This window comes from Allosphingosinicella sp. (genome assembly GCF_035626655.1).
Lineage (GTDB): Bacteria > Pseudomonadota > Alphaproteobacteria > Sphingomonadales > Sphingomonadaceae > Allosphingosinicella.
Genome location: NZ_DASPNF010000010.1, coordinates 495,002 through 543,121, shown reverse-complemented (window position 1 = coordinate 543,121; position 48,120 = coordinate 495,002). Strand labels below are relative to the sequence as shown.

At 68.4% G+C, this 48,120-nt stretch carries 61 protein-coding genes, 2 tRNA genes and 1 other RNA gene; 39 read left to right on the top strand and 25 right to left on the bottom strand.

Annotated features, from left to right (window positions below; translation table 11 throughout):
• The 5 genes from rpsF to VEC11_RS11225 all read left to right on the top strand — a co-directional run.
• Positions 1 to 416: 30S ribosomal protein S6 (gene rpsF / locus VEC11_RS11245; RefSeq protein ID WP_464131193.1), on the top strand; the 416-nt coding region annotated here is incomplete at its 5' end.
• A gap of 18 nt (positions 417 to 434) precedes the next feature.
• Positions 435 to 659, top strand: coding sequence for a 30S ribosomal protein S18 (rpsR, locus tag VEC11_RS11240; RefSeq protein ID WP_464131191.1), 225 nt, complete (start codon positions 435 to 437; stop codon positions 657 to 659).
• A 12-nt stretch (positions 660 to 671) separates the two neighbouring features.
• Complete coding sequence (gene rplI / locus VEC11_RS11235; RefSeq protein WP_464131189.1) at positions 672 to 1,337, top strand: 50S ribosomal protein L9; 666 nt, start codon at positions 672 to 674, stop codon at positions 1,335 to 1,337.
• Positions 1,338 to 1,409: 72 nt separating this feature from the next.
• Positions 1,410 to 2,399, top strand: a complete 990-nt coding sequence (locus tag VEC11_RS11230) for a hypothetical protein (RefSeq protein WP_464131187.1) — start codon at positions 1,410 to 1,412, stop codon at positions 2,397 to 2,399.
• Entirely contained in the window at positions 2,399 to 3,061 is a 663-nt protein-coding gene (locus tag VEC11_RS11225) for a Fe2+-dependent dioxygenase (RefSeq protein WP_464131185.1), read from the top strand. Before VEC11_RS11230 ends, VEC11_RS11225 begins: the two co-directional genes overlap by 1 nt.
• 73 nt (positions 3,062 to 3,134) lie before the next feature.
• Here VEC11_RS11225 and VEC11_RS11220 read toward each other — a convergent pair whose 3' ends face one another.
• From VEC11_RS11220 to VEC11_RS11200, 5 genes are all read right to left on the bottom strand, one after another.
• Positions 3,135 to 4,427, bottom strand: coding sequence for an MFS transporter (locus tag VEC11_RS11220; RefSeq protein WP_464131183.1), 1,293 nt, complete (start codon positions 4,425 to 4,427; stop codon positions 3,135 to 3,137).
• Positions 4,428 to 4,441: 14 nt separating this feature from the next.
• A complete protein-coding gene (locus tag VEC11_RS11215) occupies positions 4,442 to 4,930 on the bottom strand; it encodes a hypothetical protein (protein ID WP_464131181.1) in 489 nt (162 codons plus the stop codon).
• Complete coding sequence (gene folE / locus VEC11_RS11210; RefSeq protein ID WP_464131179.1) at positions 4,930 to 5,544, bottom strand: GTP cyclohydrolase I FolE; 615 nt, start codon at positions 5,542 to 5,544, stop codon at positions 4,930 to 4,932. The genes VEC11_RS11215 and folE overlap by 1 nt, the downstream gene beginning before the upstream one ends.
• A 69-nt stretch (positions 5,545 to 5,613) precedes the next feature.
• Positions 5,614 to 5,868 (bottom strand): hypothetical protein, encoded by a 255-nt coding sequence (locus VEC11_RS11205; protein ID WP_464131177.1) that lies wholly within the window; start codon positions 5,866 to 5,868, stop codon positions 5,614 to 5,616.
• Positions 5,869 to 5,981: 113 nt separating this feature from the next.
• Positions 5,982 to 6,058: transfer RNA gene (locus tag VEC11_RS11200), tRNA-Arg, on the bottom strand.
• Between the two features lie 117 nt (positions 6,059 to 6,175).
• On the opposite strand from VEC11_RS11200, the gene VEC11_RS11195 reads away from it, so the two are divergent.
• Positions 6,176 to 6,820, top strand: a complete 645-nt coding sequence (locus tag VEC11_RS11195; RefSeq protein ID WP_464131175.1) for a methyltransferase family protein — start codon at positions 6,176 to 6,178, stop codon at positions 6,818 to 6,820.
• 3 nt (positions 6,821 to 6,823) lie between these two features.
• On the opposite strand, the gene VEC11_RS11190 is transcribed toward VEC11_RS11195, so the two are convergent.
• Genes VEC11_RS11190 through VEC11_RS11175 form a run of 4 tightly spaced genes read right to left on the bottom strand, consistent with a single transcriptional unit; the run spans position 6,824 to position 9,184 of the window.
• Positions 6,824 to 7,255, bottom strand: coding sequence for a DUF1178 family protein (locus VEC11_RS11190; RefSeq protein WP_464131173.1), 432 nt, complete (start codon positions 7,253 to 7,255; stop codon positions 6,824 to 6,826).
• Positions 7,252 to 8,142, bottom strand: a complete 891-nt coding sequence (locus VEC11_RS11185) for a carbon-nitrogen hydrolase family protein (RefSeq protein WP_464131171.1) — start codon at positions 8,140 to 8,142, stop codon at positions 7,252 to 7,254. Before VEC11_RS11185 ends, VEC11_RS11190 begins: the two co-directional genes overlap by 4 nt.
• Entirely contained in the window at positions 8,139 to 8,396 is a 258-nt protein-coding gene (gene grxC, locus VEC11_RS11180; RefSeq protein WP_464131169.1) for a glutaredoxin 3, read from the bottom strand. The genes VEC11_RS11185 and grxC overlap by 4 nt, the downstream gene beginning before the upstream one ends.
• A 44-nt stretch (positions 8,397 to 8,440) precedes the next feature.
• On the bottom strand, positions 8,441 to 9,184 hold the full coding sequence (locus VEC11_RS11175) for a double zinc ribbon domain-containing protein (RefSeq protein WP_464131167.1): 744 nt from the start codon (positions 9,182 to 9,184) through the stop codon (positions 8,441 to 8,443).
• 62 nt (positions 9,185 to 9,246) lie between these two features.
• On the opposite strand from VEC11_RS11175, the gene VEC11_RS11170 reads away from it, so the two are divergent.
• From VEC11_RS11170 to VEC11_RS11150, 5 genes are all read left to right on the top strand, one after another.
• Positions 9,247 to 9,320 (top strand) — tRNA-Cys (locus VEC11_RS11170).
• 141 nt (positions 9,321 to 9,461) lie between these two features.
• Complete coding sequence (locus VEC11_RS11165; protein ID WP_464131164.1) at positions 9,462 to 10,043, top strand: SRPBCC family protein; 582 nt, start codon at positions 9,462 to 9,464, stop codon at positions 10,041 to 10,043.
• Between the two features lie 15 nt (positions 10,044 to 10,058).
• Entirely contained in the window at positions 10,059 to 11,255 is a 1,197-nt protein-coding gene (locus tag VEC11_RS11160; RefSeq protein WP_464131160.1) for a zinc-dependent alcohol dehydrogenase, read from the top strand.
• Entirely contained in the window at positions 11,242 to 12,021 is a 780-nt protein-coding gene (locus VEC11_RS11155) for an SDR family NAD(P)-dependent oxidoreductase (RefSeq protein ID WP_464131155.1), read from the top strand. Before VEC11_RS11160 ends, VEC11_RS11155 begins: the two co-directional genes overlap by 14 nt.
• Before the next feature lie 393 nt (positions 12,022 to 12,414).
• Positions 12,415 to 12,588, top strand: coding sequence for a hypothetical protein (locus VEC11_RS11150; RefSeq protein WP_464131151.1), 174 nt, complete (start codon positions 12,415 to 12,417; stop codon positions 12,586 to 12,588).
• Between the two features lie 17 nt (positions 12,589 to 12,605).
• Here VEC11_RS11150 and VEC11_RS11145 read toward each other — a convergent pair whose 3' ends face one another.
• Positions 12,606 to 14,726, bottom strand: a complete 2,121-nt coding sequence (locus VEC11_RS11145; protein ID WP_464131148.1) for an ATP-binding protein — start codon at positions 14,724 to 14,726, stop codon at positions 12,606 to 12,608.
• An 85-nt stretch (positions 14,727 to 14,811) separates the two neighbouring features.
• Here VEC11_RS11145 and hmgA point away from each other — a divergent pair, with 85 nt between their 5' ends.
• A complete protein-coding gene (gene hmgA, locus VEC11_RS11140) occupies positions 14,812 to 16,080 on the top strand; it encodes a homogentisate 1,2-dioxygenase (RefSeq protein WP_464131144.1) in 1,269 nt (422 codons plus the stop codon).
• A gap of 88 nt (positions 16,081 to 16,168) precedes the next feature.
• On the opposite strand, the gene VEC11_RS11135 is transcribed toward hmgA, so the two are convergent.
• Positions 16,169 to 17,353, bottom strand: coding sequence for an LL-diaminopimelate aminotransferase (locus tag VEC11_RS11135; protein WP_464131141.1), 1,185 nt, complete (start codon positions 17,351 to 17,353; stop codon positions 16,169 to 16,171).
• Positions 17,354 to 17,510: 157 nt separating this feature from the next.
• On the opposite strand from VEC11_RS11135, the gene VEC11_RS11130 reads away from it, so the two are divergent.
• From VEC11_RS11130 to VEC11_RS11120, 3 genes are all read left to right on the top strand, one after another.
• Complete coding sequence (locus tag VEC11_RS11130; RefSeq protein WP_464131139.1) at positions 17,511 to 17,942, top strand: hypothetical protein; 432 nt, start codon at positions 17,511 to 17,513, stop codon at positions 17,940 to 17,942.
• A gap of 42 nt (positions 17,943 to 17,984) precedes the next feature.
• Positions 17,985 to 18,344, top strand: coding sequence for a hypothetical protein (locus VEC11_RS11125; RefSeq protein WP_464131137.1), 360 nt, complete (start codon positions 17,985 to 17,987; stop codon positions 18,342 to 18,344).
• A 101-nt stretch (positions 18,345 to 18,445) separates the two neighbouring features.
• Positions 18,446 to 18,658, top strand: coding sequence for a hypothetical protein (locus VEC11_RS11120; protein ID WP_464131135.1), 213 nt, complete (start codon positions 18,446 to 18,448; stop codon positions 18,656 to 18,658).
• Here the strand turns inward: VEC11_RS11120 and pspF are convergent.
• Entirely contained in the window at positions 18,655 to 19,698 is a 1,044-nt protein-coding gene (pspF, locus tag VEC11_RS11115) for a phage shock protein operon transcriptional activator (protein ID WP_464131133.1), read from the bottom strand. The genes VEC11_RS11120 and pspF overlap by 4 nt on opposite strands.
• 176 nt (positions 19,699 to 19,874) lie before the next feature.
• On the opposite strand from pspF, the gene VEC11_RS11110 reads away from it, so the two are divergent.
• From VEC11_RS11110 to VEC11_RS11040, 15 genes are all read left to right on the top strand, one after another.
• Positions 19,875 to 20,051: a hypothetical protein gene (locus tag VEC11_RS11110; protein ID WP_464131131.1), complete on the top strand. Its 177-nt coding sequence runs from the start codon at positions 19,875 to 19,877 to the stop codon at positions 20,049 to 20,051.
• A gap of 118 nt (positions 20,052 to 20,169) precedes the next feature.
• Positions 20,170 to 20,868, top strand: coding sequence for a phage shock protein PspA (gene pspA, locus VEC11_RS11105; protein ID WP_464131222.1), 699 nt, complete (start codon positions 20,170 to 20,172; stop codon positions 20,866 to 20,868).
• A gap of 3 nt (positions 20,869 to 20,871) precedes the next feature.
• Entirely contained in the window at positions 20,872 to 21,198 is a 327-nt protein-coding gene (pspB, locus tag VEC11_RS11100; RefSeq protein ID WP_464131129.1) for an envelope stress response membrane protein PspB, read from the top strand.
• Entirely contained in the window at positions 21,195 to 21,575 is a 381-nt protein-coding gene (pspC, locus tag VEC11_RS11095; protein ID WP_464131127.1) for an envelope stress response membrane protein PspC, read from the top strand. The genes pspB and pspC overlap by 4 nt, the downstream gene beginning before the upstream one ends.
• 29 nt (positions 21,576 to 21,604) lie before the next feature.
• Positions 21,605 to 21,862 (top strand): hypothetical protein, encoded by a 258-nt coding sequence (locus VEC11_RS11090; protein ID WP_464131125.1) that lies wholly within the window; start codon positions 21,605 to 21,607, stop codon positions 21,860 to 21,862.
• Between the two features lie 13 nt (positions 21,863 to 21,875).
• The gene (locus VEC11_RS11085) at positions 21,876 to 22,169 is read left to right on the top strand and encodes a hypothetical protein (RefSeq protein WP_464131123.1); all 294 of its coding nucleotides are present in this window, start codon (positions 21,876 to 21,878) and stop codon (positions 22,167 to 22,169) included.
• A 20-nt stretch (positions 22,170 to 22,189) separates the two neighbouring features.
• Positions 22,190 to 22,513 (top strand): hypothetical protein, encoded by a 324-nt coding sequence (locus VEC11_RS11080; protein WP_464131121.1) that lies wholly within the window; start codon positions 22,190 to 22,192, stop codon positions 22,511 to 22,513.
• Between the two features lie 9 nt (positions 22,514 to 22,522).
• Positions 22,523 to 22,789, top strand: coding sequence for a hypothetical protein (locus VEC11_RS11075; RefSeq protein ID WP_464131120.1), 267 nt, complete (start codon positions 22,523 to 22,525; stop codon positions 22,787 to 22,789).
• Between the two features lie 30 nt (positions 22,790 to 22,819).
• Complete coding sequence (locus VEC11_RS11070; protein WP_464131118.1) at positions 22,820 to 23,086, top strand: hypothetical protein; 267 nt, start codon at positions 22,820 to 22,822, stop codon at positions 23,084 to 23,086.
• 28 nt (positions 23,087 to 23,114) lie between these two features.
• Positions 23,115 to 23,381: a hypothetical protein gene (locus VEC11_RS11065; protein ID WP_464131116.1), complete on the top strand. Its 267-nt coding sequence runs from the start codon at positions 23,115 to 23,117 to the stop codon at positions 23,379 to 23,381.
• 9 nt (positions 23,382 to 23,390) lie between these two features.
• On the top strand, positions 23,391 to 23,624 hold the full coding sequence (locus VEC11_RS11060) for a hypothetical protein (RefSeq protein WP_464131114.1): 234 nt from the start codon (positions 23,391 to 23,393) through the stop codon (positions 23,622 to 23,624).
• A 58-nt stretch (positions 23,625 to 23,682) separates the two neighbouring features.
• Complete coding sequence (locus VEC11_RS11055) at positions 23,683 to 24,228, top strand: DUF3592 domain-containing protein (RefSeq protein ID WP_464131112.1); 546 nt, start codon at positions 23,683 to 23,685, stop codon at positions 24,226 to 24,228.
• 8 nt (positions 24,229 to 24,236) lie between these two features.
• Entirely contained in the window at positions 24,237 to 24,650 is a 414-nt protein-coding gene (locus VEC11_RS11050; protein WP_464131110.1) for a SufE family protein, read from the top strand.
• Positions 24,647 to 25,069, top strand: coding sequence for a PaaI family thioesterase (locus VEC11_RS11045; protein WP_464131108.1), 423 nt, complete (start codon positions 24,647 to 24,649; stop codon positions 25,067 to 25,069). The genes VEC11_RS11050 and VEC11_RS11045 overlap by 4 nt, the downstream gene beginning before the upstream one ends.
• A gap of 22 nt (positions 25,070 to 25,091) precedes the next feature.
• Entirely contained in the window at positions 25,092 to 26,507 is a 1,416-nt protein-coding gene (locus VEC11_RS11040) for an amidohydrolase family protein (protein ID WP_464131106.1), read from the top strand.
• A 23-nt stretch (positions 26,508 to 26,530) separates the two neighbouring features.
• Here the strand turns inward: VEC11_RS11040 and VEC11_RS11035 are convergent, their stop codons facing one another.
• The 10 genes from VEC11_RS11035 to VEC11_RS10990 form a co-directional block, all read right to left on the bottom strand.
• Positions 26,531 to 27,055 carry a J domain-containing protein gene (locus VEC11_RS11035; protein WP_464131104.1) on the bottom strand — a complete coding sequence of 175 codons (525 nt, stop codon included), beginning with the start codon at positions 27,053 to 27,055 and terminating at the stop codon, positions 26,531 to 26,533.
• A 67-nt stretch (positions 27,056 to 27,122) separates the two neighbouring features.
• Positions 27,123 to 27,503: RNase P RNA component class A (gene rnpB, locus VEC11_RS11030), an RNA gene on the bottom strand.
• Positions 27,504 to 27,916: 413 nt separating this feature from the next.
• Positions 27,917 to 28,609 (bottom strand): N-acetylmuramoyl-L-alanine amidase, encoded by a 693-nt coding sequence (locus tag VEC11_RS11025; RefSeq protein ID WP_464131102.1) that lies wholly within the window; start codon positions 28,607 to 28,609, stop codon positions 27,917 to 27,919.
• A 39-nt stretch (positions 28,610 to 28,648) separates the two neighbouring features.
• On the bottom strand, positions 28,649 to 29,497 hold the full coding sequence (locus tag VEC11_RS11020) for a CheR family methyltransferase (protein ID WP_464131100.1): 849 nt from the start codon (positions 29,495 to 29,497) through the stop codon (positions 28,649 to 28,651).
• Complete coding sequence (cheB, locus tag VEC11_RS11015; RefSeq protein WP_464131098.1) at positions 29,488 to 30,600, bottom strand: chemotaxis-specific protein-glutamate methyltransferase CheB; 1,113 nt, start codon at positions 30,598 to 30,600, stop codon at positions 29,488 to 29,490. Before cheB ends, VEC11_RS11020 begins: the two co-directional genes overlap by 10 nt.
• Positions 30,597 to 30,962 carry a response regulator gene (locus tag VEC11_RS11010; RefSeq protein ID WP_464131096.1) on the bottom strand — a complete coding sequence of 122 codons (366 nt, stop codon included), beginning with the start codon at positions 30,960 to 30,962 and terminating at the stop codon, positions 30,597 to 30,599. The genes cheB and VEC11_RS11010 overlap by 4 nt, the downstream gene beginning before the upstream one ends.
• An 87-nt stretch (positions 30,963 to 31,049) precedes the next feature.
• Positions 31,050 to 31,481 (bottom strand): chemotaxis protein CheW, encoded by a 432-nt coding sequence (locus tag VEC11_RS11005; RefSeq protein ID WP_464131094.1) that lies wholly within the window; start codon positions 31,479 to 31,481, stop codon positions 31,050 to 31,052.
• A complete protein-coding gene (locus VEC11_RS11000; RefSeq protein ID WP_464131092.1) occupies positions 31,474 to 33,792 on the bottom strand; it encodes a chemotaxis protein CheA in 2,319 nt (772 codons plus the stop codon). Before VEC11_RS11000 ends, VEC11_RS11005 begins: the two co-directional genes overlap by 8 nt.
• 39 nt (positions 33,793 to 33,831) lie before the next feature.
• On the bottom strand, positions 33,832 to 34,269 hold the full coding sequence (locus VEC11_RS10995; protein ID WP_464131088.1) for an SRPBCC family protein: 438 nt from the start codon (positions 34,267 to 34,269) through the stop codon (positions 33,832 to 33,834).
• Positions 34,253 to 34,585 (bottom strand): ArsR/SmtB family transcription factor, encoded by a 333-nt coding sequence (locus VEC11_RS10990; RefSeq protein ID WP_464131085.1) that lies wholly within the window; start codon positions 34,583 to 34,585, stop codon positions 34,253 to 34,255. Before VEC11_RS10990 ends, VEC11_RS10995 begins: the two co-directional genes overlap by 17 nt.
• An 81-nt stretch (positions 34,586 to 34,666) precedes the next feature.
• On the opposite strand from VEC11_RS10990, the gene VEC11_RS10985 reads away from it, so the two are divergent.
• The 5 genes from VEC11_RS10985 (at position 34,667) to VEC11_RS10965 (ending at position 38,998) form a co-directional block, all read left to right on the top strand.
• On the top strand, positions 34,667 to 35,239 hold the full coding sequence (locus VEC11_RS10985) for a DUF1579 family protein (RefSeq protein WP_464131080.1): 573 nt from the start codon (positions 34,667 to 34,669) through the stop codon (positions 35,237 to 35,239).
• An 87-nt stretch (positions 35,240 to 35,326) separates the two neighbouring features.
• Positions 35,327 to 35,959, top strand: coding sequence for a TetR/AcrR family transcriptional regulator (locus tag VEC11_RS10980; RefSeq protein WP_464131078.1), 633 nt, complete (start codon positions 35,327 to 35,329; stop codon positions 35,957 to 35,959).
• Positions 35,956 to 36,936, top strand: coding sequence for an HlyD family secretion protein (locus VEC11_RS10975; RefSeq protein WP_464131074.1), 981 nt, complete (start codon positions 35,956 to 35,958; stop codon positions 36,934 to 36,936). Before VEC11_RS10980 ends, VEC11_RS10975 begins: the two co-directional genes overlap by 4 nt.
• On the top strand, positions 36,933 to 37,850 hold the full coding sequence (locus VEC11_RS10970; RefSeq protein WP_464131070.1) for an ABC transporter ATP-binding protein: 918 nt from the start codon (positions 36,933 to 36,935) through the stop codon (positions 37,848 to 37,850). The genes VEC11_RS10975 and VEC11_RS10970 overlap by 4 nt, the downstream gene beginning before the upstream one ends.
• Positions 37,847 to 38,998, top strand: a complete 1,152-nt coding sequence (locus VEC11_RS10965) for an ABC transporter permease (RefSeq protein WP_464131068.1) — start codon at positions 37,847 to 37,849, stop codon at positions 38,996 to 38,998. The genes VEC11_RS10970 and VEC11_RS10965 overlap by 4 nt, the downstream gene beginning before the upstream one ends.
• A gap of 10 nt (positions 38,999 to 39,008) precedes the next feature.
• Here VEC11_RS10965 and VEC11_RS10960 read toward each other — a convergent pair whose 3' ends face one another.
• Entirely contained in the window at positions 39,009 to 39,644 is a 636-nt protein-coding gene (locus VEC11_RS10960) for a histidine phosphotransferase family protein (RefSeq protein WP_464131066.1), read from the bottom strand.
• A gap of 134 nt (positions 39,645 to 39,778) precedes the next feature.
• Between VEC11_RS10960 and VEC11_RS10955 the strand changes: the two genes are divergently transcribed.
• Positions 39,779 to 40,729, top strand: a complete 951-nt coding sequence (locus tag VEC11_RS10955) for an RluA family pseudouridine synthase (RefSeq protein WP_464131064.1) — start codon at positions 39,779 to 39,781, stop codon at positions 40,727 to 40,729.
• Between the two features lie 66 nt (positions 40,730 to 40,795).
• Positions 40,796 to 41,698, top strand: a complete 903-nt coding sequence (gene rpoH / locus VEC11_RS10950; RefSeq protein ID WP_464131061.1) for an RNA polymerase sigma factor RpoH — start codon at positions 40,796 to 40,798, stop codon at positions 41,696 to 41,698.
• 104 nt (positions 41,699 to 41,802) lie between these two features.
• Here the strand turns inward: rpoH and VEC11_RS10945 are convergent, their stop codons facing one another.
• On the bottom strand, positions 41,803 to 43,047 hold the full coding sequence (locus VEC11_RS10945; protein WP_464131059.1) for a cell wall hydrolase: 1,245 nt from the start codon (positions 43,045 to 43,047) through the stop codon (positions 41,803 to 41,805).
• A gap of 230 nt (positions 43,048 to 43,277) precedes the next feature.
• Between VEC11_RS10945 and VEC11_RS10940 the strand changes: the two genes are divergently transcribed.
• Both VEC11_RS10940 and acs read left to right on the top strand, forming a co-directional pair.
• Entirely contained in the window at positions 43,278 to 44,564 is a 1,287-nt protein-coding gene (locus VEC11_RS10940; RefSeq protein WP_464131057.1) for a hypothetical protein, read from the top strand.
• Positions 44,565 to 44,621: 57 nt separating this feature from the next.
• Positions 44,622 to 46,550 (top strand): acetate--CoA ligase, encoded by a 1,929-nt coding sequence (gene acs, locus VEC11_RS10935; protein WP_464131055.1) that lies wholly within the window; start codon positions 44,622 to 44,624, stop codon positions 46,548 to 46,550.
• Here acs and VEC11_RS10930 read toward each other — a convergent pair.
• A complete protein-coding gene (locus VEC11_RS10930; protein ID WP_464131052.1) occupies positions 46,547 to 48,049 on the bottom strand; it encodes a hypothetical protein in 1,503 nt (500 codons plus the stop codon). The two genes, acs and VEC11_RS10930, sit on opposite strands and share 4 nt — an antisense overlap.
• Positions 48,050 to 48,120: the final 71 nt, after the last annotated feature.

The following is a 48,120-nucleotide window of genomic DNA, read 5'->3' as shown; positions in this document are numbered from 1 at the left end:
TCTACGAGCATGTGTTTCTCGCGCGTCAGGACCTGGCCCAGGCCCAGGTGGACGCGCTGGCGGAAAACGCCACCAAGATCATCGAGGACAATGGCGGCAAGGTCGTGAAGACCGAGACCTGGGGTCTGCGCAACATCGCCTACCGCATCCAGAAGAATCGCAAGGCGCATTATGTCGCCCTCGATTTCGAGGCGCCTGCACAGGTCGTCGCCGAGCTCGAGCGCCAGACGCAGATCAACGAGGACGTGATCCGCTACATGACCATCAAGGTCGATGAGCATGAGCAGGGCCCCTCGGCGATGATGCGCCGCGGCGAGCGCGACAAGCGCCGCGACGACGAGCGCGGCGATCGTGGCGATCGTGGCGATCGTGGTGACCGTGGCCCGCGCCGCGGCCGCGACGATTACGACATGTAAGCGAAGGGAAGAGACACGATGGCACGCCCATTTTTCCGCCGCCGCAAGTCCTGCCCCTTCTCGGGCAAGGATGCGCCGCGCATCGACTATAAGGACGTCCGCCTGCTGCAGGGCTTCGTCTCCGAGCGGGGCAAGATCGTCCCCAGCCGCATCACCGCGGTCTCCACCAAGAAGCAGCGCGAGCTGGCGAGGGCGATCAAGCGCGCCCGCCATCTCGGCCTGCTGCCCTACGTCGTGAAATAAGGAGCCAGGGATATGGAAGTCATCCTGCTCGAGAGAATCGAGAAGCTCGGCACCATCGGCGACGTGGTCAAGGTGAAGAACGGCTATGCCCGCAACTTCCTCCTGCCGCGCGGCAAGGCGCTCCGGGCCAACGAGACCAACCGCAAGGTCTTCGAAGCCAATCGCGAGAAGATCGAGGCGACCAACGCCGAACGGCGCAGCGGCGCCGAGGCCGAGGCCAGGAAGATCGACGGCGCCAAGGTGCAGCTGATCCGCCAGGCCTCGAACACCGGCCAGCTCTACGGCTCGGTCAGCGCCCGCGACCTCGCCGAGGCGCTTGAGGCCGCCGGCCACAAGGTCGCCAGGAACCAGATCGTGCTCGACAGGCCGATCAAGGCGATCGGCGTCCAGGAGGTGAAGATCGCGCTTCACCCCGAAGTGTCGGTGACCGTCACCGTCAACGTCGCCCGCTCGCCGGAAGAGGCCGAGCTGCAGGCGCAGGGCAAGGACGTGATGGCCGAGATGTTCGAGAAGGACGTCGCCGGCTTCATTGAGGAGCGCGACGAGACGCTGGAGCCGGGCGAGATCGCCCCGGAGCCGGCGGCCGAGGAGGCTGCTCCGGCCGCCGAGGAGGCAGCGCCTGCTGCCGAGGCCGAAGAGGCTCCGGAAGCCAGCGAGGAGAAGGCCGAAGAGGCCTGAGCTTCCCGCTCGTGAAAACAGAGGAAGGCCGCCGGTTCGCTGGCGGCCTTTTTCTTTGCTAGGGCGGTCGCGATGATCGACCTCGCCACGCCCGAATATCTGCCCTTCGAGCTCGACCCCGCTAGCGGGCGCGTCACCCTGCTGCGCCTGACCGAGGCGGACTACCGGGCGGCGAGCTTTCTCGACCAGCGCGTGCTCCGGCCGGAGTCCACGCTGCTCGAGACGGAGTGGGCGGCGCTGCCGCTGCCCGCGAACGCCCGCCGCGACGCCCAATATATCTTCCATATCGGCAATGTCGGCTCGACCCTCGTCTCGCGCCTGCTCGGCGAGCTGGACAGCGTCTTCGCGTTGCGCGAGCCGCTGCTGCTCCGGGCCTTTGCCGCCGCTCCGCCCGGCGCGGAGGATTTCGACCGGCTGACCGCCCTCTTCTCCCGCACCTTCCGGCCCGGGCAGCGCGCCAACGTGAAGGCGACCAGTTTCACCAGCGAGATCGCGGGCCGGCTGGTGCCGGCGGGCTCGAAGGCCCTGTTCCTCTACGTCCGGCCCGACCGCTACCTCGAGAATATCCTGGCCGGCGAGAATAGCTGGCAGACGCTGCAGGCGCTGAGCCCGGTGCGGCTCGCCCGGCTGCAGGGACGCTGTCCGGGCCTGGAGGCCGATGTCGCCGCGATGCATGACGGGCTCCGCGCCGCTCTGGGCTGGGCCTGCGAGATGAGCTCGCTGGGGGCGGCTGCGGGCCGGCTGCCGGAGTGCAGCAGACTCTGGCTGGACTTCGACACCTTCCTCGCCGATCCGCTCGACCGTTTCCGGGCGATCGCCGGGCATTTCGGCCACGAGGCGGATGAGGCGACCGCCCGCGCCATCGTCGAGGGGCCGCTCATGGGTCGCTATTCCAAGGCGCTCGACTATGAATACAGCCCCGCACTCCGCCGCGAGATCCTCGCCGAGGCCCGCTACCGGCACGGCGCCGCGATCCGCGACGGCCTGAACTGGCTTGCGGGCCTTGCCGGGCGCTATCCTGCCGTCGCGGACGCGATTCGGCGGGCCGGGGGGGCAGGCTGATGTTCAAGGAACTGGAGGTGCTGAACGCCGCGCAGGTGGCGGAGCTGCGCGCGATCGCGGCCAGCGCCAATTTCGTCGACGGCCGGATCAGCAATCCGCATTCGCAGGTGAAGCAGAATCTGCAGCTGCATGACGAGGCGGCCTATAATCGCTCCTCGCAGCTCATGACCCAGGCGCTCTACGCGCACGAGGACTTCCAGAATTTCGCTTTCCCCGTGGCGATGCTGCCGCCGATGATGGCGCGCTATACGAGCGAGATGCGCTACGGCGCCCATGCCGACGCGGCCTTCCTCCAGCTCGGCGCTATGGGGCTTCGCTCCGACCTCAGCTGCACGATCTTCCTCAGCGAGCCTGCCAGCTATGAGGGCGGCGCGCTCGTCATCCAGCTCGGCAGCCGCAAGCTCTCCTTCAAGGGCGCGCCCGGAACCGCCATCGTCTATCCCTCCGACATGCTGCATGAGGTGGAGCGGGTGACATCGGGCGAGCGCCTCGTCGCGATCACCTTCATCCAGAGCCGGATCGCCGACAAGACCCGCCGGGAGCTGCTCTACGACCTGAACGAGGTGGCGGCGCTGGAGGGGCTCGGCATGAAGCCGGAAAATTACGCCCGCCTCCAGCTCGTCCAGGCGAACCTCCTCCGCCGCTGGGGCGACAAGCCCTGAACGTCATTGCGAGGAGCGCAGCGACGCGGCAACCCAGTACTGGATTGCTTCGCCAGGCTCGCAATGACGGCGGTTAGCGGATCGCCCTGAGCTCCACGCCCTTCGTTTCCCGCGCGAGCAGTGCGCTCACCCCGCTGATCAGGCAGGCGGCGGCGACGTAGATGGCGACCGGCAGCGCCGAGCCATATTCCCTGTACATCCACACCGCGACAATCGGCGCCAGCGACCCCGCGAAGATCGCGGTAAGCTGATAGGCGATCGAGGCGCCCGAATAGCGGATGCGGGTCGGGAAGAGCTCGGCGATCATCGCCGCCTGCGGGCCGTACATGGCGCCGTGCAGGACGAGGCCGACGACCAGCGCCAGGATGATCGCGCCATTGCTGCCGCTCGCCAGCAGCGGAAAGAAGGCGAAGCTCCACCCCACCAGTCCGAACGCGCCGAACGCGTAGACAAGGCGCCGCCCGATCCGGTCGGAAAGATGGCCGAACCAGGGAATGGCGAAGAACTGTACGGCCGCGCCGATCAGCAGGGCGTTGAGCGCAAGCCCCCGGCTCTCCCCGCCCACGTCGACGAGGAAGGTCAGCGAGAAAGCGGTCAGGATATAATAGGAGATATTCTCGCCCACCCGGAGCCCCGCGCCCAGCACCACCGCCCCGGGCCGTTCGCGCAGCACATCGAGTGCGGGCAGCTTCGGCGGGGCCTCGGCCTCGGCCAGCGCCTCCTCGAACGTGTCGCTCTCGGCGACGCGGTTGCGGATGTACCAGCCGACGGCGACCAGCAGGACGGAGAGGAGGAAGGGCACGCGCCAGCCCCAGCTCAGGAAATCCGCCTCGTCCTGTATCGCCGCCATCAGCGCCAGCACCCCGGCGGCGAGCAGATTGCCGGCGGCGACGCCCGCCTGCGGCCAGCTCGCCCAGAAGCCGCGGCGCTCGGCATTGCCATGCTCCGCCGCCATCAGCACCGCGCCGCCCCATTCGCCGCCGACCGCGAAGCCCTGAACCAGGCGGAGGAAGATCAGCAGGACAGGCGCCCAGATGCCGATCTGCGCATAGCCGGGGAGCAGGCCGATCAGCACGGTCGCGACCCCCATCAGCACAAGACTCAGCATCAGCAGCCGCTTGCGCCCGATGCGGTCGCCATAATGGCCGAAGACGATGCCGCCGATCGGGCGCGCGACGAAGCCGACTGCATAGGTGCCGAAGGCGAGCAGGGTCCCGACGAACGGGTCGGCCTGGGGGAAGAAGACGTGGCTGAACACCAGAGCGGCAGCCGAGCCGTAGAGAAAGAAGTCGTACCACTCGATCGTGGTGCCGACGAGGCTCGCCATGATCACGCGCCGGAGCGGCGTCCTCTGCTTTTCGGCCATTGGTCCCTTCCGAATCAGGTCGCGCCGCAGCGCCAGGTCCCGGTCAGCTCGACCTGGGCGCGGGTGCGGCGGTTGGTGGCGGTCAGGCGGGCGGGCCAGCGTTCGTCGCCGGTGCCGCCGGGATCGATCTCGTCCGTCCGCCCGATGCTGATGCTGAGCTCGCGGTCGGTCACGAAGGTGCCCGTCGGGCCGGCCGGGCTCGGCTGGTCGAAATGGGAGAGCGTGCCGTTGATCCTGGCAAGGGCATCGCCACCCTGCGCCGCGAACAGGCGGTGGCCCCCGGCGGTGAAATCGCAGCGCGGCGGATCGGTCATGCCCGCGCCCCTCAGGTCGGCGCCGGTCAGCGGCTGCGGCCGCGCGCTGATCTGGGGATCGACCTGCGGCTCTTCCTTCGGCCGGGACAGGCGCTCGATCTGGTTGGAGTCGACCTTCGCATTGGCCAGATTCTGCCCGCTCCCGCAGGCCGCCAGCGACAGCAAGGCGAAGGCGAGCGCGTGGCGCATCAATAGCCCATCAAAGCGAGCACCTCGCGGCGGCTGCGCTCGTCCTTGCGGAACACGCCCATCATCCGGCTCGTGGTCATCATCACGCCCGGCGTGCCGACGCCGCGCGCGGTCATGCAGGCATGGCTCGCCTCGATCACCACGGCGACGCCGAGCGGCTGCAGATTGGTCCAGATGCAGTCGGCGACCTGCGCGGTCAGCCGCTCCTGCACCTGCAGCCGCCGCGCATAGCCGTGCAGCACCCGCGCCAGCTTGGAGATGCCGACGACCCGGTCGCCCGGCAGATAGGCGATTGCGGCCTTGCCGATGATCGGCGCCAGGTGATGCTCGCAATGCGACTGGAACGGAATGTCCTTGAGCAGCACGATCTCGTCATAGCCGCCCACCTCCTCGAAGGTGCGGCTGAGATGGTGGGCGGGATCGTCGGCATAGCCGCGCGCATATTCGCGCCAGGCCCGCGCCACGCGCTTCGGCGTGTCGAGCAGGCCCTCGCGGTCGGGATCGTCGCCGGCCCAGCGGATCAGGGTCCTGACCGCGTCCTGCACCTCGTCGGGAACGGCGACATTGCCGGCCTCCTCGACCAGATCGCCATCGTCCGGATCGGCTTCGCTCATCCACGCAACTCCTTCTGCGCACGCATATAACGCAGCGGGCCCGGACGCCTAGTGCCGGAGCGCCCGGTGTCAGCGCGGCCGGCAGCGGCGGCCGCGATCGCGCGGATCGGCCTGCGGACCGGAATCGCCGTCCGAGCAATGGCTGGGCGGCGCCGCGCTGCCCGGGCGGACGCGGCCGCGGTCCTTGGGCGAGGCATTGTCCAGCGGATCCCATTGCGCGTCCTGCGCCGCGCGCTGCGACGCGCAGCCGGCCGCGCCGAGTACCGAGGCACCGGCCACCGAGATCAGGAAGGAGCGCCTGCTGACGTTGCGAACCGGCTTCATCACATCTCCCCGCCTATGCTCCCTGCGGAGCTTCGGCGGGCAAGCCCGCCATGCGCCCAGTCCTAACGAACGGCTGGCTGGCATGCCAGCCGTAGCTGTGAAGCAGCGTAGGCTGGTGACCCCGACAGGATTCGAACCTGTGGCCTACTGATTAGGAATCAGTTGCTCTATCCTGCTGAGCTACGGGGCCAATGCCGTGCGCGGGATTTGGCGCTTTTGCCGGTTGCGGTCAATTCGCTCCGGCCTTCTCACGGCTTTTTAACCACTTGTGCCGTAAAATCCCCGTGCCTGAGAGGACCGGACCTTCATGCCCGACATTCCGATGCAAGCCGCCCACAAGCGCGCCCAGTGGCAGGTTTCGCCCTGGGCCGATTATAGCGAGCGCATCTTCCTGCTGCTGCTCTTCGGCTGGTTTGTCTCGCGGGTGGCGCCGAGCGTCATCGATCATCCCTACAACGCGATGATCCTCGCCTCGGAGAGCTTCACCGCGATTCTGGTGATGGTGCGCCGGCCGGGGCCGATGTCGGTCTCGCTCTACGCCTGGCTGATCGCGATCGCGGGGACCTGCGCGCCGCTGCTCGTCTATCCGGCCCCGGCCGAGCCGCCCATTCCCGCCGAAATCCCGGCGCTGATGATGCTCGCCGGCCTGTTCCTGAGCTTCGGTGCCAAGGCCTTCCTGCGCCGCAGCTTCGGCATCGTCGCCGCCAACCGCAAGGTACAGCGCGGCGGCCCCTACCGGATCATGCGCCACCCGATGTATTCGGGCTATGTCATCACCCAGATGGGGTTCTTCCTGCTGAACCCTACCCTGTGGAACGCCGCGGTCTATGTCGCGGCCTGGTTCGCGATGGTGCTGAGGATCGAGGAGGAGGAGAAGTTCCTCTCCCAGGACCAGGCCTATCGGGACTACAAGGCGCACGTGCGCTGGCGCCTGTTCCCCGGCTTCTACTGACCCCTAATTCTCCTCTTCCGGCGCGATGACCGGGAAGGGCAGAGGCGCGACCGGAATCCCTTCCTCGCGCAGCTCGCCGGCCTGTTCGGGCGTCGCCTGGCCGTGAATGGCGCGGGCCTCGGCCTCGCCGAGATGGATCGCCCGCGCCTCGTCCGCGAAGCGCGGGCCGACATGTTCGCTGGTCTCCAACATCTTCTTCTGCGCGTCGGCCATTGCGCCGAGCAGCTTCTTCACCTGCTCGGGGGGCAGGCCCTCCCCCTGATTGCCCTTGGCGCCCACCGCCGGGGACATCGGCGCCTTCGCCACCTCGGCCGAGCCGCAGAGCGGACAGGAAACGAGGCCCCGCGCCTGTTGCCTCTCATAATCCTCGCTCGAGCCGAACCAGGCCTCGAAGACGTGGCCCTGCGGAGCGCACTTGAGATCGAAGATGATCATCGGCTCGCCGTGTCCCCCGGACACGGCTCGGAAGTGCGGGGCGCTTCCGAGCCGATGATCCGGACGTGCTCCGGCTGCGGGATCGGGCGCCGGTGCCAGATCGCGGGAAGCCGCTGGCGCACCTCCTCGACCGCCGCCTGGTCGAGCTCCGCAAAGCCCAGGCCGGGTCCCTCTGCGCCCATATCGAGCAGCACCTTGCCCCAGGGATCGACGACGAGGCTGTGGCCGTACGTCACCCGCCCGTCCTCATGCTGCCCCACCTGCGCCGCGGCGACGACGAACGCGCCCGCCTCGATCGCCCGCGCGCGCAGCAGGACGTGCCAGTGCGCCTCGCCGGTCGGCACGGTGAAGGCCGCGGGAATGGAGAGGATGGTCGCGCCCTCGTTGGTCAGCGCGGTGAACAGGCCCGCGAAGCGCAGGTCGTAGCAGATGGAAAGGCCGAGCGCGCCGGCCGGCGTGTCGACGACGACGCTCCGGCCGCCCCGTTCATAGGCCGCGGATTCGCGCCAGCTTTCGCCGGTCGGCAGGTCGACGTCGAACAGATGAATCTTGTCGTAGCTGGCCCGGATCTCGCCCGCACCGTCGATCACGAAGCCGCGGTTCAGCAATTTGTCGCCATCCTCCGCCAGCAGGGCGAGCGAGCCGAGATGGACCCAGATGCCCGCTTCCCGTGCTGCTCCGCGAACCGCAGCGAGCACCGGATCGTCCGACTGGAGATGCAGATGCCGCATGGCCCGGCCCCGGTCGCGGTCGAGCAGGCCGCTCATTTCCGGCGTGAACAGGATCGCCGCGCCGCCGGCCGCGGCCTCGTGCACGCGCCCGACCAGGGCCGCCGCATTCCGGTCCGGGTCGAGCCCGGTCTGCGCCTGGAAGAGCGCGATCCTCATCCGGCCAGCATCGGATCGAGCCTGCCCTCGCGCTCCAGCGCGTGGAGGTCGTCCGATCCGCCGACATGGTGGCCGTCGATGAAGATCTGGGGGACGGTGGTCCGGCCATTGGCCCGCTGCAGCATCTCGGCCCGCTTCGGCCCGCCGAGCGTGATGTCATATTCCTCGAAGTCGACGCCCTTGCCGCCCAGCAGCCGCTTCGCGGCGCTGCAATAGCCACAGAACATCTTGGTGTAGATCTCGACGCGGGCCATCCTGTTCTCCTCGCCGGAGAAGTGGGGATGCGGGCGGCCCCTTGTCAATCGTCCGTCTTCACCACCCGCGCCCAGCACAGGACCTCGATCCGCGCCGCGCCCGCCCGCCTCAGCGCGCCGGCACAGGCATTGGCGGTGGCGCCGCTCGTATAGACATCGTCGATGAGCAAAACCGGCCGGTCCTTCACAAACGCCCGGAGGGGCGAATCTACCTTGAAGGCGCCGCGCACGGCGTCGCGGCGCTCGCGCGGGCCCATGCCGCGGAGCGGCGGCGTCCGCTTCACCCGCCGGATCAGGTCGAGCCGCGGCTCCAGCCCGGTCCGTCGGGCGAGCGCGGTCGCGATCAGGGCGGACTGATTATATCCCCGCCGCCATATCCGCCAGCGATGCAGTGGCACCGGCACGACGATCATATTCTCCTGCGCCGCGACATGGCGCTCCATGAACCGCGCCATGGTCTCGGCGACGCCCGGCCGCCCGCCATATTTGAGCTTCAGCGCCACCTTGCGCGAAATCTCGCCATAGACGACGGCGGCGCGCAGCCGGTCGAAGCCGGGCGGCTCGGCGAGGCAGGCGCCGCAATGGACATCCGGCCCGGATTCATAGTCGAAGGGGAGTGCGCAGCGGGCGCAACAGGGCTCGCCCAGGAAGCGCAGCGCCGACCAGCAGTCCAGGCAGAAACGGTGCGGCGCCTCGGTCACCGCGCCACAGCCCGGGCAGCGCGGCGGCAGCGCGAAATCGAGGGCAGGCTTCAGCGCCTTCCCGGCCCATGCGGCGGCGGCGTGCATGGCGCGAGCCTAGCCGGACGCTGGTTGACAGCCAAGCCAATCCCGCCCATTTGCGCCGCGGCGGCCCGATGGCGGAGTGGTTACGCAGAGGACTGCAAATCCTTGCACGCCGGTTCGATTCCGGCTCGGGCCTCCATCCCTCGACATTCCCGCACCCTACGCCGCTCCGAACGGATTCATAACCTGTATCAGCGACTTGGCCACGGAACCGCGGCCTCGGATCGGCGGTTAGACTGCCCGACGGCCGCCCGGCCGTGCTCGAAAACGGGAGACCAGGATGACGTCGGAGCTTCGCGACGACGCGCCGGCTTCGGCTGCGCGCGACGCTGACCGGCAGGCCGAGGAGATCGGACGCGAGGACGAGACCGCATTGATCGTCCGGACCGTGACGATCAACCGGCCGCGCGCCGAAATCTATGCCTTCTGGCGCGACTTCTCGAACCTCGCGACCGTGATGGAAAATGTGGAGCGGATCGAGACGATCGACGAGCGCCGCTCGCGCTGGGTGGTGAAGGCCCCGGCCGGCAAGACCGTCGAGTGGGATGCGGTCGTGACCGACGACGAGCCCGGCAGGCTCATCGCCTGGCAGTCAGTCGAGGGCGCGGACGTACAGAGCTCCGGCCGGATCGAGTTTCTCGACGCGGCGCCCGGCCGCGGCACGATGGTGCGCGCGACCTTCAGCTACGACCCTCCCGCGGGCGGCATCGGCGAATGGATCGCCAAGCTTTTCCAGCGCGAGCCGAACGTCCAGGCACGCCGCGACCTGAGGCGCCTCAAGCAGTTCCTGGAGACCGGCGAGGTCACCAGCTCCGCCGGCCCCTCCGGCCGCGACGAAGACCCAACCGAGCAGCACCTCTAGTCACGGGAGCCCCAAATGCGCGCGATCACCTGGCAGGGTCGGCACAAGGTCCAGGTCGACACCGTCCCCGATCCCGAGATCGTCAATCCGCGCGATGCGATCATCCGGGTAACCTCGACCGCGATCTGCGGCTCCGATCTTCATCTCTATGACGGCTATATCCCGACGATGCGCAAGGGCGACATCCTCGGCCATGAGTTCATGGGCGAGGTGGTCGAGGTCGGGCCGAAATCGACGCTGCAGCGCGGCCAGCGCGTCGTCGTGCCGTTCACCGTCTCCTGCGGCAACTGCTTCTTCTGCGGGAAGGAGCAATATGCGGCCTGCGACAATGCCAATCCCGCGACCACGTCCGACGCTTCGGAAACGCTCTACGGTTATCCGATGGGCGGCGCCTTCGGCTACGCGCATCTGACCGGCGGCTATGCCGGCGGCCAGGCCGAATATGTCCGCGTTCCCTATTCCGACGTCGGTCCGATCGTGGTCCCGGACGGGATCGAGGACGACAAGGTGCTGTTCCTGTCCGACATCCTCCCGACCGGCTGGATGGCCGCCGAGAATGCGATGATCGAGGAAGGCGACACGGTCGCGGTCTGGGGCTGCGGCCCGGTCGGCCTGTTCGCGGTCCAGTCGGCCCTGCTGCAGGGCGCGCACCGGGTGATCGCCATCGACCATTATCCGCGCCGGCTGGAGCTGGCGAAGCAGCTCGGCGCCGAGGTGCTGAACTACAAGGATACCGACATCCGCGAGGCGCTGTTCGAGATGACGGGCGGAATCGGTCCCGACGCCTGCATCGACTGCGTCGGCATGGAATCGCACGGCATGGCGATCGACAACCTCATCGACACGGTGAAGGCGCACACCTTCCTCGGCACCGACCGGCCGGCCGCGCTTCGCCAGGCGATCCTCGCCTGCCGCAAAGGCGGGCGGCTCTCCATCCCCGGCGTCTATGGCGGCATGGCCGACAAATTCCCCATCGGCGCGCTGATGGAGAAGGGCCTGACGGTGAAGTCCGGCCAGACCCACGTCCAGAAATACAGCCAGCTGCTGCTCGACCTCGTCGCCGAGAACGAGATCGATACGGAATTCCTGATCTCGCACCGCGCCAGCCTGGAGGACGGCCCTGCCCTCTACCGGAAATGGCACGACGAACAGAACGACTACACCAAGATCGTCCTCAAGCCCGGAATGGAGCCCGCCCATGAGCCAGCCTAAGTTCGCGATCGTCACCGGCGCCTCGAGCGGCATCGGCCTCGAGCTCGCCAAGCTCGCCGCCAGTGAGGGCTATGATCTGCTGGTCGTCGCGGACACGCCATTGGTGGACGCGTCCGCAGCGCTCAGGGATCTGGGCGTCGAGGTCCGCTCGGTGGAGACCGATCTCTCGACAGGGCCGGGCGTCGACCGGTTGCTCGACGCTGCCGGCGGACGGAATATCGACCTGCTCTGCGCCAATGCCGGCCACGGGCTTGGCCATGCCTTCCTCGAGCAGACGCCGCGCGAATGGCGGCACGTGATCGACACCAACATCACGGGGACGCTGCTGCTCATCCAGCGCGTCGCGAAGGAAATGGTAACCCGCAACGAGGGCAAGATCCTCGTCACCGGCTCGATCGCCGGCTTCATGCCGGGCAGCTTCCAGGCCGTCTATAACGGCACCAAGGCCTTCATCGACAGCTTCACCGAAGCGCTCCGCAACGAGCTCAGGGACACGAACGTCACCATTACGAACCTGATGCCCGGCGCGACCGAGACCGACTTCTTCGAACGCGCCGGCATGCTCGACACCAGGGTCGGCACCGAGGAGAAGGCCGATCCCGCCGACGTGGCGAGGGACGGCTGGAAGGCGCTGATGGCAGGCAAGGGTCATGTCGTCTCCGGCTGGGGCAACAAGATGCGCGCGGCCATGGCGCACGTCACGCCGGCGGGGATGCTCGCCGAGCAGCACCGCAAGATGGCCGAGCCGGGCACGGCCGAGGACTGACGCCGGAAAGGCGGAGGCAGGCTGACGCCAGCCTTCGCCTGCGGGTCAGTCCCTGCGGAAGATCGGTTGCCTCGCCAGCGGCGGCGCGGGCTGCCATTGCCCGCGATGGTCCTTTACGAGCGGCAGATCGCAGCCGTCGCAAAGCGCGTCGAGCCGCCCGCCACGCCGGGCAATCGAAACCAGCGACGGCCGGTGCCGTCCAAACATGCAGCCGAGACTCATCGTCCGCCACCCGGCCGGATCGGAAACCCCGCCCCCATCTACGCATACTCCTACGCACAACCGGCCGAATCCGCTGGCCGGAACCTCGATCTTAAAGTCATGTTATTGTGCGTGTTGCGATTTGCGACGAATGGAATGCCCCCCGGTCACTTTCTGACGAGTTGCGTCCCCATGGCCACGCCCACCGATCTCCCCGAGCCTGCGCCCTCCGCGGCAGCCGACGCCAACGGAAAGCGCCGCGCGATCGTGGCGGCAGGGATCGGCTCCGCCGCCCTCGCCGCCGCCTTGCTCTATTGCCGCTCCGCAAGCCGCGCGAAGAGTCGTGTTGCAGGCACCCCGGACTGATTCTTCCCGGTCGCGCTTCAGGCGTCGCGCTTCGGCTCGGTCCTGGGGCGGCGGGCGCGCGGCGACGGCAAGGTGAAGCCGACGACCGCGCCGCCGCCCTCGCGGTCTTCCGTCCAGATCCGCCCGCCATGCGATTCGATGATCGTCCGCGAGATGGAGAGGCCGAGGCCGAGCCCGGATTCGCGCGTCGTCGCGAATGGCGAGAAGCGCTCGTCGGCGGGACGGGCGAAGCCGGTGCCGTTGTCGGTGATCGTGATGGCGACATAGTCACCGTCGCGGCGGCTGCCGATCAGGATTGCCGCATCGTCCCGCCCCTTCGTGGCCTCGAAGGCATTGCCGAGCAGGTTGATCAGCACCTGCTGGACCTGGATCCGGTCCGCGCGGACGCTCCTGGCGTCGGCGGCGAAACTCGTGCTGACCGCCGGCCGGGCGGCACCGCCGGCGATCGAGACCAGCGCCAGCGCGTCCTCCACCACCCGCGCGAGCGCGACATTGGTGACGGTCCGCGGCTGGTTGGCGACCATCTCGCGCACCCGGCGGAGAATGTCGGCGGCAAGATGGACCTGCTGCTCGGCCGCTTCCAGCCCCTCGCCCACGTCCTCCAGCGCCGTCTCCCCGCCTTTCTTCAGGCGCCGGCGGCTGCCGTTCAGATAATTTGAGGCGGCGGTGAGCGGCTGGTTCAGCTCGTGCGCCAGGGTCGCCGCCATCGCGTTCATCGCCTCCAGCCGCGAAAGATGCGCGACCTGGGTCTGGAGCCGGTCGAGCAGCTTGCGCGCGCTGATATTCTGGTCGGTGCCGTGCAGGCGGACGACCCTGCCCGCGGCATCGAAGCTGGGCATGACGACCCCCTGGTGCCGGGTTTCCTTCCCGCTCGGCAGGTGGACTTCATATTCGATCTCCTGCGCCTTGCCGGTGCGGACCGCCTCGGCATGGGCGCGATCGATGGTCTCGCGCCCTTCCTCGGTCAGATAGGCACGGAACTCGTCGAAGGTCGGACTGCCCTGCTCGGGCGTCCGCTCGAACTGGCGGCACAGCTGCGGCGACCAGAAGGTCTCCCCGGTGCCGAGGTCATATTCCCAGTCGCCGATCTGGCCGATCCGCTGCGCCTCGCTCAGCCGCTCGTTGGCCCGGGCCAGTTCCGCCTCGCGCCGCTCGCGCCGCCGGAAGGAGAGCGTGACGACCAGGGCGAAGGCGACCAGCATCAGGCTCACCAGGCCCGCGCCCACATAGAAGATGGTCGCGCGGTGGCGCGGCACGGCGAGGACGTCGGCCTCGAGCACGCCGTAGGTGACGAACAGGGGAAAATCGCGCAGTCGACGGTGGCTGAAAAAGCGGACCCGGCCGTCGATCACGCTCGGCGTGAGGAAGGTGCCGTTGGGCTCGCGCTGCTGGTTCGTCATCACCTGGGTACCGGCGACATTCCTGCCGGAGGTCGTCTCGCCATCGTGCAGGCTGGAGCGGATGATGCCGTCGAGGCCGATCACCGCCATCATGTCCTGCGGCCGGACCTGGGCGTCGCGGAAGAAGGCGACGAATTGCTCGGGCGGGAAGTTGATCGCGATCACCCCCGCGAAGCTGCCGTCCGGGTTGTTCAGCCGGCGGGTCAGCCAGATCAGTGGCCGTCCGGCGAGGCGCGAATGGAAGGGGGGGCTGATGTAGAGCTGGCCGGTGTCGCGCGCGACATGGACGCGGAAGGCAGGGTGGTTGGCGACATTGGGGCGGGCCATCGGCGCGGTCACCGAGGTCGCCACGATCTCGCCGTCGGCATTGGCGATGCTGACCGCGAGGAAGGTGCCGGTCTGCGCGACATTGCCCGAGATCAGCACCGGCCGGCCCGGCCGCCCGACGAATTCCGGCCCGACATTGCCGCGCGCGAAACGGCCCCCGACATAGCGGGTCACGAGATCGGCCGCCTCCAGCGTGCGCCGGACATATTGCTCGAAGGCGATCGTCCGGTTGGAATTCTGGCGGACGGCGTCGTCGACCGCCTGGTCATGCTCGAAGCGCACCTGGCCGATCACGAACCACCAGATGCCGATCACGAGCAGCAGGCAGAAGCCCCAGATCAGGCCCGAGATGCGGCGCGCCCGGCCGGGGCGCAGGGCTTCGGCGGGTGGCGGGGCGATTGCGGAGACCATCGCCGCCGCTTATGGCGGGCGCCGGACAAAGTGCAATCAGGATCGCGACGGGAGCGGAACAGGAGTGGCGGCGTCAGTCCCCGGGATGATGAGCGGCTTCGGCAGCCATTTCGCCACCGAGGCGGTGGCCGGCGCGCTGCCGCAGGGCCGCAACTCGCCGCAGCGCCCGGCCTTCGGCCTCTATGCCGAGCAATTGTCCGGGACCGCCTTCACCGCGCCCCGCGCCGAGAATCGCCGCTCCTGGCTCTACCGGATGCGGCCGAGCGCGGCGCACCCACCCTATGAGCGATACGCGGGCGCCCCGCTTTTCGCCCCCGGCAGTCCGGACGAGCCGCTGCCGCCCAACCGGCTGCGCTGGGACCCGGTCGCCATGCCGGAACCCGGCACCGACTTCGTCGACGGCCTGGTGACGATGATGGCCAATCGCGATCCGGCCGAGCTCGAGGGGGTCGCCGTCCACGTCTACCGCGCCAATGCGGACATGGCGGACCGCTATTTCTTCGACGCCGACGGCGAGCTGCTGCTCATCCCGGAGCGGGGCCGGCTGGACCTGCGCACCGAGATGGGCCGGCTGGAGATCGCGCCCGGCCAGGTGGCGCTGATCCCGCGCGGGGTGCGCTTCCGGGTGCTGCTGCCCGACGGCGCCGCGCGCGGCTATGTCGCCGAGAATCACGGCGCGCTGTTCCGCCTGCCCGAGCTCGGTCCGATCGGCGCCAACGGCCTCGCCAATCCGCGCGATTTCCTGACGCCGGCCGCCGCATTCGAGGAGCGCGAGGGCAGCTTCCAGCTCGTCCAGAAACATCTCGGCTCGCTCTGGGTCACGTCGCTGGATCACAGCCCGCTCGACGTCGTCGCCTGGCACGGCAATCTCGCGCCCTGGCAGTACGACCTGTCGCTCTTCAACGTCATGGGAACGGTGAGCTTCGACCATCCGGACCCCAGCATCTTCACCGTGCTGACCAGCCCGAGCGACGTGCCGGGGCGCGCCAATGCGGACTTCGTGATCTTCCCGCCGCGCTGGATGGTGGCCGAGGACACGTTCCGCCCGCCCTGGTTCCACCGCAACGTGATGAGCGAGTGCATGGGGCTGATCCACGGCGCCTATGACGCCAAGGCCGACGGCTTCGCCCCGGGCGGGATGAGCCTGCACAATCTCATGGCCGGCCACGGCCCCGACGCCGCCAGCTGGCAGGGCGCGAGCGAGGCCGAGCTGAAGCCGCACAAGATCGAGGGCACGATGGCCTTCATGGTCGAGACCTGCTGGCCCTACCGGCCGACCCAATATGCTTTGGACCACGCCCAGCCGGATTACGACGCCGCCTGGGACGGCTTCCCGAAAGCCCGGCTGCCCTGATTCCGTGCTCCGGCGAAGGCCGGAGCGGTGGGTCGACCTCCAGTCCAATCGCGCAACGCTCCGGCCTTCGCCGGAGCACCAGCCTCGACTACTCGCCTCTGGCGAGGAAGGCCTTCACGCCGCGGGCGGCCTGGCGGATGCGGTGCTCGTTCTCGACCAGGGCGATGCGGACATAGCCCTCCCCTTCCTCGCCGAAGCCGACCCCCGGCGCGACGGCGACGCCGGCTTCGGCGAGCAGCCGCTTGGCGAATTCCATTGCGCCGAGCGGGCGCCAGGCCTCGGGGATCGGCGCCCAAGCGAACATCGAGGCCGCAGGCGGCGGGATCTCCCAGCCGGCCCGGCCGAAGCTGTCGACCAGGCAGTCCCGGCGCGACTTGTAGAGCTGGCGGTTGAAATCGATGATGTCCTGCGGCCCGTTGAGAGCCGCGGTCGCGGCGGCCTGGATCGGGGTGAAGGCGCCGTAATCGAGATAGGATTTCACCCGGCCCAGGGCGCCAACGAGGTGCGGGTTGCCGACGGCGAAGCCCATCCGCCAGCCGGCCATCGAATAGGTCTTCGACATGGAGGTGAACTCGACCGCGACTTCCTTCGCGCCGGGCACCTGCAGGATCGAGGGCGTCGGCGTGTCCCCGAAATAGATTTCGGCGTAGGCGAGGTCGGAGATCACCCAGAGATCGTTCTCCCGGGCGAAGTCCACGATCTTCTCATAGAAGCCGAGATCGACGGTGTAGGCGGTCGGGTTGGACGGATAGCCGATCACCAGCACCTTTGGCTGCGGCACCGTGAACCGGACCGCCCGGTCCAGCGCCTCGAAGAAGCCGGGGCCAGGCGCCGCCGGGATGGAGCGGATCGCCGCGCCGGCAATGATGAAGCCGAACGTATGGATCGGATAGGAGGGATTGGGCGCAAGCACGACGTCGCCGGGCGCGGTGATCGCCTGGGCGAGATTGGCCAGCCCCTCCTTCGAGCCCAGGGTGACGATCACCTCATTGTCCGGATCGAGCGAAACGCCGAAGCGCCGCTCATAATAAGCGGCCTGGGCGCGGCGGAGGCCGACAATGCCCTTCGACGCCGAGTAACGGTGCGCGCGCGGATTGCGGGCAACCTCGGCCAGCTTCTCGATCACATGGGCGGGCGGGGCGCCGTCCGGATTGCCCATGCCGAGGTCGATAATGTCCTCGCCGCGGGCCCGCGCCGCCGCCTTCATCGCATTCACTTCGGCGAAGACATAGGGCGGGAGCCGGCGGATGCGATAGAAATCGGTGCTGGTCATGACCGCCGATGCTCTGCCGCTCGCGCCGGTGCCGCGCAACCCCGGAGCGTAACAATCGGCGCCTTCCCTCCGGGCGCGACAGCCGCCGACAGATTGCTATGATGGTGACGAAACGATTCGCGCCGCTTCCAGGCGCGAGAGCAGAGGGAGGAAGTTGATGCGTCTGTTCCTGAGCATTCCCCTGGCGGTCGGCGCCATTGTCGCGCTCGGCGCCTGCGGCCAGAACGAGCAAGCCTTGCGCAACACCTTCCGCACCGCGGCGCTGACCGGTTGCCAGAATGGCGATCCGGCCGGACGCGCCCAGCTCCAGCAGGCCGGCATCGATCCCAATCGCTACTGCACCTGCGCCATCGACCGCTACATGCAGTCGGCGACGCTCGAGCAGATCAAGGCCGACAGCCGCGACCCGAACAGCTCCGCCGCCCTGCGCGGCGCCGCCATGCAGTGCGCGAGCGAGCTGATGCAGCAATCGGGCGCCGCGGCTGCCGCCGCAGCCGGCGCGAATGCGAGCGAAGCGGCGGCGCCGGCCGAGGCCCCGGCCGCAGCCGAAGGCGGTGAGGCAGCCGCGGGGAATGAAGCCGGGGAATGACGGCCTGAGCCGGCGCGCCCTACGGGGGTAAGGAGCGGGTCAATGACGCGCAGCTGGTATCTGTTGCCCGCCGCGGCGCTGTTCCTCTGGAGCGGCGCCGCGGAGGCGCGCCGGTTGCCGGACCGGGCGCAGGTGGAGCGGGCGGTCAACGCCTGGTTCGCCTGCCGCGCGGGACCGGATTGTGCGGGTTGGCCCGCTTATCGCCGCCAACTGACCCGCTCCCGCTGCTACCGGTTGCCGGGGGAGGAAGCCTATCCCGGTCGGATCCTGTGCATCTTCTCGGGCGTGGATCACCGCGAGGGCAGGCCCGCCAGTCCCTTTCGCAATGATTGCGCCTATCTGATGCCGACACGGCGCGGCTGGCAGGTCAGCTCGATCCCCGATGCCGACGTCTGCGAATAAGGCCCGCGCGCCCGGCACCGTCCTCTCGCCGGCCATGTAGCGCCGGTAAGGAACGGACTTGTCGCACGGGCAATGATTGATTGCAGCCGGGAGGCCCAGCCATGCGCCTTTTGATTGCCGGAATTGTCGTGGGCGTCGCGCTGTTCATCGCCTCGTTCTTCGTGAGAACATGCCGAATTCCGTATCATGTCGTCGATTTCGGCCCGAATTGCCTCATGCCCAGAACCTGGGCAATCGGCTACGCAATCGTTTTCTGGATGATCCTCATCGGCGGCATCATGGCCTGGCGTGCGCGGAACCGCGAGCGCGACTAGCCCTGCAATTCATGCCGGCGCATCGCGTGCCTTAACTGGTCGTAGGTCAGGCTGAGTGCGGTCGCCGCGGCGCGCTGGTTCCAGCGGCAGCGTTCGAGGGCGGCGGTGAGGATCGCCTTCTCATATTCGGCGACGGCCAGCCGGAAGTCGGCGCAATCCTCGGGCCGGTAGCCCGCCGACGGCAGGGCGAAAGCCGGGGCGGCCTCGCCGGCCGCCGGCTGGACCGTCACCGGCTCGCGGCCGGCCCCCTGCCCCGCGAGCGGCCCCCACGGGCTCTCGAACGGATCGAACTGGATGTCCTCGATCGGGCCTTCCAGGCCGGCCCAGCGATAGACGGCGCGCTCGACGACGTTGCGGAGCTCGCGCACATTGCCGGGCCAGTCCCAGGCCTGCAGCTTCGCCATCGCCGCCGCGCTGAAGCCCGGCCAGCCGTCCATCTCGATATCGAGCGCCATCTTGCGGCCGAAGAACTCCGCAAGCACCGGGATGTCGCTCTGCCGGTGGCGCAGCGGCGGCAAGGTGACGACCTCGAAGCTCAGCCGGTCGAGCAGGTCGGCGCGGAACCGGCCTTCCTCGACCAGCCGCGGCAGATGCTCGTTGGTCGCCGCGACGATGCGCACATCGACGGTGAGCGGCCGGCTGGAACCGATCCTTGTAACCTCGCCATATTCAATCGCGCGCAACAGGCGGTCTTGCGCCGGACTCGAGAGGGTGGCGAGCTCATCCAGGAAGAGCGTCCCGCCATTGGCCTCCTCGAACCGACCCGGCCGCGCCTTCGTGGCGCCGGTGAAGGCGCCCGCCTCATGGCCGAACAGCTCCGCCTCGATCAGGGTTTCCGGCAGCGCGGCGCAGTTCATCACGATCAGCGGGCCGTCCCAGCGCGAGGACAGATGGTGCAGGCGCTCCGCGATCAGCTCCTTGCCGGTGCCGCGCTCGCCGATGACGAGCACGGGCCGGTCGAGCGGCGCGGCGCGGCTGGCCCGCTCCACGGCGTCGAGGAAGGAGGTGGACTGGCCGACAAGATGAGTGTTACGCTCCATTCCCACGACTTGGCGCATTTTCCCACCTGTTGGCAAGAAATTAGTGTTTTGCCAGCCTTTTGTGAGACGAGAATCGGCAGATTTCCGCCGTTTTCGCGGGTTGGCATAGCCCCTGCTTAAGAATTGGCATCACCGTCGAATGGGACGGCAAGGGCCGGGCGCCAGGGAGACTGCAGATGTTCAACACCGATCGTTTCGCGCAGGTCGCCACCGCCCTGGTCGGCGCCTTCGTCATTACCACCCTTTCGATCGGGGCCGCGGTCGGCCCGGTTCGCGCGGCCGAGTCCGGCCAGTCGTGGATCGCGTCGGTGCCGCTCGTTGCGCCCAGCGCGGGAGACCGCGCCGGTGCGTAAGCTGAAGCCGGTGAGGATCGAGGTGAAGGCGGGAGAGCTGATGCGCATCTCTGCTCCCCGCGCTAAACCCGATGCGAGGCCGGCCCGGCGCTATGAATCCAGCAAGGAGCTTTTTCCCATGGGCATTTTTTCGCGGACGCGCGATATCGTTGCCGCCAACATCACCGACCTGCTCGACAAGGCCGAAGACCCCGCGAAGATGATCCGCATGATCATCCTCGAAATGGAGGAAACCCTGGTCGAGGTCCGCGCCTCCGCGGCGCGCACGATCGCCGACCAGAAGGAGATGCGGCGCCAGATCACCAAGCTGGAGCGGCTGCAGGACAGCTGGGTCGAGAAGGCCGAGCTCGCCCTCTCCAAGGACCGCGACGACCTCGCCAAGGCCGCGCTCTACGAGAAGCAGAAGGCGGCGGACATGGCCGAGCAATTGCGAGGCGAGATCGAGATCCTGGACGAGGCATTGCGCTCGTCGGAGGCCGACATCGCCAAGCTGCAGAACCGGCTGCGCGAGGCCCGCGCCCGCCAGAATGCGGTGATGACCCGTATGGAAAGCGCGCAGAACCGCTCGCGGCTGCGCGAACTCTATTCGGGGCCGAAGATGGACGAGGCCATGTCGCGCTTCGACACGCTCGAGCGCCATGCCGATCTCGCCGAAGGCCATGCCGAGGCGCTGGGGCTTGGCGCGCCGCCCAAGTCACTCGACGAGGAGATCGCCGAATTGCGCAACGCCGACAAGGTCGATGCCGAGCTTGAGGCGCTCAAGGCCAGCCTCGCCCGCCGTTCGAACGGCGGCGAAGCCAAGACGCAGGACAAATAGGCCATGGATGAGCATTTCTTCATCCCGATCCTCGCGATCAGCGCGATCTTCATCATCCTGCCGTGGCTGGTGTTCCACTACGTCACCAAGTGGAAGGCGCAGGCGACCCTGACCACCGAGGACGAGAATCTGCTCGACGAGCTGCACGAGCTCGCCCGCCGGCTCGACGACCGGATGCGGACGATCGAGCGGATCATCGACGCGGAAAATCCCGGCTGGCGCGGCCTCGGCCAGGATCCGGTCGAGGACTTACTCGAGGACCGGACCGACCGGCTCTATGAAGCCGCCGGACGCAGCAACCGCCCGGCGCGCGCGAGGAGGAAATCATGAACAGCCCGCGCACCAAATTCTACAAGGACAGGCAGAACGCCAAATGGACCGGCGTCTGCGCGGGGATTTCGGACTATACCGGGATCGACGTCACCATCGTCCGCCTCGCCTTCGTGCTGGGCACGGTCTTCACCGGCGGCTCCGGGCTCCTCGCCTACTGGATCATCTCCTGGATGACGCCGGACAAGCCCGGCCGGCTCTACGAGAAGACGCGCGAGGACAAGAAGTTCTGGCAGAACGTCCGCTCCAATCCGCGCCGGGTCGCCCGCGACGTGCGCTCCCGCTTCCGCGAGATCGACCGGCGGCTGGCGGATGTCGAAGCCTATGTGACCAGCTCCAACCACCGGCTCGCGAGCGAGATCGAGCGGCTGCGATGAACGCGGAAGAAGGGGAATAATGCGTGGCAATGGACAAGATCTTCATGTTCGTCAGCATCCTGGTGACGATCATCGCGGTCTCGACGGTCATCCTGACCTGGATCAAGTACCGCGCGCCCAGGCCGGCAGGTGACGACCGGCGCGAGCGGGAATTGCCGGCCAATGAGAATGCGGCGCTGAAGGGCCAGATCGGCCGGCTCGAGGAAAGGCTCGCGGTACTGGAGCGGATCGCCACGGACCCCGCGGAGCGCACGGCCCGCGAAATCGAGCAATTGCGGCACGCCTGAGGGAGCGACAGACATGACCGGCGGACAGTTCTTCGTCATCGCAATCATTGCCATCTCCACCTTTGGCTGGATCGCCTCGAGCTGGATCCGCGCGAGGCACGGCTACCCGCTGGAGAACGAATGGAGCGGCACGAGCCACAAGGGCAATCCGGACGCGGAACGCCGGATCGAGCTGCTGACCGACGAGAATGCGGGCCTCAAGGGCCAGATCGGGCGGCTCGAGGAGCGGATCGCGGTGCTGGAGCGGATCGCCACCGATCCGGCGACGCGGACCGCGCATGAGATCGAGCAATTGCGGAACAGCTGAGCGAAGGGACGATAACGGCAATGAACGACAAGGCGCAACTGATCGGCACGATCCTGCCCTGGGTGGCGGTGATCGTCGCCTTCGGGGTGGTCGGCTGGGTGGTCACCACCTGGATGCGGATCAAGAACGGTTACCCGCTGGACGGGGCCTGGGGCCAGGCGGTCTATCCGAAGAAGAATGAGGAAGTGATCGAGCGGGTGAAACTGGTCAGCCAGGAAAATGCGCAGCTGCGCGCCGAGCTCGGCTCGGTCAAGGACCGGCTCGCCAATGTCGAGCGCATCGTGACCGACGACAGCCACCGGCTGACGCAGGAGATCGAGGCGCTGCGGCTCACGAAGAATTAGGGGGCGGACATGCACGTTGCGTCATGGATCTGGGTGCTGATCCCGATCACCGCGATCGTCTGCGGCGTTTTCGCCGGGGTCGCCAAGCGCTGGATCAGGCTGAAGGAGCGCGAGCTGCGCCTGTCCAGCGAGATGACGGCGGAGAGAGCGGCCCAATATGCGGCGCATACGGAGCGCCTTGAGCAAAGGGTGCGCGTGCTGGAGCGGATCGTCACCGACAAGGGCATCGACCTCGCCGACGAGATCGAGCGCCTGCGCGACGACCGGCCGCACTAGCGCCGGCGGGCCTCGGGAAGGGATAGTGTAATGAGCAGCGGCCACATTACGGCAATCGTCATCGTCTCGATCATCATGTTCGCGAGCGTGCTGCGCGCCGCTCTTGGGGGCGGCCGATACGGCCGGCGCGGCCGGCGCGATCGCGGCGAGACGCTGCCCGCCCGCGACGACAGCGAGACGCTGCGGTTGCGGGAAGAGGTGAAGGTGCTGAAGGAACGGCTTGCCGTGCTGGAGCGGATCACCGTCGAGAAGGAAAACAGCCTGGCGCGCGAGATCGACCAGCTGCGCGACCGCTGAGCGCGGGCCACGAGGAGGAAGCCGGAGCATGAACCCGTTCGAGATGGTCATCGGAATCGTGCTGATCGTGACGATCGGCAGCGTCGTAAGATCGTTGCTCGGCCTCCGTGGGGACCATAAGGGCAATGAATATGCGGTCCACGACCGCGCATCCGACGACCGGCTGGTCGAGGAGATCCGGCGGCTGCGCGACGAGGTGAAGGTGCTGAAGGAGCGTCAGGCCGTGATCGAGCGGATCACCGTCGAGAAGGAGAGCAGCCTCGAGCGCGAGATCGAGCGGCTGCGGGACCAATAGGAGGGAAGGATGGGCGACGGGAGCGACATGACGCTGATCATCGCGGCCTCGCTCGCCGCGTTCAGCTTGCTGAGCTTCGCCTTGCTGCGGGGATGGGAAGGCTGGCTCCGCCTCCGGCGTCTCGAGCTCAGCCAGGCCGACGCCCTGCCCCCACCCTCCGCGGCCAGCCGGCGGCTGGAGCTGATCGACCTCAAGGACCGGGTCAAACGACTCGAGGCGATCGCGGACGGCGTCGACCGCTAGGGCCGGGACCATCGCCCGTCCGCTGCCCCGCTATCTCGCGCTCAGATCGTTCTTCATCGTGCCGGGCCTCGGCATCGGCCTCTATGCGCTGGGCTTCGACGCCTGGCGCTACTTTCGCGGCGCCGACGCGAAGACCTGGCCGGTGGCGACGGGGCGGATCGAGCGCAGCGGCCATCGCGACGTCGAGGGACGGCTCAGTTATTACAACCCCAGGCGGCGCTACGACCCCGCCAATGTCGTGACCCGGGCCGATCCGGTCGTGGATTACAGCTATGTCGTGGCCGGCCGGCGTTACCGGAACGACCGGATCTGGCTGATCGGGAGGGCGCAGCGCTGGGAAAATCCGGCGCAGGTGGCCGCGTTCGTGACCGGTCTGCGGCCCGATGCGCTCCGCATCCTCTACAATCCGCGCGACCCGGCCGATTCGACTCTGTTTCTCTATTCGGACGCCGGGCCCGGCTTCTGGACCAGCCTCGTCACCGTCCCCATCGGCCTCGGCTTCGCCTGGATCGGCTGGTCGATCATGCGCCGCCCGCGCCGCGGCGAGGACATGGCCGGGGGCATTGGCGAAAGCGGGCATGACGCGGGGGATGCGAGGCGCTAAGCGACCCCATGCCCTTCGCTTCCCTCGACGACGTCTATGCCGATTTCGAGCTGCTCGAGGCGGACGACCGCTACCGGCTGCTGATCGATCTCGGCCGAGCACTGGAGCCGATGCCCGAGGCGCTGAAGACCGACGCGACCCTGGTCCGCGGCTGCTCGGCCTCGGTCTGGCTCTATCCGGTGACCCGTGAGGACGGGCGGCTGCACTTCCTCGCCGACTCCAATGCCGCGATCACCAAGGGCATCGTCGCCCTCATCCTGCTCGCCGTGCAGGACCGCCCCGCCGCCGAGATCCTCGCGCAGGATATCGAGGCCGAGCTCGCCCGTTTCGACCTGACCCGGCAGCTCAGCTCCAACCGCACCCAGGGCATCCCCAACATGATCGCACTGATCCGGGAAAGCGCCCGGCGGGTGGCCGCATGAGTTTCGATCCCGCCCGCTTCATGGATTATGCCTCGCGGCACGGCGCCGGGCACGGCGCGGCGATCGGCATCGTCTATCACGACCATGGCCCCGACTGGACCGAGCTGGCCCTGCCCTGGCGCGAGGAGCTGGTCGGCATGCCCGAGGGGCAGATCCTCGCCTCGGGCCCGATCGTCAGCCTGATGGACATGGCAACCAGCCTCGCCGTCTGGACGAAGCTCGGCGCCTTCCGGCCGCAGGCAACCCTGGACCTGCGCGTCGACTATCTGCGCCCCGCCGCGCCCGGCCGGACCGTGATCGGCCGCGGCAGCTGCTACCGCATCACAAGGAGCATCGCCTTCGTCCGCGGCATCGCCCATGATGGCGACCCGGACGATCCGGTGGCGAACGTGACCGGGACCTTCATCGGGACGGAATAGCTTCTTCGAAGGGGGAAATAACATGCGCGCCAAGTTGCTTCTGATCTTCGCCTTCCTGTTCGTGCAGGCGCCGGCCTTCGCCCAGCAGCAGCAGCGCCCTTCCCCGGTCCGCTACAACCAGCCCGTCATCGCCATCACCCATGTCACGCTGGTGGACGGCACCGGCGCCCCCGCCCGGCGCGACCAGAATATCGTCATCCGTGAGGGCCGGATCGCCGCCACGGGCCCGGCGGCGCGTACGCCCGTCCCGGCCGGCGCGACGATCATCGACGGCACCGGCAAGACGGTCATTCCGGGCTTCGTCTTCATGCACGAGCATATGTTCTACCCGTCGGGCGGCGGCCATTTCGCGCCGATGCTTGGCAGCTTCCCGTCGCTCTATCTCGCCATGGGCGTGACCACGGCGCGGACCGGGGGCTCGATCGCACCGCTCAGTGACCTCAGCCTGCGCGACGCGATCGCCGCGGGGACCGCGATCGGCCCCGATCTCGACGTCACCGGTCCCTATGTCGAGGGCGCGGGGCTCGGCATCATGGAGCTCCATGCTTCCGCGACCCCGGACGCCGTCGAGCGCCTGGTCAATTACTGGGCCGACACCGGCGTCACTTCCTACAAGGTCTATATGATGCTGGACCGGGCGCGGCTCCGGCGCACGATCGAGACCGCCCACCGACGCGGCCTCAAGGTCACCGGCCATCTCTGCGCGGTCACCTATCGCGAGGCGGCGGAGATGGGGATCGACAATCTTGAGCATGGCTTCGCCGCGATGACCGACTTCGTCGCCGGCAAGCAGCCGGACGTCTGCCCGGTGCAGCAGGCCTTCAACCTGCTCGCCAATGTCGATCCGGACTCGCCCCGCGTCCGCGACCTGATCGCCTATCTGGTCGCACGGCGGGTCGCGATCACCTCGACCCTCGTGGTGTTCGAGGATATGGTTCCGGGCCGCCAGCGGCTCGGCGAGGCCGCGCGGGCCGTGCTGAACGCCGACGCGCTCCGCGACTACGACAGGGTCCACCGGGCGATCGACGCCGCCCCGCCCGGAATCATGGGCCAGGCCGAGTTCGCCAGGGCGATGCGGCTGGAGCGGATGTTCGTCGAGGCGGGCGGGCTGCTCATCGCCGGCACCGACCCGACGGGCGCCGGCGGCGCCCTGCCCGGCTTCGCCAGCATCCGGCAGATCCAGCTGCTCGTCGAGGCCGGTTTCCCGTTCGAGCAAGCGGTGCGGATCGGCTCGCTGAACGGGGCCCGCTATCTGGGACGGGAGCGCGACATCGGCTCGGTTGAGGCCGGCAAGCGCGCCGACCTGATCCTCGTCGACGGCGATCCGGTCCGCGACCCGGCGGCGCTCGCCCGGATCGAGACCGTGTTCAAGGCTGGCGTCGGCTACGACCGGCAGGCGCTGCTGGCCACGGCGCGCGGGCTGGTGGGGTACAGGTAGCTCCTCCCGTGCCGGGGGAGGAACTAGACCTTCCGCTCTTCCGCCGTCCTGAGCACCTCATAGGCCGCCTGGACGGCCTGGAAGCGGGCGGCGGCTTCCCTGTCGCCGGGCTTGAGGTCCGGGTGGTTGGCCTTGGCGAGGCGGCGCCAGGCCGCGCGCACCGCCTCGAAATCGGCCTCTGCGTCCAGCTCCAGCACGTCCAGCGCGCGCATCTCGTCGCGGCTGCGGGTGCCGTCGCCGGGGCCGCCCCAGCCATAATGGGAGGCGCTGGCGAAGGCGTCGGCACCCTGCTTCTCGTTCGCCTCGCGGGCCGCGGCTTCCTCCGCGGTGAGCCCCTCGAAATAATTCCAGTTGCGATTGTATTCGGCGGCGTGGGCCTGGCAGAAATACCAGCGCTCGCGGCTGTTCGGCGATTTGGGGGCGGGCCTGTCGCCCGGCTCGTCGCAGCCATGGCGATCGCACAGGCGCACGGCCTCGGCCTCGCGCGAGGAGCCGTAGGCGCGCCAGCGGGGAAAGCCCCAGTCGTTCGATCTTTTTGCCTTCGCCATAGAGTCGCCCAGAATAGACGGGGCGGCGGGTGTGCGCCACCTCGCCGCCGCCTGTTCCCACACAAAAATCGCCAGAGGGCCTGTAAGCCGGGTTCTGTCCACCCCGGACCGTGATCCGGGGATGGGCGACCATTCCTCTAGGACCGCGTTTGCACGCGGCCTCAAGCAACCAACCCGGGCGACGAGCCGGAACAGGCCCCTGTGCCGCCCCTATTCGGTCTTGCTCCCGGTGGGGTTTGCCGTGCCGCCGCCGTTACCGGAGGCGCGGTGGGCTCTTACCCCACCCTTTCGACCTTACCGCGCCGAAGCGCGGCGGATTGTTTTCTGTGGCACTTTCCCTGACCCCGGCCTGCGCCGGGGCCGCCGGGCATTACCCGGCACCGTCGTTCCGCGGAGCCCGGACTTTCCTCCCCTCGCTTGCGCGAGCGGCGGCCGCCCGGCCCTCTGGCGGATGGGATATAGCGGCTGGATACCGAAAAAGTAAGGCCGGTCGAGGCCGGTCGGAAAGCAGCGATTTTATTGGAAGCTCCCATTGTCGAGTACGCCTGCAGTGGCTTTGTCGACCTCGAAAAATGATAGCCCGCCGATTCCGCCGTCTCGAAGACGATACCACACGCGCCACCGATCGCCCCGATCCTCAGTGGTGACGATTACGTCCCGACGCGCCCGTGGATAATGTTCTTCTCGATAGAGATTTGCGACCCGAATCGCTTCCTCAGCTGTCGCGGCGCTCGTCGGCCGCTGCTGGCAGCCAGTGAGAATCAAGACGAGTTAGGAAGATGGCTCGCAAGCCAGACCTCATTCGTTGTGCAGACGACCTCGCTCAACTCCCATGGCCAGTGCGAACATTGGGATTTTCGCTCAATCATCCCCCTGCGGCCGGGGCAGCAGCAAGGCCAGCAGGATCGCCCGGCATTCGCCGTCGATCGTCCCATCCACCAGCTCGGGCCGGAAGCGGCGCTGGAATGCGACGGTGGCGGCAAGCGGGTCGGTGACGTCATAGCCGAACCGCTCCAGCGCGAGCAGGAAGCCGCTGTCGGTCCAGTTCGGGTCCATCAGGTTGCGGGTCGGGCGCGGCAAGGCGAGGCGGTGGCGCGCGAGCCGCGCCCAGGGGAAGAGCTCGCCCGGATCCTGCTTGCGCGTCGGCGCGATGTCGGAATGGCCGACGACATTGCCGCGGCTGACATTGTAGCGCTGCTTGATCTCCGCCAGCAGCGGGATCAGCGCGTCGATCTGCGCGTCCGGAAAGGCGCGATAGCCGAATTCGTGGCCCGGATTGACGATCTCGATGCCGACACTGTGATCGTTGATCCCGGTCATGCCGCGCCAGTAGGAGCGGCCGGCATGCCAGGCGCGCTTGTCCTCGGGCACGAGGCGCAGGATCTGCCCGTCCTCGGCGATCACATAATGGGAGGAGACCCGCGCCTCCGGATCGCGGAGCCGGGCGATGGCCGACGCTGCGTCCTCCATGCCGGTATAATGGAGCACGATCACCGAGATCGGCTGGGTACGCTCGTCCTGATTGGGCGACGGAGCCTCGATGATCCCTTCCATGCCGCCCTTACCGCGCGAAAGCGGCTTCGCGTCAAGGCGCTATGCGACCTTCGCCTGTCCCTGCGCCGCGGGCACCGGGACGTAGAGGCCGCGGCAGTCGGCGTCGGAGACGAAGCGGTCGGTCTGGCCGAGCACGGTTTCGCCGGCGCCGAGCATCAGCGCGCCGTCGGGCGCGATCGCCTCGGCCATCCGGTTGAAGGCCAGGCGGCGCATCTCCGGCGCGAAATAGAGCAGGAGGTTGCGGCAGAGGATGACGTCGAAGCGGCCCGGCGCGGGCGGCTTGTCGGTGATGTTGCGCGCCTCGAAGCGGACCTGGCGGCGAAGCGCCTCCGAGATCCGCCAGTCGCCGCCGCCGAGTTCGTCGAAATGGCGGATCATCTGCATCACCGGCAGGCCGCGCTGCACCTCGAACTGCGAATAGGTGCCCGAGCGGGCGCGCTCGATCGCGGCCTTGGAGAGGTCGGTGCCGACGATCTCGATCTGCCAGCCGGACCAGCGCAGTTTCTCGTCGGCGAAGCTCATCGCCAGCGAATAGGCTTCCTGGCCCGACGAGCAGCCGGCGCACCAGATGGAGAGCTTCTTGTGGGCGGCCCGCGCCTTTTCCAGCCGCTTCACCGGCCCCGCCATCAACAGGTCGAAGGGGAGCTTGTCGCGGAAGAAATAGGTCTCGTTGTTGAGCAGGGCCTCGATCACCGCGTCCTGCAGCCCGGCATCGGCGCGGGCGACGAGGCGGGAGACGAGCTGGTCGACGCTGTCATAACCGCGCTCGCGCATGATCGTGGCCAAAGCCGTCTCGATCCGCCAGCGCCGGTTCATCGCCAGCTGCTGGCCGGTCTTCGCCTCGAGCAGGCTCGCCAGGATGCGGCGCGAGGTTTCGCTCACCTCCATGCCGAAGAATCCCTTTGAACGACCTCCGCGCGCTGGCTGACGCGGCGGGCAAGCTCGGCCGGCGGCAGCACGGCCGAGGCCAGGCCGGCTTCGGCGACCGCGCGCGGCATGCCCCAGATCGCGGCGCTGTGCCGGTCCTGGGCGAGGATCGCGCCGCCCTGCTCGACGAGCTGGCGGGCGCCGTGCGCGCCGTCGCGGCCCATGCCGCTGAGCAGGACGCCGACGGCATCGCGGCCATAGGCGCTGGCGACCGAGGCGAACATCGGGTCGCAGGAGGGCAGGCAGCCGGACTGGGCGCGCCGCCGCTCGAGCCGCACGCGCACCTCCGCCCCGTTCCGCACCACGCAGAGATGGGCGTCGCCCGGGGCGACATGGATATGCTCGGCGACGAGCAGGGCGCCGTCCTCGGCCACCCGGGCGATCCGGCCCGAGGCGCTTTCGAGCTGGCGGGCGAAATGCGGCATGAAGATCGCGGGCAGATGCTGGGTGACCAGAATCGGCGCGCCGATCCGCTCGGGCAGCGCGCGCAGGAAGGCGAACAGAGCGTGCAGGCCGCCGGTCGAGGCGCCGAGCGCGACGCAGCCGAGCTCGCCCTCGCCCATGTCGCGCAGGGTGATCGGCATGTCGGCCTCGTCCGCGGCCGGCGCATGGTCGGGCTCGACCCGGCCGATGCGGCGCAGCCGGTCGGCGAGGATCTCGGCGAAGCGGCCGGCGAAATTGCCGATCCCGGGCTTGGACAGAGCGTCGGCGGCGCCCAGAGCGAGGGCGCGGACGCTGGTCTCGGCGCCATGCTCGGCCATGGAGGAGACGATCAGGACGCGGGCGCCCTGGCCGGCGCGGACGATATCCGGCAGCGCCTCGAGCCCCGAGGCGCCCGGCATCTCGACGTCGAGGATGATGATGTCGACGCTGACCGATTTCAGCGCGTCCAGCGCCTCGTCGGCATTGCCGGCCGTGGCGACGATCTCGAACTCGTCATGCACGGCCACCATGCGCGAGAGGACGGCGCGCGCCACCTCGCTGTCGTCGACGATCATCAGACGAATGGGCGGTGCGGCAGGCCCGTCGAGCCGCCGCCGCGCAAGTGCAGTGGCTGAGCTCACGCGACGCCGACGATCTGCAGCTTGGAGTGAAGCGTGTCGCGGTCGAACGGCTTCATCACATATTCGTCCGCGCCGGCGTCGATCGCCGCGCGGATATGGGCGATGTCATTCTCTGTCGTGCAGAAGACGACCTTGGGCTGACAGGCATAATCGTTCTGGCGGAGCGCCCGCAGGAACTCCATGCCGCTCATCACGGGCATGTTCCAGTCGAGCAGGATCACGTCCGGAAGGCTGGCCTCGACGCGGTCGAGCGCCTGGCGGCCGTCCTCGGCCTCGTCGACCGAAAAATCGAGCGTTTCCAGGATGTGACGGGCGACCTTCCGGATCACCTTGCTGTCATCGACAATCAGGCAACTGCGCATTTCTTCCCCCAGCTACTCGCCGCAAAACGCTCAACACGTTGAGTTTAACGGCAAGAGGTAAGCACAAGTTTAAGGCCGCGCTCGTAGCTACGCGGCCCTCGCCGGCGGACCGGCGATGAGTTGGTGCGGATCGATGAGCAGAAACAGCTCCTCCTCCGCCTCGATCATGCCCAGCGAAACCCGGTCCCAGCCCGCGCCGAGCGGTGCCTTGGCGGGGACGGGCGCCGCGGAGGCCTCGATCACGTCCTCCACCTCCTCGACGAGCAGGGCATAGGTATGGCCGCCCGACGGGACGACGATCGCGTCCTGGGTGCAGCCCTCGGTCCGGCCGGCCTCGAGCGCGGCCAGGCCGTCGATGACGGTGAGCACGCGGCTCCTGAGCGCCGACAGGCCCGCGACGTGCGGCAAGGCCCGCGGTGCCGGGCTCAGGCCCTCCAGCTCGACCACCGCTTCCACATCGGCGGCGGGAAAGGCGACGCGGCGGCCGGCGAGGCGGGCGATCAGCAGCAGCTCAGCCATTCCGACCCCCCTTGGCGGCGGCCAGTGCGCCGATCAGGGCGGCGCGGTCGTAGCGGTAGATGCCGGCCTCCCCTTCCACGGCGGCGCGCAGGCGCACGACGTTGGCGTCCTCCGGGACCTCCTGGTCCTCCAGCGCGATCAGGATGTCGACCGGATCGCCGGCGCGGGCGATGCGGTAGCCGAGGCTCTCGATCAGCGGACGCAGCATGTTGTCGACCCAGGGATCGCCCTGCGGCAGCGCGCAGACGGGCGGCGCCTGATCAGCCGCCGCATCGGCGTGGAGCGCGAACAGCCAGTGCGGGTCGAGCAGTTCGACGGTGGCGCCGTCGACGAGGAAGGCGCCGGCAATCTCGCCGGGCGCCGGCGCGCTCTGCAGGTCGAGCGCGAGCGCGCGGATGTCGACGACCTCGGCGAAGCCATAGGCGATTTCGGTATGGCCGTCGGTGAGCCTGAGGATGCGGAGCTTTTCGGTCGCCGGCGCGGCACTGCAGCCGCAGAGCGGCAGGATCCGGCCGTCCAGCGCGATACGAAGCTTGCCGGCGCTGAACCCGATCGCCGCGACCGGAACGTCCTCGATCCGCTCGACCAGCCCGACCGGCACCGCGCGGCGGCCGCCGTCGAGGGTCCGGAACAGCAGCAGGGTCGTCTCCCGGGCCAGCTCCTGCTTCTGCTCCTCCTGGGCCGTCAGCCGGCGCTCGAGCTCGACCTCGCCGAAATCCACGCCGGCGCATTTCGCCATGCCCGACGGATCGAGCAGGAGGATCGGCCGGCCGTCATCGGCGAGCGTGGTGCCGGCATAGAGGCCGGCGGCCATCACGGCCGGGGCCGCGGGCTTCACCACCAGCTCCTCATGGTCGTGCACGGCATCGACAAGCAGGGCGTAGACGTCGCCGCCGGCGGGCTTGAGCAGGATGATGCGTCGTTCCTCGCGCGGGACCGCACTCTCGACGCCGAGCAATTCGGGCAGGCCGAGCAGGGGTACGCGGCGCCCGCGCACGGTCGCAACCTCGGCCTCGCCGACCTGGTCGATGCGGACCGCGTCGCCATTGACCCTGAGGATCTCGTCGATCGCCGAGCGCGGGATGGCGAAGCACTGACGGTTCACGCTGACCGTGAGCGCGGGAATGATGGTCAGGGTCAGGGGCACGCGGATGGCGAGCTTCACGCCCTGGTGGAGGCGCGAGTCGATGTCGACGACGCCGCCGATCCGCTCGATATTGGCGCGGACCACGTCCATGCCGACGCCGCGCCCGGAAATGGCGGTGACCTCGCCTGCGGTAGAGAGGCCAGGCGAAAAGACCAAAGCCTGCTTCTGCGCCAGCGACAGCTTGCCCGCCTGCTCGGCCGTCAGCAGGCCGACCGCCCGCGCCTTCTGGACGAGCGCCTCGCCGTCGATGCCGCGGCCGTCGTCGGTGACCTCGATGATGATCTGGTTGCCGGCCTGGCGGGCGGCGACCTTGAGCGAACCCTGGCGCGGCTTGCCGGCCGCCTCGCGGGCCTCCGGCGCCTCGATGCCGTGATCGATCGCGTTGCGGACGATATGGGTGAGCGGATCGCGGATCATCTCGATCATCTCGCGGTCCATCTCGACGTCGCCGCCGTCGGCCTGCAGGCGGACCTGCTTGCCGAGATCGGCCGCGAGATCGCGCACGAGCCGCGGCAGGCCGGCATAGAGGCTGTCGATCCGCTGCATGCGGGTGCGGGTGATCGCATCGCGAATCTCGGCGATGCACTGGGAGACCCGGTCGAACGCGGCCTCGATGGCGACGTCGCGCGGCATGTCGCGCAGGCGGCGGGCGAGTTCGTTGCGCGCCAGCACCGCGTCGGAGACGCCGCTCATCATCCGGTCGAGCAGGTCGACGGACAGGCGAATCGAGCGCACCGCTTTCCTGGTTTCGGTTTCGGCGGCAACGGGCACCTCGGGCTGGAGCGCGGGCACGGCGGTTTCAGGCGAGAGCGCGGCGATCAGCTGCTCGTCATCCTCGCTGCCCAGGGATTCCCCGGATTCGAGCGCCTGGACGAGTTCGCCAATCCGGTCGATCACGGCGAGCACGGCGTTGACCAGCGCGCGGTCGGCGGGCCGCCTGCCCTCGCGCACCTCGGCCAGCGCGCCCTCGGCGGCATGGGAAAGCTGCTGCAGGCGAGGCAGATCGAAGAAGCCCGAATTGCCCTTCACCGTGTGGACGAAGCGGAAAATCTCGTCGAGGCGCGCGCGGTCGTCCGGCGCCGCCTCCCAGGCGACGATCGCGCCAGACAGGGCCTGCGCCATGTCGCGCGTCTCGGCGATGAAATCGTTGATCAGCTCGTCCATGCGGGCTGAGCTTATGAAGAGGCTTGGTAAAGAAGGGGTTTACCGCTCCCGGCGGTATTTCCCGTCCACGACCCGGCTCGCGGCCTCCCGCAGGCCCTGGCCGATGATCTTCTTCCACCCGCCGCCGAGAATGCGGCTGACCATCCAGCCGCGCAGGCCCGTGAAGCCGCTCTGCTCCATGACCAGGCGGGTGTTCCCACCCTCCGCGGCCAAGCTGTAGACGACCACCGTGTCGATGCCGCCGCCCTTCCAGCTGTAGGCGAGCCGGCGCGGCGGCTCCAGCTCCAGCACCTCGCACTGGACGATGCCGTCAAAGCCTGGCGCAGGCTTGGTGGTGAAGGTGAAGAGATGGCCGACGCGCGGCTCGAAATCATTGGGCATCAGCCAGTCCCCGATCGCCTCGCGGTCGGTCAGCGCCGCCCACACCTGCTCGGCGGTATAAGGATAGAGCGCCTCGAATCTAAGCGTCCGTGCCATGCTTTTCCCTCAAAAGGCGGCCGAGATTGTCGAACCGCGTCGTCCAGAACTCGACATGCTGCTCGAGCCAGTCGGCGACGTGACGTAGCGGCTCCGGGTCGAGCGCATAAATCTGATTGCGCCCGTTCCGGCGCTGGGTGACCAGGCCCGCATCCTTCAGCACCTTCAGATGCTGGGAGACGGCCGGCTGGGTCATCTCGAAATGAGCGGTCAACGCCGACACCGGCTGCGCCTCCTCGCTCAGCATCGTCAGCAGCGCGCGGCGGGTCGGGTCGGCCAGTGCCCGGAACACCTCGTTGGTCGCCTGCTCGTCCATACACATAAGAATACACTTATGCTTGACGAACGCAACACATAAGTTATGCCTTATGCATCGATTCGTTGAATGGAGGATGAGATGCGGTTCAAGACGGTGACGCTCGGCGTCCTTTTCGCGGCCGGTGCGGCCCATGCCCAGGCGCCTGCCGCCGCGTCCGATGCGTTGCTCGGCCCGATGGCCGGGGATTTGCGCAACCGGATCGGCCATTGGTGCGTCGAGGCGCGCCTGCAGCTGACCCCACAGGCGCGGCCGGTCACGGTCCGCGCGGCCGTCGAAAGCCGGCTAATCGGCGGACGCTGGCTGGTGACCGAGATGCGGGGACCAGGCTTCGAAGGCGTCGGCCTCAACGGCTACGACCCGGCGACGCGGCGCTATACCGGCTATTGGGCAGACGGCACGCGCGGCTTCACCGTCCCCGTGGACGGCGAATATGACAGCGCCGCCCGAATCTTCCGGACCCATTCGGTCGAGCGCCGTGCGAATGGGGAGAGCGTCGTGGTCCACTCGGAAACCCGCCGCGACGGTCCGGACGGCGAGGTCACCACCTTCACAACAACAGACGCGCAGGGCCGCCCCTATGAACGCATGGTGATGCGGTACCGGCGGGCGCGGCAAGGCACGGATTGCCTGGCCGGCAATCCCCGAATGTAGACTGACTCTGCGGAGAAAGCGCCTGGTCTGGACGGGGCCGGCCTGTTCCACTAATAACTGACCGGTCAGTTATTAGGAGCGCGAGTCGTGCACCAGCCGAAATGGCGGAGGCGCAAGGAGGCTCGGCCGGGCGATATCGTCGCCGCGGCGCTGGCGGTGTTCGCCGAGAAGGGCTTTGCCGGCGCGCGAATCGAGGAAATCGCCAGGCGCGCCGGAGTCTCCAAGGGCACGGTCTATCTCTATTTCGAGACCAAGGGGGACCTCTTCCGCGCGGTCGTCCACGACGCCATCATTCCCAATATCGACGAGATCGGCGCGATGGCGCTGGCCATGGACCTGCCCTTCGCCGAGGTCCTGAGGACGTTGCTGCCGCGCTTTGCCGGGCTGGTCACGACGCGGCCGATCGGCGCGGTGGTGAAGATGGTCGTCGGCGAATCGCGCAACTTTCCGGAATTGGCCCGCGTCTGGCACGACGAGGTGATTGCCAAGGGGGTCGCCCTGATCTCCGGCCTGATCCTCCGCGGCCAGGAGCGCGGCGAGGTTCGCCCCGGCGATCCCCGCACCTATGCCTTCTCGATCATGGGCCCGATGCTGATCGGGGTGCTCTGGCGCGAAACCTTCACGCCGCTCGGCGCCGCGTCGATCGATCTTCAGGCAGTGGCGCGCCAGCATGTCGAGACGGTGCTTGCAGGGCTGCTGGCCGAGGGAGAGAAGACATGAAGCGGCCACTGCTCGTCGTCCTTGTCCTGGCCGGCATCGCCCTTCTGCTCCTCGCCTGGCGGCTGCTCGCCCCGCAATTCCGCGAGGCGCCGACCTGGTCGGGCTATATCGAGGGCGAGAGCCTCTATCTCTCGGCGGCGACCTCGGGCCGCGTCACCGACCTCGCCGTCCGCCGCGGCCAGCGCGTAGCGGCGGGAACGCGGCTCTTCCTGATCGAGCCAGACCAGCAGGCCTCACAGGTCCAGCAGGCCACGGCCGAGCTCGAGGCGGCCCGCGCCCAGGCGGAAGATGCACGGCTCGGCCAGCGCCCGCCCGAAGTCGCCATCCTGGAAGCGGACCGGGATTCGGCCGAGGCGGCGGCGCGCGAGGCTAGGATCGCGCTGAACCGGGCCGAGCAGCTCGTGCGGCGCGGAATCTATGCCCGGGTCCGCCTCGACGAGGCGCGCGCCGCGTATCAGAGCGCCGCCTCGCGACTGGATGCGGCGCGGCGGCGGATCGAGGTCGCCCAGCTGGGCCAGCGCCAGGACCAGATCCGCGCCGCCGATGCCCGCGTCGCCTCCGCAGCGGCACGCGTGTCCGAGACCGGAGCGCGACTGCGCACACTCTCGCCGATCGCGCCGTCCGCCGGCAGGATCGAGGAGGTCTTCTACCAGCGCGGCGAATGGGCGGCAGCGAACCAGCCGGTGGTCGCGCTGATTCCCGACGACCGGGTGTTCGTCCGCTTCTTCGTGCCCGAGGTCGCGGTCGCCGCCTACCGCCCGGGCACGCGCATCCGCTTCCGCTGCGACGGCTGCCCCGACGGGCTGGCAGCGACGATCTCCTATGTCAGCCCGCGCCCCGAATTCACGCCGCCGATCATCTACAGCCGGGAATCGCGCGACCGCCTCGTCTTCATGGTCGAGGCGCGGCCCGACAATGGCGCCCGGCTCGTGCCCGGCCTGCCGGTCGACGTCTATCCGCTCGGGGAACGGCGATGACCGCCGCCATCGCGGTCGAGGGGCTCAACAAGTCGTTCGGCGGCCGCCGCGTCGTGCGGGATTTCTCGATCGAGGTCGGCGAGGGCCGGATCACCGGCTTTCTCGGCCCGAACGGCTCCGGCAAGACCACCACCCTGCGCATGCTCTGCGGCCTGCTCACGCCCGACAGCGGGCACGGCACCGCGCTTGGCTACGACATCCTCACGGAGAGTGACGAGATCAAGCGGCGCACCGGCTACATGACGCAGCGTTTCTCGCTCTACGAGGACCTGACCGTCGAGGAAAATCTCCAGTTCGCCGCCCGCATCCACGAACTGGACCGGCGGGCGGAGCGGGTCGAGGCGGCGCTCGAGCAGCTCGGCCTCGCCGAGCGCCGCCGCCAGCTCGCCGGCACGCTCTCGGGCGGCTGGAAGCAGCGCCTCGCCCTCGCGGTCGCGACCCTGCACGAGCCCAGCCTGCTGCTGCTCGACGAGCCGACTGCGGGCGTCGACCCGCAGGCGCGGCGCGATTTCTGGGACGAGATCCACGCGCTCGCTGCCAAGGGCCTCACCGTGCTCGTCTCGACCCATTATATGGACGAGGCCGAGCGCTGCCACGACATCGCCTATATCGCTTATGGCAAATTGCTGGCGCGGGGCACCGCCGAGGAGGTGATCGGGGCGGCGAGGCTTTCCACCTGGCGCGGCGAGGGACCGGGGATCGACCGCCTCTCTCACGACCTGCTCAAGGACCCCGCGGTGGAGATGGCGGCGCCATTCGGGCTCGCCTTGCACGTCAGCGGCAGCGACGCCGCCGCGCTCGACCGGGCGCTGGCCCCCTATCGCAGGCCCCCCTTCCGCTGGACGCCCACCGAGCCGACCCTAGAGGACGTGTTCATCCACCTGATGAGCGGCGTCGAGGACAATTTCCGGTGAAGCCGCGCAGCAGCGGCCGGGGCTTCTCCGCGGCGCGGATGACGGCCGTGCTGGTCAAGGAGTTCATCCAGCTGACCCGCGACCGGCTGACCTATGCCCTGATCCTCGCCGTGCCGGTGATCCAGATGCTGCTCTTCGGCTATGCGATCAATTCCGACCCCCGCCATTTGCCGACGGCTCTGCTCGTGCAGGAGAACAGCGTCTATGCGCGCTCGGTCGTCTCCAGCCTCGCGAACAGCTCCTATTTCGACATCGTCCGCCAGGCGCGCACGCCCCAAGAGCTCGACCAGCTGGTGCGCACCGGCGAGGTCCAGTTCGCGATCACCATCCCCGGCGACTTCACCCGCCGCGTCGTCCGCCGCGACCGCGCCCAGATCCTCGTCGAGGCGGACGCCACCGACCCCACCGCCACCGGCAGCGCCCTCGCCGCCATCTCCCGCCTGCCGCAGGAAGCGTTGTCGCACGATCTCGCCGGTGCCGTCGCCCGGCCGGCCGATCCCGCCGCGCCGTTCGAGGTCGTGGTCCACCGCCGCTACAATCCGGACAACATCACCGCCTACAATATCGTCCCCGGCCTGCTCGGCATCGTCCTCACCCTGACGCTGGTGATGATGACCGCGATCGGCATGACCCGCGAGCAGGAGCGCGGGACGATGGAGAGCCTGCTCGCGACCCCGGTCCAGCCGCTCGAGGTGATGGTCGGGAAGCTCGCACCCTTCGTCATCGTCGGGATCGTGCAGACGGCGGTGATCCTGCTGATGGCGCGACTGCTGTTCGGGGTGCCCATGGCAGGCGGCTGGCCGGGGCTCACCCTCGGCACCATCCTGTTCATCATCGGCTCGCTCGGGCTCGGCTTCCTGATCTCGACATTGACCCGCACCCAGCTGCAGGCGATGCAGCTCTCGGTCTTCTACCTGCTCCCCTCGATCCTGCTCTCGGGCTTCATGTTCCCGTTCCGCGGCATGCCCGACTGGGCGCAATGGCTGGGGACGATGCTGCCGGTCACCCATTTCCTGAGGATCGTGCGCGGCGCCCTGCTCAAGGACCAGAGCTTCGCCGACATGGGGCCGAGCCTGCTCGCGCTCGGCATCTTCGTCTGCGCCGTCGCGGCGCTCGCCATGGCGCGCTACCGCACCACCCTGGACTAGACCCTGGGGACTAAGCGGGGAGCGAAGCCCCGATGATCAGCATGCCGTCCTCGCCGTCGGCGACCTGAAGCTGGCCGCCTCCCTCGCGGACGAGCTCATGGGCGAGCCAGGCGGCGGCGGCGCGCGGCGCCACCTCGTCCTCCTGCATGTCGCCGGTCAGCACCTTCTTGAGCTCGGGATCGAGGACGATGCGTGTGCCCTCGGCGCGGACGACGATATCGAGCCCGTGCTCGCTCTTCTCGGCGCCGACGTCGAGGCTGCCGCCCCTGACCAGGGCGTCGCCCGCGATCAGCACGAGGTTCAGCAGCACCTTCAGCGCCGCCTTGCTCATCGTCGGCTCGTCGACCATCCAGCCGAGCCGGATGCGGCCGTCGCCGCCGAACAGCCCCTCGATCGCCGCCCGCGCCTCGCGCGTGTCGACGACGTCGGCGAAGCCCCCGGCGGCGCCGAAGGCGAGCCGGAAGAATTTCAGCTTGTTCGCCGAGGCCCGCGCGCTCTCCGCCAGCAGATCGAGACAGCGCGCCCGCATCTCCGGATCATGCTCGTCGGCCAGCAATTCGATGCCGTTGTTGAGCGCGCCGACGGGGGAAAGGAGGTCGTGGCAGAGCCGGGAGCAAAGCAGGCTGGCGAATTCGTGCGATTTCATGCGCGGCTGAGCCCCATGGCCGTGGTTTGACCCCTATTGGACTCTCGGATTCCGGGATGCAAGGGCGCACGGACCGGCGCGGACAATCGTTTCGCCCTTGAATTCTGCGTCTTAGTCCCCATCTCCAGATTCCAGTGTCTGGGGGACATTCCATCATCACCGCCACCATCGCCGGGGACGCCATTGGCTGGCGGCTCGACCGGGCGCTGGCGGCAGCTTTGCCGACCCTCTCTCGGGAGCGGCTGAAGGCGTTGATCTCCTCGGGCGGCGTGGCCGGTCCTGCGGGGCTGGTGCGCGATCCCGCGGTGAAGGCGCTGGCGGGCGATTACCGGGTCACAGTGCCGGATCCCAAGCCGGCGCATAATGAAGCGCAGGACATCGACCTCGTCATCGTCCATGAGGACGAGCATCTGCTGGTCGTCGACAAGCCGGCGGGGATGGTCGTCCATCCGGCCGCGGGCAATCCGGACCGCACGCTCGTCAATGCGTTGCTCCACCATTGCGCCGGGCGGCTCAGCGGGATCGGCGGGGTGGCGCGGCCGGGGATCGTCCACCGGATCGACAAGGACACGTCCGGGCTGCTCGTGGTCGCCAAGACCGACGTCGCCCATGAGGGGCTCGCGTCGCAGTTCGCTCGGCACAGCATCGAGCGCGTCTATCTCGCTCTGACGACAGGCATTCCCGTCCCGGCGGCGGGCAGAATCGACGCTCCGCTCGCCCGTTCGGCGGCGAACCGCAAGAAGATCGCGGTCGTCGGCGAAGGACGCGGCAAGCGCGCGGTCACGCATTATCGAATCGTCGAGCCCCTCAGGAGCGCGGCTTTGGTCGAATGCCGGCTCGAAACGGGACGGACCCATCAGGTCCGCGTCCACCTGGCCTCGATCGGCCATCCGCTGCTCGGCGATCCGGTCTATGGCCGCTCGCGAAACGAACATCGTGAGCTGTTGAAAAGACTGAATTTTCACCGACAGGCCCTGCACGCCGCCGAACTCGGCTTCGTGCATCCCGTCAGCAAGGCCAAGTTATCCTTCAAAAGCGCGATGCCGTCCGATATTCAGGAACTGTTCGAGGCGCTTCGTGTATAGCAAGCAAGTGCCGGGCAAGGGGACGTGCGAGCCCCCCAGTTGGCGCCCATGGAGTAGTTGACCAAAATGGCAGGTAGAAACGTTCCGGCGACGATCCCCGCGGCCGGCGGCGAGGCTGGCCTCAACCGCTATCTCGCGGAGATCAAGAAGTTCCCGATCCTCTCGCCGGAAGAGGAATATATGCTGGCGAAGCGCTGGACCGAGCATCAGGACACCGATGCGGCGGCCCGGCTGGTCAACTCGCACCTCAGGCTCGTGGCGAAGATCGCCATGGGCTATCGCGGCTATGGCCTGCCCACCTCGGAGCTGATCTCGGAGGGCAATATCGGCCTGATGCAGGGCGTGAAGAAGTTCGAGCCGGAAAGGGGCTTCCGCCTCGCCACCTATGCGATGTGGTGGATCCGCGCCTCGATCCAGGAATATATCCTGCGCAGCTGGAGCCTCGTGAAGATGGGCACCACCGCGGCGCAGAAGAAGCTCTTCTTCAACCTCCGCCGGATGAAGAACAAGATCGACGCCTTCGAGGACGGCGACCTCAAGCCCGAGGACGTCACCAAGATCGCCACCGATCTCGGCGTCACCGAGGACGACGTGATCTCGATGAACCGCCGCATGGCGATGGGCGGGGACACCTCGCTCAACGTGCCGCTGCGCGACGATTCGGAAGGCAGCTGGCAGGACTTCCTGGTCGATGACGAGCCGCTCCAGGACGAGCGCGTCGCCGAGGCCGAGGAGAGCCGCATCCGCCACGACCTGCTGATCGAGGCCCTCGGCGCGCTCAACGAAAGGGAACGCCACATCCTGACGGAGCGGCGCCTGACCGACGAGCCGAAGACGCTGGAGGAATTGAGCCAGGTCTATGACGTCAGCCGCGAGCGCATCCGCCAGATCGAGGTCAGGGCCTTCGAGAAATTGCAGAAGGCGCTCATGAGCCTCGCCGGCGAGCGGAGGCTGCTGACCGCCGCTTAAGTTTCTTCGCCCCCGAGATTTTCCGTCACCCCAGCGAAGGCTGGGGTCCAGACAGAACTGCAGACGATGGCAGCTTGGATGCCAGCCTTCGCTGGCATGACGATTCAACGGGTCGTCGTGCTGTTCTCGTTAGTCCCGGGCGCCGCCGGCTGCTGCGGGCTGGGTGCCGGATCGCCCCTGCGCCTCACCCCCTGCAGCTCGCTCGGCGGCTGCGGGCGCGCGTCGGGGCGGCGGCCGAGCTGCTGCTGCGTCGAGGACCCGCCCTGCCCCGTGAGCGCCCAGCGCTGGCTCGTGCTGAGCTGCGGCTGGTTGCGCGTGCTTTCGTCGATCACCGCGGCGGCGCTTTCGCGCTGCAGCGGCTCGTAGCGGCGCAGCACCGAGCGCTGGAAGCTGTCGACGCTGGCATGGGCGGCGGCCACGTCGGCCGGGCTGCCGCCGTTCATCGCCGCCTCGGCCGCGGCGATCGCGGCCGCCTGGCGCTCGGCCGCGGCATTGGCGAGCTGCGTCTCCTGCCGGGTCGGCTGGCCGAAGCCGCCGCGCCAGGCGATGGCGGGCTCCGCCCCCGCATAGCGGTCGGTGAAGGCGCCGGGACGGCCCTGATTGCCGCGCCAGCGGTAGAAGACGTGCAGGCCGACATTGGCGTTCTTGCTGAGGCTCGAGGCCCAGTAAGGCACGACATAATTGGCGTGATAATTGAGCGCGAGGCCGACGGGCGCATAGACGTGGCCGTTCAGCGCCTCCATCGCGACGCGGCGCGCCCGTTCCCAGTAGACCGGCATCGGCGCGCGGCGGAGCGAGCCGTCGCAGGTGAAGCTGAACTGGCAGCCGGTCCGGCGCTGCGCGCCCTCGAACACGACGCCGCAGACGGTGTTCGGATAGGCCGGATGGCGGACCCGGTTCAGGATGACCTGGGCAACGGCGCGCTGGCCGTCCAGCGGCTCGGTCGCCGCCTCGTAATAGATGCCCGCGGTCAGGCAATCGAGCGAGCGCGCCCGGTCCGCCGCGCTGGCATTGGCCAGGCTGAACGGAGCCGCCGCGGGATTGGGGCCGCCCTGGACCGGGACGGAGGCGTTGATCGCCTCCGCGGTCTCGGCGGAGATCTGGCGGACCTGCGTCGCCGTCATCGATTCGGCCTTGGCCTGGAGCCGGGCCATGGGCTGGACGGCGGGGGCGGCGCCGCGCGCATTGGTGACGGCCACGCTCTGCCCGCCCTGGACGAGCGCGAAGGCGGCCGCGAACCAGAGTGCGCCGAGCAGCACGCAAATGAGGATCATTCCCCAGTTGCGCGCGGACGCAGGCGCCGGGCGTTCGCCCGCCTCCATTTCCGCCGTGATCGCCAGTCCGTTCATTTCAAACCCTATTTTTCCAATAGTGTATCATATAGACAATACACCTTGGTCGCGCAATTCGGCACTTTTGTCGCCACAAAAAGGCACTGGCATGACGTGTCGCGCGATCGGCCATTTTAGTCGCACGTGCGTCGCTGCGCCACTGCAGCGGGCCTAACGGCTGCGTCACGACAACAAGCCGTTTCACCCGCGGGCGTTCGCCCCGCCACAACAAGATGGGGCCTGTAACAATGAGATCAAGCTTGCTGACCGGCGCCGCCACCATGGCCGCCACCCTCGCCACCCTCGCCGCCACCCTGTCCTCGGGCAGCATGGCCTATGCGCAGGCACGCCGCGCGCCGGCGGCCGCGCCAGGCGGCACCGCCCAATACTGGATGTCCGCGGAAACCATCTCGGGCCTGTCCGCCCAGGCCGGGATGAGCGGTCAGGGCGGCCGTCCATCCATGCTCGGCGCGCTCAGCGGTGCGAGCATGAACCGCGGCAGCGGCCCGGGCTATGTCCACAACCTGCGCCTCGAGCTGGGCAGCCCGCGCCGCACCGCCGCGCCGCAGGCCGACCATTTCATCCCCGCCGGCCTCAACGCGGGCCCCTCGCTTCCCCTCGTCTCGCCCGAGCCGGCCCAGCCGGTCACCCGCCCCTATCAGGGTCCGGGCGGTGGCGACGGCGGCGCCAACGCCCGCCTGATCATCTATTTCGGCTGCGGCGAGCATGCTCGCGCCGGCCAGCCGATCGAGCTCGACCTCGGCCGCATGGCCCGCACCGGCCAGGTGCCGCCGGGCATGGCGCAGCTCGCCATCCAGGCGATGAACGGGCCGAATGCGTCGAACAGCGCGACGTTCGGCGAATGGCCGAACCAGCGCTCGCGCACCACCATCCCGGCCAACGGCTCGCTGGTCGGCGCGCACCGGATCGCGGGCAATTACAGCCCGGAGATCAACTTCACCCTCGCCCAGGGTCAGGATTTCCTGGTGCCGATCCGGATCACGCAGAACAACCGCGCCGCTTCCGGCGCCGTGCCCGTGGCCTGGCAGAGCGTGCCGAACGCGACCGGCTATTTCCTGATGGCGGTCGGCTCGCGCGGCGACAACACGATCGTGATGTGGTCGTCGAGCGAGATCCAGTTCAACCAGATGGGCGCCTTCGACTATCTCTCGCCGGCCGAGGTCGCGCGGCTGATCCAGCAGCGCGTCGTGCTGCAGCCGACGACGACCCAGTGCACGGTGCCCGCGGAGTTCAACCAGGGCCTGCAGGGCGCCTCGCTGATGATGACCGCGTTCGGGCCCGAAGCGAACTTCGCGACGCCGCGCCCGGCGGGCGCGCCGCGCAGCTGGCGGCCGGACTGGACGGTGAAGCTGCGCACTCGCTCGCAATATGCCGGCCTGCTCGGCCAGGACGTCGAGGCGATGATGCGGGGCGACCGCACCACCAGCCGCGATTCCTCCTCCGGCCAGCAGCCGGAGCGGCGGCGGCGGCGCGGCGGCCTGGGCGGCATCGTCGGCGGAATTCTCGGGCAGTAGCGTATCCCCGAATGCCGGGCTGTAGCGTTTTCCCGGCGAAAGTTTGTAAGAGGGGGGATGGCCGAGCTCATCCCCCCTCCCCCCTCCGCCCTCGCCGGCACGCACTGCACTGCCGACCAATATGATGCCCTCTACCGCCAGTCGCTCACCGATCCGGACGGCTTCTGGGGCAGGCAGGCGGAGCGGCTCGACTGGGTCTCTGCGCCCACGAAAATCTCGAACTGGTCCTACGATCCGGTCGAGATCAGATGGTATGAGGACGGCATCCTCAACCTCTGCCACAATGCGGTCGACCGGCATTTGGCCGAGCGCTCCCAGCAGAATGCGATCATCTGGGAGGGCGACGAGCCCGGCGTTTCCCGCACGATCAGCTATGGCGACTTGCACGCCGAGGTGGTGCGGATGGCGAACTGCCTGAAGGCCCTCGGCGCGCAGAAGGGCGACCGCGTCACCCTCTATCTGCCGATGATCCCCGAGGCGGCGGTGGCGATGCTCGCCTGCGCCCGGATCGGCGCCGTCCACAGCGTGGTCTTCGGCGGCTTCTCCCCCGAGGCGCTGCACGGCCGGCTCGAGGACGCGGCCAGCCGCCTTGTGATCACCGCCGACGGCGGCAAGCGCGGCGGCAAGTTGATCCCGCTCAAGGCCAATGTCGACGAGGCGATCGCGCGCGGCGCCGCGGTCGACGCGGTGCTCGTCATCCGCCATCTCGGCAACGAGATCGGCTTCGTCGAGAGCCGCGACCATTGGTACGATGCGCTCGGCGCGACGGTTCCGGATACCTGCCCCTGCGAGCCGATGGGCGCGGAAGACCCGCTTTTCATCCTCTACACGTCGGGCTCGACCGGGAAGCCCAAGGGCGTGCTGCACACGACCGGCGGCTATTCGGTCTGGGTGGCGACCACCTTCCACTATGTGTTCGACTACCGGCCCGGCGAGATTTTCTGGTGCAGCGCCGACGTGGGCTGGGTCACCGGCCATAGCTATGTCGTCTACGGGCCGCTGTTGAACGGGGCCACGACCCTGATGTTCGAGGGCGTACCGAACTATCCGGACTTCTCCCGCTTCTGGCAGGTGGTGGAGCGCCACAAGGTCAACATCTTCTACACCGCCCCGACCGCGATCCGCGCGCTGATGCGCGAGGGCGAGGCGCCGGTCAGGAAGCATGACCGCTCCTCGCTTCGCCTGCTCGGCAGCGTCGGCGAGCCGATCAATCCCGAAGCCTGGCTCTGGTACTGGCGCACGGTCGGCGATGAAAAATGCGCGGTCGTCGACACCTGGTGGCAGACCGAGACGGGCGGGACCATGATCACCACCTTGCCAGGCGCGCACGCGATGAAGCCGGGCTCGGCCGGCCGGCCCTTTTTCGGGGTGCGGCCGGAGCTGGTCGACGCCGACGGCACGGTGCTGGAGGGCGCGACCTCGGGCAATCTCTGCATCGCCGGCTCATGGCCCGGCCAGATGCGCACCGTCTATGGGGACCATGAGCGCTTCGTGCAGACCTATTTCAGCACCTGGCGCGGCAAATATTTCACCGGCGACGGCTGCCGGCGCGACGAGGACGGCTATTACTGGATCACCGGCCGGGTCGACGACGTGCTCAACGTCTCCGGCCACCGGCTCGGCACGGCCGAGGTGGAAAGCGCCCTCGTCTCCCACCCGCTCGTCGCCGAGGCGGCGGTGGTCGGCTACCCGCACGAGATCAAGGGCCAGGGCATCTATTGCTACGTCACCCTGATCGTCGGCGCGGAGCCGAACGACGCGCTTGCCGCCGAGCTCAGGGCGCACGTCCGCAAGGAGATCGGCCCGATCGCGACCCCGGACCTGATCCACTTCACGCCCGGCCTGCCCAAAACCCGCTCGGGCAAGATCATGCGGCGGATCCTTCGGAAGATCGCCGAGAACGATTATGGCGCGCTCGGCGACACCTCGACCCTCGCCGAGCCGCAACTGGTCGACGAGCTGATCGCGGGGCGACAGAACCTCTAAGTGGTCTGCTGCTGCGCCGTTGGCTGCGACGGCGCCGTGTAACCGGCTTCCTCGATCTCGACCATCAGCTGGTCGTAGGAGGCAGCATCCGCAGAGGCCTGGAACTCCTTCGTATGCTTCCAGAGCTGCAGGTTCATCATCATGAACAGGTCGGCGACCAGCACCGTGGTGAATAACGAGCGGACGATATACTCGATCGGGAACTGGAACAGATTCGGATCCCAGGGCCGGATCGCCGAGGTCTGCGGATCGGTGCCGATCAGCGCGCGTCCGAAAGGCTCGGCCATGAAGGCATAGACGACAAGGAGCGCCACGCCGATGCCGCCAACCAGCAGCACGAGATTCTGCACCGAGCCAATCTTCGCGATTTCTTCCTCGGTTCTCAACGGGCGGGTGAAGCTGCGCGCGTTGAGCATGTAGAACATCGGTGCCCCGACAAGGGCGAGCACGCCCAGGATCAGCAGGACGTCGCCTATGACTTGGTTGATCGTCGTGAAGATGACCAGAAACAGGAAGACGTAGAGCGGCGTCGCTGCGATCAGGAACAGGCCGGGCAGGATTGCCTCCGGAATCAGGGCCTTGATGCGCAAACAGGCACGCAGCACGCCGGGGATGAGCGAGAGGACAGCGGGCATCAGGGTCACATAGGCCACCGCCGCGCCCGCCAGACTCGCCACGATATTCATCTGGGCAAGCTGGTTCCCGCTGAGGCTGCTCGTATCCACTCGCCAGCCGAACGGAATGAGGGCCAGGAGCAAGGGCGCAAGGAAGGCGATCAGCCAGCCGCGCATGAGAACGCTTCGCGACCGCCGATGCTGGTCCCAGCATTTCGCTGCGAGCCAGGCGGTGAGGGCGATAATGTACAGCGGCATCAGCTCGGCAATCGCGATCAGGATGCCAGTGCCCGAAATACCCTCAAACCCTTGGGTGACCATGCCGATCGTCTTGAGAAGTGCAGCGATGATCGCCGGAATCACGACGACGAAGAGCACGCTCCGCCGCCAGACCAGATAGCGGCGCGCATCGGCCTCATCGACCCCGTTGGCGATCAACACCCCTTCTTCATCCGCCTCGACCGGAAGGGACCGCAGGTTCCAGTTGAACGCCCGCTTGATATGAAGGCCCGCCTTGTTGCCCTGCGTCGCCGCGGCGTAAGCCGGTGCCGCATAGACCTGGGCTTCGGCCACAGGCGCCGGAGGGACCGGCGCTGGTTGCACGGGAGCCACGGGCGCGGCGGCTGGCTCGACCGGCACCGGTGCCGGAGCGAGCGGGGCAGGAATGGGCGCCGCAGGTACCGGCGCCGGCGCAGCCACGCCGAAGGCCGGCAGCTGATTCGCATTGAGCCGCACCGTCGCGCCATGGTGCCAGACGCCGTCGCCGGGCAGGATCCGGCCCTCGGCGATATAGGCGGCGAGCTGGGCGAGCGTGTAGGGGCCATATTGGTCCGATCCCGTCCGCGTCATCAGCCAGGCGGCGTCGCCCGGGGGCGGCAGCGCCATGCTGCAGGTGGCGCAGGAGACGGAGGACGCGTCCTCCGCGGCGGGCGTGCCCGCCCGGCAGGCGAGGCATG

What these genes read in the sequence shown, in the direction of transcription:
- rpsR (WP_464131191.1), top strand. Translation starts at nt 435, where the DNA reads ATGGCACGCCCATTTTTCCGCCGCCGCAAGTCCTGCCCCTTCTCGGGC.
- rplI (WP_464131189.1), top strand. Translation starts at nt 672, where the DNA reads ATGGAAGTCATCCTGCTCGAGAGAATCGAGAAGCTCGGCACCATCGGC.
- VEC11_RS11230 (WP_464131187.1), top strand. Translation starts at nt 1,410, where the DNA reads ATGATCGACCTCGCCACGCCCGAATATCTGCCCTTCGAGCTCGACCCC.
- VEC11_RS11225 (WP_464131185.1), top strand. Translation starts at nt 2,399, where the DNA reads ATGTTCAAGGAACTGGAGGTGCTGAACGCCGCGCAGGTGGCGGAGCTG.
- VEC11_RS11220 (WP_464131183.1), bottom strand. Translation starts at nt 4,427, where the DNA reads ATGGCCGAAAAGCAGAGGACGCCGCTCCGGCGCGTGATCATGGCGAGC.
- VEC11_RS11215 (WP_464131181.1), bottom strand. Translation starts at nt 4,930, where the DNA reads ATGCGCCACGCGCTCGCCTTCGCCTTGCTGTCGCTGGCGGCCTGCGGG.
- folE (WP_464131179.1), bottom strand. Translation starts at nt 5,544, where the DNA reads ATGAGCGAAGCCGATCCGGACGATGGCGATCTGGTCGAGGAGGCCGGC.
- VEC11_RS11205 (WP_464131177.1), bottom strand. Translation starts at nt 5,868, where the DNA reads ATGAAGCCGGTTCGCAACGTCAGCAGGCGCTCCTTCCTGATCTCGGTG.
- VEC11_RS11195 (WP_464131175.1), top strand. Translation starts at nt 6,176, where the DNA reads ATGCCCGACATTCCGATGCAAGCCGCCCACAAGCGCGCCCAGTGGCAG.
- VEC11_RS11190 (WP_464131173.1), bottom strand. Translation starts at nt 7,255, where the DNA reads ATGATCATCTTCGATCTCAAGTGCGCTCCGCAGGGCCACGTCTTCGAG.
- VEC11_RS11185 (WP_464131171.1), bottom strand. Translation starts at nt 8,142, where the DNA reads ATGAGGATCGCGCTCTTCCAGGCGCAGACCGGGCTCGACCCGGACCGG.
- grxC (WP_464131169.1), bottom strand. Translation starts at nt 8,396, where the DNA reads ATGGCCCGCGTCGAGATCTACACCAAGATGTTCTGTGGCTATTGCAGC.
- VEC11_RS11175 (WP_464131167.1), bottom strand. Translation starts at nt 9,184, where the DNA reads ATGCACGCCGCCGCCGCATGGGCCGGGAAGGCGCTGAAGCCTGCCCTC.
- VEC11_RS11165 (WP_464131164.1), top strand. Translation starts at nt 9,462, where the DNA reads ATGACGTCGGAGCTTCGCGACGACGCGCCGGCTTCGGCTGCGCGCGAC.
- VEC11_RS11160 (WP_464131160.1), top strand. Translation starts at nt 10,059, where the DNA reads ATGCGCGCGATCACCTGGCAGGGTCGGCACAAGGTCCAGGTCGACACC.
- VEC11_RS11155 (WP_464131155.1), top strand. Translation starts at nt 11,242, where the DNA reads ATGAGCCAGCCTAAGTTCGCGATCGTCACCGGCGCCTCGAGCGGCATC.
- VEC11_RS11150 (WP_464131151.1), top strand. Translation starts at nt 12,415, where the DNA reads ATGGCCACGCCCACCGATCTCCCCGAGCCTGCGCCCTCCGCGGCAGCC.
- VEC11_RS11145 (WP_464131148.1), bottom strand. Translation starts at nt 14,726, where the DNA reads ATGGTCTCCGCAATCGCCCCGCCACCCGCCGAAGCCCTGCGCCCCGGC.
- hmgA (WP_464131144.1), top strand. Translation starts at nt 14,812, where the DNA reads ATGATGAGCGGCTTCGGCAGCCATTTCGCCACCGAGGCGGTGGCCGGC.
- VEC11_RS11135 (WP_464131141.1), bottom strand. Translation starts at nt 17,353, where the DNA reads ATGACCAGCACCGATTTCTATCGCATCCGCCGGCTCCCGCCCTATGTC.
- VEC11_RS11130 (WP_464131139.1), top strand. Translation starts at nt 17,511, where the DNA reads ATGCGTCTGTTCCTGAGCATTCCCCTGGCGGTCGGCGCCATTGTCGCG.
- VEC11_RS11125 (WP_464131137.1), top strand. Translation starts at nt 17,985, where the DNA reads ATGACGCGCAGCTGGTATCTGTTGCCCGCCGCGGCGCTGTTCCTCTGG.
- VEC11_RS11120 (WP_464131135.1), top strand. Translation starts at nt 18,446, where the DNA reads ATGCGCCTTTTGATTGCCGGAATTGTCGTGGGCGTCGCGCTGTTCATC.
- pspF (WP_464131133.1), bottom strand. Translation starts at nt 19,698, where the DNA reads ATGGAGCGTAACACTCATCTTGTCGGCCAGTCCACCTCCTTCCTCGAC.
- VEC11_RS11110 (WP_464131131.1), top strand. Translation starts at nt 19,875, where the DNA reads ATGTTCAACACCGATCGTTTCGCGCAGGTCGCCACCGCCCTGGTCGGC.
- pspA (WP_464131222.1), top strand. Translation starts at nt 20,170, where the DNA reads ATGGGCATTTTTTCGCGGACGCGCGATATCGTTGCCGCCAACATCACC.
- pspB (WP_464131129.1), top strand. Translation starts at nt 20,872, where the DNA reads ATGGATGAGCATTTCTTCATCCCGATCCTCGCGATCAGCGCGATCTTC.
- pspC (WP_464131127.1), top strand. Translation starts at nt 21,195, where the DNA reads ATGAACAGCCCGCGCACCAAATTCTACAAGGACAGGCAGAACGCCAAA.
- VEC11_RS11090 (WP_464131125.1), top strand. Translation starts at nt 21,605, where the DNA reads ATGGACAAGATCTTCATGTTCGTCAGCATCCTGGTGACGATCATCGCG.
- VEC11_RS11085 (WP_464131123.1), top strand. Translation starts at nt 21,876, where the DNA reads ATGACCGGCGGACAGTTCTTCGTCATCGCAATCATTGCCATCTCCACC.
- VEC11_RS11080 (WP_464131121.1), top strand. Translation starts at nt 22,190, where the DNA reads ATGAACGACAAGGCGCAACTGATCGGCACGATCCTGCCCTGGGTGGCG.
- VEC11_RS11075 (WP_464131120.1), top strand. Translation starts at nt 22,523, where the DNA reads ATGCACGTTGCGTCATGGATCTGGGTGCTGATCCCGATCACCGCGATC.
- VEC11_RS11070 (WP_464131118.1), top strand. Translation starts at nt 22,820, where the DNA reads ATGAGCAGCGGCCACATTACGGCAATCGTCATCGTCTCGATCATCATG.
- VEC11_RS11065 (WP_464131116.1), top strand. Translation starts at nt 23,115, where the DNA reads ATGAACCCGTTCGAGATGGTCATCGGAATCGTGCTGATCGTGACGATC.
- VEC11_RS11060 (WP_464131114.1), top strand. Translation starts at nt 23,391, where the DNA reads ATGGGCGACGGGAGCGACATGACGCTGATCATCGCGGCCTCGCTCGCC.
- VEC11_RS11050 (WP_464131110.1), top strand. Translation starts at nt 24,237, where the DNA reads ATGCCCTTCGCTTCCCTCGACGACGTCTATGCCGATTTCGAGCTGCTC.
- VEC11_RS11045 (WP_464131108.1), top strand. Translation starts at nt 24,647, where the DNA reads ATGAGTTTCGATCCCGCCCGCTTCATGGATTATGCCTCGCGGCACGGC.
- VEC11_RS11040 (WP_464131106.1), top strand. Translation starts at nt 25,092, where the DNA reads ATGCGCGCCAAGTTGCTTCTGATCTTCGCCTTCCTGTTCGTGCAGGCG.
- VEC11_RS11035 (WP_464131104.1), bottom strand. Translation starts at nt 27,055, where the DNA reads ATGGCGAAGGCAAAAAGATCGAACGACTGGGGCTTTCCCCGCTGGCGC.
- VEC11_RS11025 (WP_464131102.1), bottom strand. Translation starts at nt 28,609, where the DNA reads ATGGAAGGGATCATCGAGGCTCCGTCGCCCAATCAGGACGAGCGTACC.
- VEC11_RS11020 (WP_464131100.1), bottom strand. Translation starts at nt 29,497, where the DNA reads ATGGAGGTGAGCGAAACCTCGCGCCGCATCCTGGCGAGCCTGCTCGAG.
- VEC11_RS11010 (WP_464131096.1), bottom strand. Translation starts at nt 30,962, where the DNA reads ATGCGCAGTTGCCTGATTGTCGATGACAGCAAGGTGATCCGGAAGGTC.
- VEC11_RS11005 (WP_464131094.1), bottom strand. Translation starts at nt 31,481, where the DNA reads ATGGCTGAGCTGCTGCTGATCGCCCGCCTCGCCGGCCGCCGCGTCGCC.
- VEC11_RS11000 (WP_464131092.1), bottom strand. Translation starts at nt 33,792, where the DNA reads ATGGACGAGCTGATCAACGATTTCATCGCCGAGACGCGCGACATGGCG.
- VEC11_RS10995 (WP_464131088.1), bottom strand. Translation starts at nt 34,269, where the DNA reads ATGGCACGGACGCTTAGATTCGAGGCGCTCTATCCTTATACCGCCGAG.
- VEC11_RS10990 (WP_464131085.1), bottom strand. Translation starts at nt 34,585, where the DNA reads ATGGACGAGCAGGCGACCAACGAGGTGTTCCGGGCACTGGCCGACCCG.
- VEC11_RS10985 (WP_464131080.1), top strand. Translation starts at nt 34,667, where the DNA reads ATGCGGTTCAAGACGGTGACGCTCGGCGTCCTTTTCGCGGCCGGTGCG.
- VEC11_RS10975 (WP_464131074.1), top strand. Translation starts at nt 35,956, where the DNA reads ATGAAGCGGCCACTGCTCGTCGTCCTTGTCCTGGCCGGCATCGCCCTT.
- VEC11_RS10970 (WP_464131070.1), top strand. Translation starts at nt 36,933, where the DNA reads ATGACCGCCGCCATCGCGGTCGAGGGGCTCAACAAGTCGTTCGGCGGC.
- VEC11_RS10960 (WP_464131066.1), bottom strand. Translation starts at nt 39,644, where the DNA reads ATGAAATCGCACGAATTCGCCAGCCTGCTTTGCTCCCGGCTCTGCCAC.
- rpoH (WP_464131061.1), top strand. Translation starts at nt 40,796, where the DNA reads ATGGCAGGTAGAAACGTTCCGGCGACGATCCCCGCGGCCGGCGGCGAG.
- VEC11_RS10945 (WP_464131059.1), bottom strand. Translation starts at nt 43,047, where the DNA reads ATGAACGGACTGGCGATCACGGCGGAAATGGAGGCGGGCGAACGCCCG.
- VEC11_RS10940 (WP_464131057.1), top strand. Translation starts at nt 43,278, where the DNA reads ATGAGATCAAGCTTGCTGACCGGCGCCGCCACCATGGCCGCCACCCTC.
- acs (WP_464131055.1), top strand. Translation starts at nt 44,622, where the DNA reads ATGGCCGAGCTCATCCCCCCTCCCCCCTCCGCCCTCGCCGGCACGCAC.
- VEC11_RS10930 (WP_464131052.1), bottom strand. Translation starts at nt 48,049, where the DNA reads ATGGCGCTGCCGCCCCCGGGCGACGCCGCCTGGCTGATGACGCGGACG.